This window comes from Pseudomonas emilianonis, assembly GCF_023072625.1.
Lineage (GTDB): Bacteria > Pseudomonadota > Gammaproteobacteria > Pseudomonadales > Pseudomonadaceae > Aquipseudomonas > Aquipseudomonas paraveronii.
Window position 1 is genome coordinate 1 of the sequence record NZ_JAKNRV010000007.1, and the last position, 46884, is coordinate 46884.

Genomic DNA, 46884 nt, shown 5'->3' on the forward strand with positions numbered 1-46884 from the left:
ATCATGCACTTGGGCTGGATCGCCCAGATCGGTAGCCCGGTGGACATTTACGAAACCCCGGTGAGCCGCCTGGTCTGCGAGTTCATCGGCAACGTCAACATCTTCGACACCCAGGTGATCGACGACGTAGACCTTGGGGTCATCGATCAGCCCATGGGGCATGGCATCGCCGCCATATTTCTTGACGGCATCAGCGGCAAACGCCTCGGGCAAGCCCCAACTGGCGGCGATCACCAGCGCGCCGGTGGCGCCGACGCCCTGCAGGAAACCACGGCGACTGAGGTTATTGAGGACGAAATCAGCGGGTAAGCGGCTCATGCCTTGGCCCCCTGCAGATGCGTCGACGCCTGGCGGATCGCGGTCTTGATGCGGTTGTAAGTGCCGCACCGACAGATATTGCCGACCATCGCCTCTTCGATCTGCTCGTCACTGGGGTTGGGGTTGGTTTTCAGCAGCGCGGTGGCCGACATGATTTGCCCGCCCTGGCAGTAGCCGCACTGGGCCACGGCGCTGTCCAGCCAGGCTTGCTGCACGACCTGGCCGATCGGGTCGGTGTGCAGGTTGTCGATGGTGCTGACGGCTTGGCCCTTGACCGCGCCGATCGGGGTGATGCAACTGCGCGCCGGCGCGCCGTCGATATGAATGGTGCATGCGCCGCACAGGCCCATGCCGCAGCCGAATTTGGTGCCGTTGTAGCCCGCCACATCGCGGATCGCCCACAACAGTGGCATCTCCTCGGTGACGTCCAGTTGATGGTCTTGGCCGTTGAGTTTCAGGGTAATCATTGGGCACGCCCGCCTATTTGCTGCATTTAGGGGCGAGCCATCTGTCGCGAAAGGTATCGCTGGTTCGGGTACGCGCAGATTGGCTCAGGCTGAGGAGGCTCTCTTGTGAAGACGAATCTTCACCGGGCCTTTGATGGAGCATGGGCTTAATGTAAACCAAAAATCCGCAAAGTGGCCGGGCAGAAACGCAAACACCCCGAACCAGTCGGGGCGTTTGCGGATTGCTGTGGGCGTCAGTTCACGCCATCAGCGCCTTACTTGATCACCGGCGCAGGGCCTTCGGCCACGCCCAGGTCATCTTCTTCACGGGTGTCGGAGATCCCACGACCACCGGAAGCCAGCTCGACTTGCAGCTTATCTTCGTCCAGTTCGTTGACCCACTTGGCTACCACCAGGGTCGCCACGGCGTTACCGACCAGGTTGGTCAGCGCACGGGCTTCGGACATGAAGCGGTCGATACCCAGGATCAGCGCCAGACCGGCAACCGGCAGGTGGCCTACGGCCGACAGGGTCGCGGCGAGTACGATGAAACCACTGCCGGTCACGCCTGCAGCGCCTTTGGAGGACAGCAGCAGCACCAGCAACAGCGTGATCTGGTGGGTAATGTCCATGTGCGTGTCAGTCGCCTGGGCGATGAACACGGCAGCCATGGTCAGGTAGATCGACGTACCGTCGAGGTTGAACGAGTAGCCGGTCGGGATCACCAGGCCAACCACGGATTTCTTCGCGCCCAGACGCTCCATCTTGATCAGCATGCGTGGCAGTGCCGATTCAGACGAGGACGTACCCAGAACGATCAGCAGCTCTTCACGGATGTAGCGGATCAGTTTCAGCACGCTGAAACCGTGTGCGCGGCAGATGGCGCCGAGCACCACGACCACGAACAGGACGCAGGTGATGTAGAAGCAGATCATCAACTGGCCCAGTTGCACCAGCGAGCCGACACCGTAGGCACCGATGGTGAACGCCATGGCGCCGAGGGCACCGATTGGCGCGAGCTTCATGATCATGTTGATGATGTTGAACATCACGTGGGCGAAGCGATCGATGAAGTCCAGCACCGGCTTGCCGTAGGCACCCAGGCGATGCAGGGCGAAACCGAAGATCACCGAGAACATCAGCACTTGCAGGATGTCACCGTTGGCGAATGCGCCGACGATGGTGTTCGGGATCACGTTGAGCAGGAAGCCAACGATGCTCTGGTCCGCACCGGCCGTCACGTAGGCCGCGACTTTCGAAGCGTCCAGGGTGGCCACGTCGATGTGCATGCCGGCGCCCGGCTGCACAACGTTCACTACGAACAGGCCGATCAGCAGGGCGATGGAGGACACGACTTCGAAGTACAGCAGCGCGTAGCCGCCGGTTTTGCCGACCGATTTCATGCTCTGCATGCCGGCGATGCCGCTGACAACGGTGCAGAAGATGATCGGGGCGATGACCATTTTGATCAGTTTGATAAACCCGTCACCCAGCGGCTTGAGGGCCACGCCGGTCTGCGGGTAGAAGTGACCGAGCAAAATACCGATAACGATGGCAACGATCACCTGGAAATACAGGGATTTGTACAGTGGCTGACGAGTCGTCATTGTAAAGTTCCTCAATCGTCCCGTGTGGCAAATATCCGCCATTGCCCACGGCACTTGAATTGCGAACCCTCCTGCACTGGAGGGATTTGTTGTTTGCGAGGCTTGTAGGACAAGGCCTGCGCTGTAGTACTTATCGCAAACGCCGTGCCACTTTACTGAAACGGTCTGAAGCCCCTTAGACATAAGGGTTGGAGGGATTAAGCCGTGCCTCACTGCGGCCCGTCAGGCGGCGGATTTCCGCCAACTCATCGAATCTCGTCCTACAATTTGGCGGATATCCGCCTTGTCGCAGTACTGGGTGATGGCTACCATCCGCCACTCCATGGACGAGGCCCTTGCATGCGTGAACGTACCATCGCCAGTCACTACGCCCGAGCGGCCCTCGGCGGTGCGCGCCGGGCAGGCTACGACTACTCGGGCCTGTTGCAGCAGGTGGGCATCACCCCGGAACTGTTGACCGAACCCCGCGCCCGCATCGCGCCGGAACAATTTACCCGGCTGTTGCAAATGCTCTGGCTCGCGCTGGACGACGAGTACCTGGGCTTCGCCGAAGGGCCGAGCAAGCGCGGCACGTTCGCGATGATGTGCCACGCGCTGATCCATTGCCGCACCCTAGAGAAGGCTCTGGAACGCGGCTTATTGTTTTATAGCCTATTCCCACAGGGTCCGCGTTGGCATCTGACACGGGAAGGCGAAATGGCCCGCTTGAGCCTGGACGACTCACAGCTACGCGACCCAGATCATTTTCTCAGTGAATGCCTGCTGGTGATCTGGCATCGCCTCGGCAGTTGGTTGATCGGCCAGCGCATCCGTCTGCACCAGGCCACGTTCAGCTACCCGATGCCAGCCCACGCCAGCGAATACGACCTGTTGTTTCCCTGCCCACAGGTGTTCGGCGCACCGAACAGCAGCCTGGTGTTTCCTGCCCGTTACTTGAGCCTGCCGCTGCTGCAGGACGAGCGCACGCTCAAGCATTTCCTGCAGCGTTCTCCCGCCGACTTGCTGTCGCGGCCCGATGAAGGCGACAGCTTGAGCAGCCAGATCCGCCGCCTGCTCAGCCGTGACCGCACGCCCTGGCCGGACCTGGACGCCGTTGCCCAACACCTGCACATCAGTCCGCAGACCCTGCGCCGGCATCTGCGTGAAGAAGGCAGCAGTTTTCAAGCGCTCAAGGATGAGTTGCGGCGGGACATCGCCATCTACCATCTGGGACGCGCGAACTTGTCATTGCAGGAAATTGCCGAGCAGCTCGGGTTTTCCGAGCCGTCGGCGTTTCATCGGGCGTTCAAGAAGTGGACGGGATTGACGCCGGGGGCCTACCGCGCGCAGGAAACCTGATGAGTCACGTCAGCCGTAGGGTCACAGGGCCGGGAAGTGAATCTTGAACGCCGCGCCCCCCAACGGTGAGTCCCCCAGGGTCAGGCGTGCGCCGTAGCTTTCAATGATGTCCTTGACCACCGCCAGGCCGATCCCCTGCCCTGGGTGCTGGCGATCCAGCCGCTCGCCCCGTTGCAGAATCCGCGCGCGCTGGTCGGGAGGCACACCGGGGCCGTCATCTTCGATGCACAGCTCAATGCCTTCCAGGCTTTCCACCAGCCTGATGCGCACTTCGCTCAGGCACAGGCGGTAGGCGTTTTCCAGCAGGTTGCCGAGCAGTTCCAGCAAGGCGCCTTTTTCGATGGGTACATCGCACTCGTCCGGCAACTCGAAGGACACCTTCACGCGCTTGTCGCGGTAGACCTTGTCCAGCGTGTCACACAGGCTTTGCAGCACCGGCTGCAGGCGCACCTGATGGCGTACCAAACCGCTTTTACGCAGGCTGGCGCGCTGCAATTGATAGCTGATCTGCTGGCTCATGCGTTCGATCTGCGATTGCAGCACCCAGGCCTGGTCGCGGTCTTCGGGGCGTTGGGCCATGTCTTCGCTCACGCCTTGCAATACCGCCAGCGGGGTTTTCAGGCTGTGGGCCAAGTCGTCGAGGGAATCGCGGTAGCGGGTACGCTGCTCGCGTTCACTGTGCAACAAACGGTTGAGGGACCCGGTGAGGCGCAGCAGTTCGCGGGGGTGTTCTTCGCTGAGGCTTTCGCGGGTGCCGCCTTCGATCTGGTCCAGCTCCTGGCTCAGGCGCCGCAACGCTTGCAGGCCCCAGGTCAGGCCCAGCCAGAGCAAGGTCAGCAACACCAGCAACGCCGCGCCGAAGCCCAGGTAGAGGTTTTCGCGCAGGCCTTCGAGGGTCAGTTGGTATTCGCGCACCGGTTGCAGCGCGACGATGCTGAACGCCGCGCTCTTACCGCCGAGCAGCTTGACCTCGACGTCATACACGAAGAATTCCTGGCCATTGCCCTCGCGAATCCGCGCAAATTCATTCCCGCGCCCGTCATAGCGCGGCTTGTAGTTGATGTTTTCTTCCCGGGTCGCCCGCGAACGCCATACCAGGTGGCCTTCGCGGTCGTAGATATAGCCGAGCAGGCGGCTATCGGCGAGGTTGAAGCGTTCGTCCGGCAACTGCGCCGGCATCTGCAGGCGGTTGTTTTCGACCCGCGCCGCCGAAATCAAGGTCGTTACGTCCGACGCCAGGCGCTGCTCGATCGAGTCCTGCAAGGCCAGGCTGAACGCCCCCTGCATGGCCGGCAACAAACCCAGCATAAACAGCACGGCCAGGGTGGTGGCCGCCAGCATCAAGCGCACACGTAACGAGCGAATCAACGGCAGCGCTCATTGAACAGATAGCCCAGGCCGCGCACGGTGTCGATCGGCTTGAACCCGGCCGGGCCTTCCAGTTTGCGGCGCAGGCGGCCGACCAGCACTTCGATGACATTCGGGTCGCGCTCGTCGTCATCGGGGTAGAGCTGCTCCATCAAGCGGTCCTTGGGCACCACCTGCTGATGGTGACGCATCAGGTACTCGAGAATCCGGTACTCGTAGGCGGTCAGCGCCAGTGGCTGCTCATCCAACGAGGCTTGCTTGCGATTGAGGTCCAGCAGCAAGGGGCCAGCGACGATGGTCGACTGGGTAAAGCCGCTGGAACGGCGCAGCAACGCATTCATCCGCGCCTCCAGCTCTTCGAACTGGAACGGCTTGACCACGTAGTCGTCGGCGCCGGCGGCCAGGCCTTCGACCTTGTCCTGCCAGTTGCCGCGAGCGGTGAGGACAAGGATCGGAAAGGTCTTGTCCTGGGCGCGCAGTTGGCGGATCAGGTCAAGGCCACCCATGCCGGGCAGACCGAGGTCGATGATCGCCAGGTCATGATTGAATTGGCCGGTCTGGTACAAGGCCTCCTCCGCGTTGGCCACGGCTTCGACCACATGCCCGCTGTCGGTCAGGCGGGTATACAGGTGATGACGCAACAGCGCCTCATCTTCCACCACCAGCAATTTCATAAGGCTCTCCAAGGCAAATCAACTGTCCGACAGAGGGATATCATAGCGGCCCTGCAGGTCTTGCGGGCGCAGTTTAATGCCATTGTAGTGGCCACTCAGGTGTTCATAACCGGCACGGTAAGCCGCCTGCGGACTGCTCAAACCCAGCGCCTGGCCCCACGGCGCGACTTGGCTGTGCGCCTCATCGAAGCTCACACGCTGCATCAGTGTGCTGGACTTCTTGGTTTTCTCGCGACCGAATCCCGCAAAGGCGCTATCGCTGGCCTGCACCCCGGCGGTGGCACTGAGCATGGTCAACGCCAACATCAGCTTCTTGATCGCAGTCATGGTACTTACCTCTAGGCGTTTAGGCTGTAGACCCAGACTACGCAAGTGCCCCTGAACTCCCCCTGAACAGGCTCTGAATCTGGCCTGAACCGCTGCGGGCTATCCACTGGCGCGTCAACTCGGCAAAATACCGCCCATGACGCCCCTACCCGCTTGCTGCACCCCGCTCGACGCCCATTGGCCGCTGCCCGATCCCTTGCCGGGCACGGTGCTGCTCAGTACGCGCTTTGATCCGGCCCTATTGATCGCTGATGATTTCCAACGCAGCGCCGTGCCGCCGCCGGCGAGCATCCAGCGCTCGGTGGCCAAGCGCCAGGCGGAATTTCTCGCCGGCCGGTTATGCGCCCGCGCCGCCTTGCAACAGCTCGATAACCTGGACTGCGTGCCGGCAATCGGCGAAGACCGTGCGCCGGTGTGGCCGCAGCACATCAGCGGCTCTATCACCCACAGCAGCGGGCACGCGGCGGCGATTGTCGGTCACAAGGCGCAATGGCGCGGGCTGGGAATGGACCTGGAAAATGTCCTGAGCCTGGAGCGTGCGGAACGCCTGGCCGGGGAAATTCTCACCGCCGCTGAGTTGCAGCGCATGGCCATGTTGCCGCGTGAGCAACATGCGCTGCTGGTGACACTGACGTTTTCGGCCAAGGAGAGTTTGTTCAAGGCGCTCTACCCGATCGTGCAGAAGCGCTTTTACTTTGAGCATGCCGAGGTGCTGGAATGGTCAGAGAACGGGCAGGTGCGGTTGCGGCTGCTGACGGACTTGTCCGAAGAGTGGCGCCATGGCAAGGAGTTGGTTGGGCAATTTGCGGTGGATGGGGAGCAGTTGTTGAGCCTTGTAGCAATCAGCGTCTGATCCATCGCTATCGGGGGCAAGCCCCCTCCCACACTTGGAATGCATTCAAATGTGGGAGGGGGCTTGCCCCCGATAGCGGTATCAGGATTTATCCTGGTCCCTTGGCCAACTCAGGCTGAAGCACGCCCCTCCCAGGTTGTTGCTCTTGCTGATCAACGCCCGCCCGCCATGCCAATAAATAATCCGCCGCACAATCGACAAGCCCAGGCCATGCCCGCCCGAGGCGCGGGTGCGGCTGTCGTCCAGGCGCAGGAAGGGCGTGAAGATGCGCTCCCAGGCGCTTTCCGGTACGCCGGGGCCATCGTCTTCCACATCGATGCGGCAGCGCAGTTGGCCGACCTGGTAGCTGATCAGTACCTGGCCCTGGGCATGGCGCATGGCGTTGCTCACCAGATTTTGCAAGGCACGGTGCAGATAGCGCGGCTCGGCATCGACCCAGGCATCGTCCCAATGCGCCGATGACAGGCAAATACCACGGGCCACGTTGACCTGCGGACGCAGTGGCGATAATTCGCCGATCACCTGATCGAGCAACGCATTGAGGTCGACCCGCTGGAAATTCAGCTCCGGCGCGCCCTGCTCCAGGCGCGCGTAGGTGAGCATCTCGTCGACCAGGCCGTCGAGGTCCTGGATATCGCTGTCCATGCCTTCGAGGTATTTGCGCCGGGCCTGCGGGGTGGCGGCGTCGCCGATCATCTCCAGGCCGAAACGCAGGCGTGCCACCGGGGTGCGCAGTTCGTGGGACACGGCGCGCACCAGTTCGCGCTGGATCGCCAGCAACTGCTGCAGGTGCTCGGCCATGCCATTGAACGCGGCGGCCAGGCGCCCCACCGAGTCGGCCCCGCGCGCCGGCACACGGACTTCCAGGTTGCCTTTGGCAATACGCGTGGCGGCCGCTTCCAGGCCTTTGAGGCGGCGCTCAAGCTGACGCACCAATAGATAGACGATCAGGCCAATCAGGGTCAGGCCGATCAACGCAATCAGGATCAACCATTGCGCCGGGTACGGGTTCATTTGATACAACGGGCCGATTTCAAGCACCCAGGGCGTGCCGACCATACCGGCAAACACCCGAATCGAATCGCCCCCCTTGCCCAGCGCCATCACCGTATCGCCCTCCGACACGCGGCGGCGCTGGTCGTCATCCATATCGGCCTGGTCGAGGGCCATCAAGTGCATCTCGAAGCCAAAACCCTTGGCTTCTTTTATAGCGGCCAGCCGCTGCGGCTGCTCGGCCACCGGGAAACGCACCAGTTCGTCGGCCAACAGGTAGATCGTCGCGCGCGCCAATTGCTCGCTGATCTGCTGCACTTCACCTTCCAGCACCAATTGATCCGCCTCGCTGACCAACCGCAGCACCCGCGCCGCATGAGGCCCGGTCTGTTGCACCAGGACCTGGCCGCGTTGCAGGCGGGTGCGCTGGCCGAGGTCCAATTGGGCATCGGTGTACGTGCGCAGCGTCAGGGGAATGCCCAACAGGCGTTCCCACACCGCCAGTGCGCGCCGGCGCTCAATCGCGCTCATGGGTTGCAGGTTATCGCCCATCAAGGCAAACGTGCCGTGGGCCAGGCGCTCACGGTACTGCCCGCTGCGCACGTCATTGAGCAGGTGCAACGCGAGCACGCCCAACAGCGCCACCAGGATCAGCGCTGCACACATGCCGCCGTAGATGCGCAGGAAGATCGAGTTCACAGCGGCATGTCGGCGGCGGCTTCGGGGACGAACAAATAGCCTTTGCTGCGCACGGTCTTGATCAGGCGCGGGTGGATCGGGTCGTCGCCGATCTTCGGACGGATACGCGAGATGCGCACGTCAATCGAGCGGTCCTGGCCGTCGTAACCGATGCCGCGCAGGGCGATGAAGATTTCTTCGCGGGACAGGATGCGCCCGGCATTCGCCACCAGCAGCCACAGCAGGTCGAACTCGGCGCTGGTCAGTTCGATGCCCTCGCCCTGCAGCCAGGCTTCGCGTAGGGCGTTATCCACCAGCAGCGGGCCGAATTGCAGGCGGCGCTGGTTTTCCACCACGGCCGGTTCCGCCGGCTCGCTGCGGCGCAACAGCGCCTGGATACGTGCCAGCAACAGGCGCGGACGCACGGGTTTACACACGTAGTCGTCGGCGCCCATGTCCAGGCCCAGTACCTGGTCCATGTCGTCGGTACGTGCGGTGAGCATGAGGATCACTCCGTCGTAGCGCTCGCGCACCTTGCGGCAGATGCTCAGGCCGTCTTCGCCGGGCAGCATCAGGTCGAGGATCACCAGGTCCGGCTGCTCGGCGATGATCCGCGCGGCAGCCTGGGCGCCATCGCCTTCCACCGACACGCACAGGCCGTTGCTCTCCAGGTACTCGCGGGTCAATTCGGCCAATCGCTCGTCATCCTCGACGATCAGGATTTGCCAGGCTTCATGCTCCACAGGTAATCCTCGTTGTTATTAAGGGATTGGTTGGCCTGCTCGAATAAATGTGGGAGGGGGCTTGCTCCCGATAGCGGCGTGTCAGCTGATACATCTGTTACTGATCTACCGCAATCGGGAGCAAGTCCCCTCCCACATGTTGATCTTCGCCAGCCATACCCTATTTGTAATGTTGTGAGGGCATAACAAAGATCGATTGTAGCCATGCCCCAACCCTCAAACACAAGCCAGGAAATGCATTCGGTGATCACGTTTTTTTGTGGTAGGGTTCGCGCCCTCAAAAATCCAACGGGTCATTTTTCCCTTGGAATATTCAGTGACAAACGGCGCAATCCAGCAGTACTGCGGCCTACACAGGCGTTCCGCGTTTCATACACATTTTACCCACAGCGTTATCCACAGGCCTTGGATTGCTAAGCCTCCAAAAACGCATTATCTTGTACCTCGGCGCAAAAAAAACCCTACATGTAGGGTTTTGAGCGAAAAGACCAAACACAAATCAGACAAGAAACTCAAGCCCTTTCTTGCTCCTGTTTGGTCCAACTCCAGCATTTTTAAAGCCCAAACCGCTCAAGCGGATGGCAACCGTTTTAGCGCGCCAACAGCGCAAAACGGTACGGGTGTTGCAGTGCTTGAACCTGGCAACTGTCACCCATCAGGAATACGGCAAGGGGCTTTTGAGCTCTAAACCGAAGACTTCGGCATGGAAGCGGCGCGATGAGCTCCCTTCCTCCTGTCTCGAAGTTGTTATGCCAGGCCCAGGCCTGCTGTAAGTGCTTCAGGACGGAACGGTGGGCACCGAGATGGTGCCCAAATAAATATAGAATGTGGAGACAACACCCCATGCAAACCGACACAACTCGCGAGAACCCGCAGGGCTCCGTGCCGCAGGCCGCTGATTCGAATATGGATCTGTCCGCCACTGCACCTGGCCAATTGCGCGTGATCAAGCGTAACGGCACTGTCGTTCCTTACACCGATGACAAAATCACCGTCGCCATCACCAAAGCGTTTCTTGCAGTTGAAGGCGGCACCGCTGCCGCCTCGTCGCGCATCCACGACACCGTTGCCCGCCTGACCGAACAAGTCACCGCGACCTTCAAGCGTCGCATGCCTTCGGGCGGCACCATCCACATCGAAGAAATCCAGGACCAGGTCGAACTGGCCCTGATGCGTGCCGGCGAGCAGAAAGTCGCCCGCGACTACGTGATCTACCGTGATTCGCGCGCCAAGGAACGTGCCGTTCGCTCCCCGGCCGACGAAGCCGCCGTACAAGCACACCCGTCGATCCGCATCACCCTGGCCGACGGCACATTCGCGCCGCTGGACCTGGGCCGCCTGAACACCATCATCACCGAGGCCTGCGAAGGCCTGGAAGAAGTCGACGGTGACCTGATCCAGCGCGAAACCCTGAAGAACCTGTACGACGGCGTGGCCCTGACCGACGTCAACACCGCCCTGGTGATGACCGCCCGTACCCTGGTTGAACGCGAGCCGAACTACTCGTTCGTGACCGCGCGCCTGCTGATGGACACCCTGCGCGCCGAAGGCCTGGGCTTCCTCGGCGTAGCCCCCAGCGCCACCCACCACGAGATGGCCGACCTGTACGCCAAGGCCTTGCCGGCGTACATCACCAAGGGTATCGAATACGAATTGCTGAACCCGGTCCTGGCCACCTTCGACCTGGAAAAACTCGGCAAGGCGATCAACCACGAGCGCGACCAGCAGTTCACTTACCTGGGCCTGCAAACCCTGTACGACCGTTACTTCATCCACAAGGACGGTATCCGCTTCGAACTGCCGCAAGTGTTCTTCATGCGCGTGGCCATGGGCCTGGCGATTGAAGAGAAGCACAAAGAAGACCGCGCCATCGAGTTCTACAACCTGCTGTCGTCCTTCGACTACATGTCGTCGACGCCGACCCTGTTCAACGCCGGCACCCTGCGTCCACAGCTGTCGAGCTGCTACCTGACCACCGTGCCGGATGACCTGTCGGGCATCTACCACGCGATCCACGACAACGCCATGCTGTCCAAATTCGCCGGCGGCCTGGGTAACGACTGGACCCCGGTGCGCGCGCTGGGTTCGTACATCAAGGGCACCAACGGCAAGTCCCAGGGCGTTGTGCCGTTCCTGAAAGTCGTCAACGACACCGCCGTAGCGGTCAACCAGGGCGGCAAGCGCAAAGGCGCTGTCTGTGCCTACCTGGAAACCTGGCACATGGACATTGAAGAGTTCATCGAGCTGCGCAAGAACACCGGCGATGACCGTCGTCGCACCCACGACATGAACACCGCCAACTGGATTCCTGACCTGTTCATGAAGCGTGTCTTCGACGACGGCAAGTGGACCCTGTTCTCGCCATCCGAAGTGCCGGACCTGCATGACCTGACCGGCAAGGCCTTCGAAGAGCGTTACGAGTACTACGAAGCCCTCACCGAGTACCCAGGCAAGGTCAAGCTGTTCAAGACCATCCAGGCCAAAGACCTGTGGCGCAAAATGCTGTCCATGCTCTTCGAAACCGGCCACCCATGGCTGACCTTCAAAGACCCGTGCAACCTGCGTAGCCCGCAGCAGCACGTGGGCGTGGTCCACAGCTCGAACCTGTGCACCGAAATCACCTTGAACACCAACAAGGATGAGATCGCCGTTTGCAACCTGGGCTCGATCAACCTGCCGAACCACATCGTCAACGGCAAGCTGGACACCGTGAAGCTTGCACGCACCGTGAACACCGCTGTTCGCATGCTCGATAACGTTATCGACATCAACTACTACTCGGTGCCACAGGCGCAGAACTCCAACTTCAAGCACCGTCCAGTCGGCCTGGGGATCATGGGCTTCCAGGACGCTTTGTACCTGCAGCACATTCCTTACGGTTCGGATGCAGCGGTCGAGTTCGCCGACAAGTCCATGGAAGCGGTCAGCTACTACGCGATCCAGGCTTCCTGCGACCTGGCCGACGAGCGCGGCGCCTACGAGACGTTCCAGGGTTCGTTGTGGTCCAAAGGCATCCTGCCGCTGGATTCGCAACAGATCCTGATCGCGCAACGTGGCCAGAAGTACATCGACGTTGACCTGAACGAATCCCTGGACTGGGCACCGGTACGTGCCCGTGTGCAGAAAGGTATTCGTAACTCCAACATCATGGCCATTGCTCCGACCGCGACCATCGCCAACATCACCGGCGTATCGCAGTCGATCGAACCGACCTACCAGAACCTGTATGTGAAATCGAACCTGTCGGGCGAATTCACCGTGATCAACCCGTACCTGGTTCGCGACCTGAAAGCCCGCGACCTGTGGGACTCGGTCATGATCAACGACCTGAAGTACTACGACGGTTCGGTGCAGCAGATCGAACGCATCCCGCAAGAACTCAAAGAGCTCTACGCGACCGCCTTCGAAGTGGACACCAAGTGGATCGTTGACGCCGCCAGCCGTCGTCAGAAGTGGATCGACCAGGCGCAGTCCCTGAACCTGTACATCGCCGGCGCTTCGGGCAAGAAGCTGGACGTGACCTACCGCATGGCTTGGTACCGTGGCTTGAAAACCACTTACTACCTCCGTGCCCTGGCCGCGACCAGCACCGAGAAGTCGACCATCAACACCGGCAAGCTGAACGCGGTTTCCAGCGGCAACCACGGTGATGACTCGGTGCTCGCCGCACCTGCCGGCCCGGCGCCAGTGCCGAAAGCCTGTGCGATCGACGAGCCGGATTGCGAAGCGTGCCAATAAGCTGAGCCGGTTCCGGGCTTGATTGCCCGGGATTGAAAAAACCTCGATAGACCCTAGCTGCAGTTGGGTTTATCGGGGTTTTCTTTTGCCCGGGTAAAAACCCGTCAGTTGCCGAACAATATGGTCGCAATCCCTGTCTTGGGCACCCCGCCCCGCTTGCCCCACAGTTCAATCCGGCCGTCGATCACCGCCATCGAATGACCGCCGTACTCCACCGTCCCCGACTTGCTGTTTCGCAAGTCGGCATCCGTGGACTGCCGGTAATTGTTGCGCAGCCCCAGACGGTCCAGACCTTCCCGACTGTACTCACCATCGTTGAGCGTGCGTATGCCATCCAGAAAGCTACGCCCGGCAGTGCCATCGTTGTTTTCCATTTGTGCCCGTTTTGCACTCACGGCAAACATGAAATTGGCGTTGGTCATCATTTTTGGATCATCCCCCTGGAAACGTGCATGAGTGGCAGCCAGCCGCACTTCATCCTTGGTCAGATCAACCTTGACACCATCGCGCATGGTCACCGAGTAGCCATTACCCGTTTCCTTGACGTCCTTGAAGACATCGGTGGGTTTCTCGCCAAAGTGCATCATGGCGGACTTGATCGCTGAAACCGTCACGCAATTGCCGTCCGGCCCCTGCTTGAAGCCGCTCCAGATATTCTCCGGCTTTTTCCCCGGCTCACTGTTATCGGGCTTGTAGTCGAAATGCTTCGCGCCTTCGGTAACCGGCTTGTTGCTCATGGACTCGCTGGGGCCGAAACCACCGCCGCCGCCTCCGCCTCCGCCTCCTCCCGGCGAGGGGGAAGGAGAGGGTGAAGGCGGCTTATCCGGAGACGGGCCATCAGGAAACTCCTCCGGAAAGGCTCTCTTCATGAAATCGAGAAAACCCTCGGACGCATCTTTCTTCAGCTCCTCGAGGACCTCCTTGAACTTCTCTTCACCGAGCTCCTTTCGCTTTTCATTCAGCTTGTCCCGCAGCTCCTGGGCCGTCTGGTTCTTCGAGGTTTTTTCGGCGTCTTCAAGCTCTTTGATCAGCTTTGTGACGCTTTCCTTGACGGCGCCCGTGTCTTGCTGGGTGCCATCAGACTGGCTGGCGGCCTTCAGGTACTGCCCTGCCCCCCCACTTTCGTAACGCACACCCCCGACCCCTTGGCCAGATACCGATGAACTCCACATATCGCCTCTCCCCAACAATGAGAGAACCCAACGCCTCTCGGCTGGATAGGTGGAAAGACAGGTGTGGCGCGTTCCAACAAAGGCGTGTCATCTCGTAACCGCATCGGTAGTGGGAAAAGGTCTTAATGCCAAATGAAACGCAAAAAAAAGCCCCTCGATCGAGGGGCTTCTTGTGCAGCGCTAACGCATCAGGTCATCTGGATGATGGTCTGCATGATGGTGCTCTGGGTGGAGATGGTCTTGGCGTTCGCCTGGTAGTTGCTCTGGGCCTTGATCAGGTCCACCAGCTCGTTGGTCAGGTTGACGTTGGAGTTCTCCAGGGAGTTGGCCACGATCGAACCGAGGGTGCCGGCTTGAGGGGCATCATAGCCCGGCTGGCCCGAGGCGTAGGTCTCCTTCCAAGTGGTGCCGCCCGCTGGCTGCAGACCTTGCTCATTGTTGAAGCTGGCCAGCGAGATCTGGCCAATGGCCTTGCTCTGCTGGTTACTGAAGGTGGCGAACAGTACGCCGCTGCCGTCGATTTTCAGCCCGGTGATCTGGCCGGTGGCATAACCATCGGTGACCGGTGGGTTGCGGTAGCTGGCCGAATTGTACTGGGTGATATCCGCCATGTTGATCGCAATACCGCCCGTATTGGCCGCGGCGCCGTTAGCGGCCCATACACCATTGGTCACGGTGCCCGGTGCCCAGTTGGAAATGGTCAGAGTGGTGTTGGAGACCGCGCTAGGCGGGGTAACCACACCAGTGAGCTTGCCCGAGGTGTCGAACGTCAGGGTCGATGCGACAGGTGCCACTGCGCCTGCGCCACTGATCGGTGTGCCATTAGGGTTACGCCCGTCGATCAAGGTGTAGGAGTTCCATTGGTTGGAACCCGTCTTCACCAGGTACTGCACCATCGGGTGAGCGTTGCCTTGGGTGTCGTACAAGGTGGTGCTGTACTGGGTGGTGAAGGTACTGGTATCGCTTGGGTTGAATGGCTTGGCCACCTGGTCGATCACCGGCTCCGAGGAGTTCAGGTTACTGCTGGAGTCCACGGTGCTGGAAGCTTTAGGCGGCAGGTTCGACAGGCTCACTTGGAGGTCGACCAAGCCACCCTTGACGATCTTGCCGTTGTCATCCGCCGCGTAGCCCTGCAGGCGCGAAGTACCGGTGTTGTTGGTGATATAGCCGTCTTTGTCCGAACGGAAGGCACCACTACGGGTGTATTCCAGCGACCCGTCGCTGCCCTTCTGTACGAAGAAGCCGCCGCCCTGGATCGCCATGTCCAGGATGCCGCCCGTGTTGTTGACGTCACCCTGGGTGAATTGCTGGGACACCGCCGCCAGGTTCACACCGTTACCGATACTGTTCTGGCCGGTGCCCAGTTTGGACGCCGCGTAGATATCCGAGAATTCCGCACGGGACGATTTGAAGCCAGTGGTCGCGACGTTGGCGATGTTGTTGCCGGTCACGTCCAGTTGTTTGTTGGCCGCATAGAGGCCGCTAAGGCCGATGTTAAAAGACATGTTTCTCTCCCTCTGCCGTATTTAGCCGGCTCTATGTACCGATAGTCTGAATTTGCGACAGCTTGACGCTGCCCATGCCGCCTGCAAGGTTGAGCAGCATTTCGCCGCCGGTCTGGCTCAGGGTCACGCTGTTCACCGTGGCTGGCAGCGAAGTCGCCAGTGCCACCGAGTCGCCCGTGTCATTCTTGGTGGTGGCCGTAAAGGTGTAAGTCCCGGGGGCGGCGACCTCACCATTGGCGTTCTTGCCATCCCAGATGAAGTCGGAACTCCCTGCGCTCTGAGCACCCATCTCAAGGGTGCGCACCACGACGCCGTCTTTGTCGGTGATCTTGACCGAAACGTTACCCGTTGCCGCCGTCACCGCGACCGAGCCGGTCATGCTCTTGCTGGTATCCACCAGCGCCTTGTCGGTCTGGGTAATGATCGAGCGACCTACCAGCGACGAAGCCTGCAGCGCTTGCGACGAGCTGTAGTTGCTGGAGATGTTGTTTACCGAATCATTCAGATTGTTGATGCCTTCCAGGCTGCTGAACTGCGCCAACTGAGACACGAACGCACCGTTGTCCTGGGGCGACAGCGGATCCTGGTTTTTCAGCTGGGTCACCAACAGTTGCAGGAACGCATCCTTGCCCATCGACTGGCTGCCCGTTGCCGCCTTGGTCGCGGCGCTGATGCTGCTGTTGTCCGTCGCAGTCTTGACCTTGCTATTGAACAGGTCCTGGACTGCCGTGTTGTTCGTCGTATCAACAATGGCCATTGTTTGGCGCCCCTTATCACTGACCCAGGGTCAGGACCTTCTGCATCATGGTTTTGGCGGTATTCATCATTTCCGCGTTGGTCTGGAACGAGCGGCTGGCGGAAATCATGTCAGCCATTTCCTCGACCACGTTGACGTTCGGGTAGTACACGTAGCCTTTTTCGTTCGCCGCGGGGTGATTAGGCTCGTAGCGCGCTTCCAGATTGCTCTGGTCTTCAACCACGCCGAGTACCTGCACGCCTTGTCCGGCAGCATCCTGGTTCTGGAACAGCGAATCGCTGCCGCCGCTCTGGCCGCCCTGGAACATGGTGGCGAACACCGGATGACGGGCGCGGTAGGTCTGGTCAATGCTCGAAGACACGGTCTCGGCGTTGGCGATGTTACTGGCGACGGTGTTCAAACGCGTGGTCTGCGCGCTCATGCCACTGCCGGCAATATTGAAAACACTGGCTAAGGACATGGCTTACTCTCCACGCAGGGCTGACATCAGCCCTTTGAATTTGCTGTTAAGCAGGGTGAAGCTGGCCTGAAAGTTCACCGAGTTCTCGGCGTAGGCCGATTGCTCCAACTGCGCGTCGACGGTGTTCTGGTCGATCGATGGCTGCATCGGGGTGCGATACAGCAGCGACTCGTCACCACTGCTCAGGCCTTGCGCTTCAATATGACGGCTGTTGGTCATGTTCAAGGCGAAGGTGCCGTTCTTGGTCTTGTCCTGCTGTGCGGCGAGCACGGCGGAGAAGTCCAGGTCCCGCGCCTTATAGTTCGGGGTGTCGGCGTTGGCAATGTTGTTGGCCAGGACTTCGGCACGCTGGGCGCGAAAGCCCAGGGCTTGTTCATGGATACCGAGCGCTTTATCGAAGCTGATGCTCATGGCGGAAACCTTTAGGCTGACCTGCTGTTCGTTAACAGGGTTATAGCAAGGTGCATGCCAATCTACTGAGAGCCCGTATATCAAGGGGTTTGCGGGGAAATTGCCGGCAGCAATGCCAGAAAAGCGGCAACCGGTTTCCGCGTGGCGCCAGTAAAGCGGCAATCGCGGTTGCCGCTATTGGGAAGTTTGCCGCGCAAACAAATGTGAGAGGGGGCTTGCCCCCGATGGCGGTGTGTCAGTGATAGTTACATCAACTGAACCGCTATCGGGGGCAAGCCCCCTCCCACACCTTGACTGCGTGCGACTTACTTGGCCTGGTAAATGATCCCTGGACTGCACTGCACCATCTGGAAATGATCCGGCAGGCCGTTCAGCGCTTCGGATGCACCGAGGAACAGATAACCACCGCGCTTGAGCGTACCGTGGATGCGCAGCAGGATGTCTTTCTTCACTTCGGCCGAGAAGTAGATCAGCACGTTGCGGCAGAACACCATGTCGAACTTGCCCAGGCTGGCGTAGCTGTCGAGCAGGTTGAACGAGCGAAACTCAACCCGACTCTTGATCGGCGCCTTGACCGCCCAACGCCCCGCTCCTTTCGGATCGAAGTAACGCTGCAGGCGTTCCGGGGACAAACCGCGGCCCAGCGCCAGGCTGTCGTACTCGCCGGTCTTGCAGTTGGTGAGCATGGTGCCGGACAAATCGGTGGCGACAATTTGCGCACCGGCTTTCAACTGGCCCATGTTGGTCCGCTCGAACTCGTCGATGGCCATCGAAATCGAGTACGGTTCCTGCCCCGAGGAACAGGCTGCCGACCAGATCCGCAAACGCTGACCCGGGCTGGCCTTGATGGCCTCCGGCAGCACTTTGCTCTTGAGTACTTCAAAGGGATAGGTGTCGCGAAACCACAGGGTTTCGTTGGTGGTCATGGCATCGACCACCATTTCCTTGAGCCCACTGCGCGGCTGGCTCTGAATCCGTTGGACCAACTCACCGAGGGACTTGATGCCCTGCTGTTCCATCAGTTTGTTGAGACGGCTGGATACCAGGTACTGCTTGTTTTCACCGAGCAATATGCCACAGGCTTTTTCCAGGAAGACCCGGAACTGTTCGAAATCCAAATTACCCGTAGACAATGATACCGCCTCTTAAATCGTGTGACCGCCAGGGAAATCCCCCTAGCCGTGATCTGCTGCCTTGATCCGGTCGACTACCCGGGATGCCAGGTCATCAGGGCGGAATTTAGCCAGGAAGTCGTCAGCACCGACCTTCTTGACCATCGCCTGATTGAATACGCCCGACAACGAAGTATGCAGGATGATATGCAATTTTTGCATGCGTGGATCGTTACGTATCTCAGCCGTGAGGGTGTAGCCGTCCATTTCCGGCATCTCGATGTCGGAGATCATCATCAAAAACTCTTCTTCCGGCTTCTTGCCTTCATCCACCAGCTTGCGCAGGTAATCCAGTGCCTGGCGGCCATCATTGAGCGCCACCACCTCAACGCCGATGGTTTGCAGGCAACGGGTTACCTGTTTACGCGCCACCGAGGAGTCGTCCACCGTCAGCACTCGCAGCGAGACCGCCTTGTGCGCCGTTTCGGCGTCGACGACGCCGACCGAGATCGCTTCGGAAGTCGGTGCGACTTCGGCGAGGATTTTCTCCACGTCGATGATTTCCACCAACTGGTTGTCCACCCGCGTCACCGCCGTGAGGTAGTGATCGCGACCGGTACCCTTGGGCGGCGGATGGATCTCTTCCCAGTTCATGTTGACGATACGTTCCACCGAGCGCACCAGGAAACCCTGGGTCTTGGTGTTGTATTCGGTAATGATCACAAACGGGTTCTCGCGGTCTTGCAGGCCGGCCGAACTCGTGGCCAATGCCAGGTCGAGAATCGGGATGGTCGCGCCACGGATGTTGGCTACGCCACACACCACCGGGCTCGACTTGGGCATGATCGTCAGCTTGGGACACTGCAGCACTTCCCGCACCTTGAACACGTTGATGCCATATAGCTGCTTGCCGTCCAGGCGAAAAAGCAACAGTTCGAGGCGATTCTGCCCTACCAGCTGTGTGCGCTGGTTTACTGAATCCATTACACCTGCCATGCCCAGACTCCTACGCTAAAACCTTTGGGGGTACGACGCGCACCCAACACTAAACGGCACGAGCTTTGCTTTTTAGTTGGTCATGGATATGAAAACGACAGTTTCCCGACGCACCAGCCGCCCACGGTACCGCAGATTACTCTGCGCCTGGATGGCGTTGTTTGCCGTGGGCGCAAGCGCCACTGCCCGCGCCGACAACGTCACCTTGCCTGATCTACTTATCGGCGTCACCCAAGGCTTTCTTGAGTTCACTGTAGAAGATTATCTGGCAACCACTCAGACGCCAGGACGTTATGAAATCCAGGTCAACCAACTGGACCCGCGCCTGCGAATGCCGATGTGCGACAAGGAATTGACAGCCACCCTGGAAAGCCCGGCCCAACCCATTGGCCGCGTGACGGTCAAGGTCCGCTGTGAAGGTGCCTCGCCCTGGACCGTGTTCGTGCCCGCCCAGGTCAAACTGTTCCGCGATGTGGTCGTGGTGTCGCGGCCGCTCAAACGCAGCGGAATCATCGGTTATGAGGATGTCAGTTTGCGTGAGCGGGACATCAGCCTGATCAATCAGGGTTACCTGACGTCAGTGGACCAGGCTGTCGGGCAACGATTAACCCGACCAATGGTCACCGATCAGGTCATCACCCTGGTCCATCTTGAACAGGCCGAAGTCATTCGCAAGGGCGATCAGGTCGTCATTTCCGCGAGCAGCGGCGGGCTGAACGTGAAGATGCCGGGCGAAGCGCTGTCCAACGGCGGCATGAGCGAACAGATCCGAGTCAAGAACCTCAACTCCAACCGCGTCATCAGGGCACGGGTCACAGCGCCCGGCCAAGTCGAGGTCGCTTTATAGATCACTGGAATAGGACGCCAGCTTTTCCTACACTGTACGCCTGACGTTCGTGCATGCAGGTTTATTGTCAATCGCGCCTAAAGTTTGTACGGGTATGGCCGAAAACATGGCAAGCGTCCAAATACCCAGAGGTTTTTTTATCATGGTCATCGATTTCAGCCGTTTGAATAACGCCCCGGCTTTGCCAGGCACTACGCGCACCAGCGGCACCAAGGACAGCGTAGAAGCCAAGGCCCAACCTCTGCCCGCCAAGGCAGAACAGGCCAGCGCCAGCCAAAGCGGGGAATCCGTACACCTGAGCAATGAGGCTCAACAGTTGCAGAAGGTCACTAACTCGCTGCGCGATCAACCCGTCGTCAATCAAGCCCGCGTGGCCGAATTGAAACAGGCGATCGCCGATGGCAGCTACAAAGTCGACAGCAACCGTGTAGCCAGCAAGCTGCTTAACTTCGAAGCCGAGCGCTAGGCAAAGGCCTGCGCCAGGCTTTTGGACGCTTAAAACCCAAGGCCAGCCATGCACCACGACGAAAATCTGCTTCAACTGATCATTGATGATCTGGCGCCGACGCAACAATTGCTCGAGCTGCTCAAAGAAGAATCCCTGGCCCTCTACGGCCGGGATATGCCGCTGCTGGAAGAAATCCTGGCGCGCAAACAGTCGCTGATTGTCCTGCTGGAACAGCATGGCAAGAAGCGCAGCCAGATTCTCGTCAGCCTCGGCCTGCCGGCTGATCACGACGGCCTTGCACAATTGGCCAGTCACTCCTCGGTCGGCGATCAGTTGCTGGCCCAGAGCAAAGAACTCAATCAATTATTCACCCAGTGTCAGGAAGCCAACCTGCTCAACGGTCAGTCGATCCAGCTTCAGCAAGCCACGACCGCCAATCAGTTGCGCATACTCCATGGCGGCGAGCCTCCGGCCCTGTATAACGCCCAAGGCTCTACCTCACGCCTGGTCAAGCCAAGCACCCGCAGCCAAGCCTGACGCCGGTTTAAAGCGTGCCCTATCCAAGGCGCGCGACATACTGGCAAAATGACGGTTATTGCGTGTAGTCGTATTTTGTCTGGAGATGGAAGAACCGTGTTCAACGCCCTTAATGCGGAAGATGCTCCGCAGCCACCCAAGGTGCTCACCACGCCTCTGGAAATCGCCGGCACCTTGCGAATGCTGCAAGAAAGCCATGACCCGCTGATCATCACCTTCCATGAACGCAGCCAGCGCTTTCAAAGCTACCTGGTCGACGTCGACCGGGACAGCAAGACCCTGGCCCTGGACGAAATGATTCCCCGCGATGGCGAACGCCACCTTGAGAATGGCGAACCCTTCCGCATCGAAGGCTTTCACGACGGTGTACGCATCGCCTGGGAAAGCAACGGCACCCTGAGCATCAGCGAAAAAGGCGGCCACCGTATCTACACCGGCAGCATGCCGGACGAGGTGGTCTACCATCAGCGCCGCAATGCGTTCCGTGCCGCGCTGAAGCTGGCACAACTGGTGAACATCGAGCTGGGCGGCGAGAAACTCAAGGCCGCGCCCACCGGCAAACTGCTGGACATCTCCGCCACCGGCTGCAAATTGCGCTTTGAAGGCGATATTTCCGAGCGACTGCAGTTGGGCGAGGTCTACGACCGCTTCATCGCCGCCCTGCCCTTCGGCAGCATGACCACCTCGGTCGAACTGCGTTACCTGCACTTCGAAGAGAAGATCAACACCACCTTCGCCGGTGTGCGCTTCCACAACATGAGCGGCCTGGTGCAGCGACAGGTCGAGCGTTTCGTGTACCAATTGCAACGCGAAGCACGGCGCTTCGACAAAGACGACGATTTTTAAGCACTAAGATCGCGACAAAAAACGGGCAGACCCTTTGGGGATCTGCCCGTTTTTGCATTCAGGGGCGCGCCCTGCTCAGGTCATGGGGGTGCTCATCCGGGCCCAGTGGTTCCGGCGGCCCTTCGAAAGGCGGCTCATCGGTCGGTGGTTCGGAATCGGTTTCAGGTTCCGCAACAGCCGTCTGCATCTGCTCCTGCACCATCTGCTCATCGACCCGCGGATCAAGTGCAGCCACCAGCGGCGAGCTGGACATGCTATCAGGCATCGCCACGTGCTGCAGCGGTGCATCATCGACCTGATGCAGGTTGGTCACCGCTTTAGGACGGATACGCCACACCAGGATCAGCGCGCATAGGCTGAAAAACGCGTACAGCATCTGGCTACCAAACAGCTTCATCACCACACCGGCCAGCAACGGCCCGATACTGGCGCCAACGCCGTAGGTCACCAACAACATGGCCGTCAGCGATACCCGCCGATCACCTTCAACGTGGTCATTGGAAAACGCCACGGCCAGCGGGTACAGGCAGAACTGCACCAGCGAACACAGGAACCCGGCCACGAACAGCACTTCCAACGGCACCTTGCTCAGGATGGCCAACGGCAATGCCGCCACCGCCAGGCACAGGGCGAAGCAGCGAATCAACAGCGCACGATCGTAACGATCGGACAGCCAGCCCAACGGCCACTGCACCACCAACCCGGCAAAAATGCAGCTACCCATGAAGAGACCGACCTGCTCGGTGGTCAGCCCCTGCTGGGACGCATAGAGCGGCGCCAAACCGTAGAACGAGCCGACGATCAACCCCGCCCCCAGCACCGTACTCAACGACTGCGGCACCCGCTGGATAAAGAAGCGCGGCTCCATCGGCGCCGGACGCAGGGGCGCCGGGTGAATGCGCCGGGTCATGGCCACCGGCACCAGGCACAGGGCGAAGCACAGCGCCACCAGCATCAGCAACTCGAGGCCGAGTTGGGGATGCATCACCAGGATCAACTGCCCCAGCACCAGGCCAAGGTAGGACGCGATCATATAGCCGCTGAACACCACGCCACGCTGCCGGGCATCCGCCTGCTCGTTAAGCCAGCTTTCGATGACCATGTACTGGCACATCATCCCCAGGCCTACGATGATCCGCAGCACGATCCAGGCCGGCAGCCAATCGATCAGGCCATGGCCCAACACCGCCGCGCCGACGATCCCGGCACAGGTGGCATACGCCCGAATATGCCCGACCCGGGCGATCAGGCGGTGGCCGATCTTGCCGCCCAGTACCAGGCCGGAATAGTTGGCCGCCATCAGCGCACCGACCCACAGGCTGTCCACGTTGTCAGCCGCCAGGCGCAAGGCCAGGTAAGTACTGAGCAGGCCGGAGCCGATCAGCATCATCAAGGAGGCGAAATAAAGGGCTCGAAAAGATTTCCAGATCTGGCGCATCGGCGTTCCGAGCGGCTCCTTGCAGTGAGGGTCAGGGCTACCGGCATGATAGTCCCGGGGGGCGGGTCCGGACAGGCACCAGGCGCTGTTTCCGGGGATTATTTTGTTTTAAAACGATTGACTACAGCTCAGACGCTACCGGGTAACGTACAAGGTACAAGGTTGCGCAAAATACACGTCGCACCTCCTGTGAACCTCGCTAACGCGCAAGGTTCGACCGGGTTTTGAAAAGACCGAGCACGCCCCAAAAGCCTCCCCCTGCACAGGATCGCCCGGACACCGGCATCGACAATCCGTATCACCGCGCATTGTTACTGTTTAATCAACAATGTTTTCCAGTCTTATGGATTTATCCAAAAAACCAGCGCTATAAACTGGTCTGCGCGTTAATCCACCGCGATTGACCTGCGAATCAGTCGGAGCAAAGCATGTAACCCGATCAAGGCCGACAGAGCCTTCGGGCCTACTCATTACCGACTGAACACATGGATAGTCATTAAGCAGGCGTAATACTGCCGCCCACGTTTTCTTTACCCCTCCTGCCGAAACTCAATCAGCCCCCGGTTAAGCATCAAGTTCGTTATTGAACGGTGCTTTTAGCGTGAAGGGGTTGGGGTGAAAGAGTGCCGGCATTCGGGCCAAGATACGGGGATGGCAAGTTATTACGCTGATTCCATTGCTCACTTGCCGTCAGCAAGACAGCGCAGCGGGATCATGGACCAACCACACCTGGCCAACTAAAGGCCGGACTCAACATTCGGCCAAGTTGCTCGTACACAGTGGGCGCAGTTACGTTTTTCCCCAACTGAGCATATACAAATATGACAGACGATCATCGATCTCACTCTGGAAGATCCTCAATGAGTACTATTGCAAGGGGACTGTTCTCCCTGCTTGTTTTTGCCGTGGCACTGGCGTTGATTTATGGCGGGTTCAAACTGGTAGCACTCGACGGATCGAGTTACTACCTGCTGGCCGGCTTCGCCTATCTGCTGTTGGCAGCACTGTTTGTCTTGCGTAAACCTATCAGCATCGCCCTCTCGGTCGTCATCTTCCTCGCCACGTGTGTGTGGGCGTTCTACGAAGTGGGCCAGTTCAGCTACTGGCAACTGCTGCCACGCCTGGTGGTGCCGGCGATTATCCTGACCCTCAGCTTGTGGGTCGGTGCTGCGTTCCCGGAAACGGCCTTGAACACCCGGCGCACCGCCAACCGATTCGGCTTTGCCGTGTTCCTGGCCCTGATCGCCACCTTTATTGCGGCGTTCTACCCGCACGGCGGGATCTCGAACCCTGTCGCCGCGACTGACTCGCCCAAGGCCACGGAGCCCGCCAGCGGGCCCGCAAACTGGGAATTCTTCGGGCGCAATGCGTCAGGGACGCGGTTTGCGCCTTACACGCAAATCACGCCGGAAAACGTCAAGGACCTGCAAGTAGCCTGGACTTACCAGACCGGACGCAGGACCACCGGCGCCGGCGCTGGCGTTGACGAAAACACCCCGTTGCAGATCGGCAACGTGCTGTATTCGTGCACCCCGGAAAACCTGATCACCGCGCTGGATGGCGATACAGGCAAGCCGATCTGGAAGTTCGATCCTCACGCCAAAAGCGAAGAGCATGTGACGTGCCGTGGCGTGGGCTATTACGACATTGATAAAGACGACAGCCTGAGCGCAGCGGTCAAAGCCTCGTATAACGATCAGCAGCAATGCCGCCAGCGTATTCTGGTGTCGTCGGTAGATGCCCGTCTGTTTGCACTTGACGCGCATACCGGCGCCCTTTGCCAGAGTTTTGGTGACAACGGTTACGTCGATCTCAAGAAAGGCATGGGCCCGACAGAGAACAGTAAGCGCTATCACCCGACCTCACTGCCTGTGGTCATGGGCCACCTCACGGTGGTGGGCGGCTGGGTACGCGACATTGTGGCTGGCGAACCTTCCGGCGCTGTCCGCGCCTTCGATGTGCTGACCGGTGCGCTGGTATGGGCATGGGACGTCGGCGCGCCTGAGGGCACGGACCCAACCAAGGCCGATCACCAGTTCACGCTGGAAACACCTAACGTATGGACGATCCCGACCTACGACAAAGAGCTGAACCTGGTCTACTTGCCGACCGGCAACGGCCCGCCCGACTATTGGGGCGGTGATCGCAACGCAGTCAAAGAAAAATTTGGCTCGGCCGTCGTGGCCGTCGATGCATCGACCGGTAAAGCCAAATGGGTCTACCAACTCATTCACCACGATGTATGGGATTACGATCTGCCATCGCAGCCGGTTCTCTATGACATCAAGAATGCCCAGGGCGTAAAAACCCCGGTCTTGATCCAGACCACCAAGACCGGCCAAATCTTTGTGCTGGATCGTCGCACTGGCCAACCGGTTACAGAAGTACAGGAACGTCCGGTTTCAACCTCTCCGGCAGCAGAAGGCGAACACCTGTCGCCGACACAACCGTACTCGGCCGGCATGCCGGTGATCGGGGCCGACCCACTGACTGAAAAGTCGATGTGGGGGGTGTCGACATTCGACCAACTGTATTGCCGGATCATGTTCAAAGATTCGGTCTACATGGGGCCGTTCACGCCGCCAAGCGAAAAGCCGTACATCGAATGGCCTGGCTTGCTGGGCGGGATGAACTGGGGTGGCATCTCCATTGATGAAAACACCGGCACGATGTTCGTCAACGACATGCGCATGCCGCTGCGGATGTCATTGGTGACTAAGGAAGAAACCAAGAAATTCAAGGTCTCGACCGACGAAGTGCCAGGTTTCATGGGCACCATTCGCCCGCAAGTCGCCGGTATCTATGGTGGCGTGAGAATCGACATTCTCCAGTCGCCACTGGGCGTGCCGTGCAACTCCCCGCCCTTCGGCAGCATGAGTGCGATTGATCTGAATACGCAGAAACTGGTCTGGCAGGTTCCCATGGGCACCGTCCAGGATACCGGCCCGCTGGGGATCAAGACCCACCTGCAGATTCCGCTGGGCATGCCGACGCTTGGCGGTCCGACGTCGACAGCCTCTGGCCTGGTGTTCTTTGCCGGCACCCAGGACTACTACCTGCGCGCACTCGATTCGGCCACTGGTAAAGAAGTCTGGAAAGCCCGTTTGCCGGTTGGCGCGGTTGCGGCCCCGCTGATCTATCAGTCACCCACCACCGGGAAGCAGTACGTGGTCATCTCCGCAGGCGGCATGAGCCATTCGCCTGACGTCGGTGATTACATCATTGCTTATGCATTGCCGGACAACATCAAGCCGTAATGCGTTAGTTGCCACTGCATGAAAATAACCCCCGTTTACGGGGGTTATTTTTCCAAGTCACAAAAGCACAGCGCAAACCGATAAATAACGCGGAGCGTTGAGCTATTCCCCCACTTTCTCTGTAACGGAGCACATCCAAAATGCTTTTTTCTTTCCGCGCCATGCTGACCAGCAGCCTGTGCAGCGGTTTGTCGCTATGCCTCTTCGCCCCGTCCCCGGCATTGGCCGACGATCTGATGAACCGCTCCACACTCACTGGCGACTGGGACGGCGAACGCCAAAAGTTGGCCGACGAGGGCATCAAACTGACCGGCGACTACAGTTCCGAAACGATTTCCAACCTGCATGGCGGAATCAAGCGCGGCACCCGCTATTCGCAACAAATACGCATCGGTGCCCAGTTTGATCTGAGTAAGTTGCTCGACAGCCCCGATGCGGGACGCGTGCAACTGCTGGTCAACGACCGTCGCGGCCACAGCGCCACGGAAGATTTGCTTGGAAACCGCCTGTCGTCCCAAGAAAACTACGGCGGCGAATACACCCGGCTGACCGAGTTCAGCTATCAACGCAACCTGTTTTCGCCGGCCCTGTCCACCAAAGTCGGTTTCATGGTGATGGGCACCGATTTTGGTGGCATGCCCATCTTGACCAACTTTGTGAGCGCCGGCTTTTGTGCGCATCCGCTGACCATGTCGAGCGGCAGTGGCTGGGGCAACTACCCGACAGCGCATTGGGGTGGCGAGTTGCGTTACGACGTCAACCCGTCGCTGACGCTGCAAACCGCCGTGTTCCAGGTCAACCCGGAATACAACACGCGCTCTTCCAAAGCGTTCTCCATGCCCAGCAACGGCACCACGGGGGCGATTTTGCCGCTGGAGGCGATCTTCAATAACGACGCCTTCCTGAACGGCCAATACAAAGTCGGTTGGTACTACGACACCTCCAACGCCCCCGAGATTGGCAGTACGCAAAAGAGCAGCAACCGTACCGGCGCCTATGTGTTGATGGACCAAGCCATCTGGCGCAATGAGCAAGACCCGCAAAGCGTGCTGCGCCTCTTCGGCCAGGCAGCCAGCAGCAACGCAGCGACCTCGCCGATGCGCCGCTGGTACTCGGTGGGCCTGGTCAAACAAAAGCCTTTTGCGAGCCGCCCGAACGACTCCATCTCTTTTGGCTATGGGCGCGCCGTGCTCAACTCGCGCACACGGGATGTGCAAGAAGCCAAGGCGACCAACCTCGAAGACGCCGAGATGATCGCCAACCTCGACAACGGCGAGCAAATGCTTGAGCTCAACTACGGCGCACAGGTCACACCGTGGCTGCTGCTGCGCCCCGACCTGCAGTACTACATCGAGCCCGGCGCGTTTTCCGGCAAAAAACGCGACAATGCGTTGGCCGCGGGGTTACAGGTTAAAGCGACGTTTTAAAAGCGTCGTCTGCACAGGGGGCATCCACTCGGTGCCCTCTTGCAATCGCACACGCAGGCGGTATCACACCAAACTGTCGGGCGTCCCCACTGCCTGGAACAACGTGCGGTCGGATAGCTTGGTCTGCAGCCCAATCAATATTTGCTCAAGCTCTACCCGGGCCTCTGCCTGGAGCCCCAGGCACATACCGATTCCGTCCGCATCCGTACTGAGTCGGGATGACATCGAGATCTTATAGTCGCCGGCACCTGCATTATCCATTTTATAGGCATGAAGATGCATTGAGTCGCCAATCAATGCCGGTGTTTCAAGATGGTCGAATTTAAATTCCTTGGTCATGTAGCTCAGCAGCTTGTCCTGGACCACCAACACCAGCTTCTTGTTGAGGTGTTCAAATGTCTGCACTTTGTGGTGCATTTGAACCAAGATGGTTTTTGCGGTCATTTTCCAGTTCATGCCGAAGGTTTTATTGGACTCTTCAGCACTGTCCGACCTGGAAATCCCTAGCGTTTCCAGCATTCTCTGGCGTTCTGGCCAGACCGTTCCGGTCGTATCGAGGGTCTGCAGCTCGATGCCAACGAAGTCCTTCACCTTTCCATCTTTTACCGACACCAAGAAGTAATCGACACTTCCCCCCGGGATCGACACTTCGGGGATGATGTGAAGCTCGTTCCCCGGTTCATGGGTCGTCAATAGATGAAAACAGTCGGTAAAAATCTGCCGGCGCTCGATTAGCCGGACAGGACAGATGATTACCGGTTCCGGCACTTTTCCGTACAGCACGCTGCACGTACCGATAGAAATGTCGGGGTTGGACTTCCTGACTTTGTAGCAACGCTTGTTGGTATAGGCGCAGCGTTGAGCGCCAATCACGCCTTGCCAGTCGACGGAGCGATTATGCGTACCCTTCCCGAACAACTCTATTATTTTGCTCATAACAGCGTATTGCACCTGTCTTTGGTCATCTCAAGATACTGCTCGGAGATATCTATCCCGATCGACTTCAAGCCTAAGCGTTGCGCCGCGACCATCGTTGTTCCCGTACCGCAGAAAGGGTCGATTGCAATACCGCCTGGTGGGCAGGTCGCCAATAAAGGTATACGGCACAGGTCGACCGGATAGGGGGCAAAGTGGGTTTCCCGGCCCTGCGAATCTTCCGGGAGAATGTCCCAGACGTCAGATGGTTTACTCCCCTTCGGGTGGTATTTAAGAAAGTAATAACCTTTATCCCTGAGTTCCTTCGCTCGTCCCGATACTTTTTCACTGTCGGAGTGCGTCGCTCTTTGCTGGCCACGAATGATCATCCGGAAGTCTGACACTTTACCGCAAGACAAATCTGCGAGGATGCTGGCCAGGGCGGCATGTGCGGATAATTTTTCTGCGTCGCTCAACGAGGTCGACAACTCGATCTGGCGCTTGTAACGCACGCCCGAAACGCCCGTGGCGGAAACTATCGAGCCATTCACCACTTTGGATTCTCTGGGCTTGGACCGGACGGCATCAGCATTGTAATAATAGTTTTTTGACTGCTTCACAAAGTGAAACAAGTTCTCATGAACATTGCCAAGCCGGTCTTTGGTGTTGTCCATGCCACCTTTCAGTTTGTTCCATATGATGCTGTTTCGAAGTATCCAGCCTTGATTGTCGGTAAGTTCGAAAACCACTCGCCAAGGAATCCCGAGCAGCCCCTTACCGCTATAAGAATCACCGAGATTGAGCCAGAACGACCCCGTCGACTTCAGCACGCGCTTGAGCTCCAGAAACACAGCGCAAAGATCTGCTACGAAATCCCGATAGTCTTTTTCCAGGCCTATCCCGCCGTTTTGATATTCCCGCTTCCCCCAGTACGGCGGCGACGTCATTGCAAAATCAACCGACTCGTCCGGCAGCGACTTCAATACGTCGAGGCAATCCCCGTTCAGAAGGAGGGGGCGTGTAGAAGATGACTGGCCGTACTTCAGAAGGGCAGAAGAAAAATCATTCTGGACGATGGTCGAAGGTTCAAACGCGTCTTTCTCCTGCGCAGAAAATAGTGCGGGGTCGTTAAGTTCTGTGTAGGTCATGAGGTGTCCAAACGGGAACGGCGGTAATGGCTACAGGATGGCCTTCTAACGCTGTCCTGATCAGACCCGGATGGTACAGAGCCTGAGGAAAGCCGGGCAAGCCAAACCGTACTGAAGGGACAGGCGTTGAGCCACGGGGTGTCGACTCCCAGGGCTCGGTCAATTCGGTCGCCTTGCGATGGCGCAGAGCGACCTCATCGGATCACCAAAGCTGCACCACTCACTTTCGCTTCGCCTTTAGCCCCGACCTTTCCTGCCAGCGACGAACGCAGATCGGTGCTGACATACACTTATTATTTTTATATACTATGATTTAACAAACTGACCAGTTAGTGATCAATCGTATGCCCGAATCAGATCTCCAGCGGCTTCACGCCAACGCCGATGCCGCCAGCAAGTTCCTTAAGGCTCTGGCCAATCCGGATCGCTTGATCCTGCTCTGCCAGCTATCCCAAGGCGAGCGCAATGTCGGCGATCTGGAGTCGCTGCTCGGGATACAACAACCGACGCTGTCTCAACAGCTGGCTGTGCTGCGCCGCGAAGGACTGGTGGATACCCGCCGAGACGGAAAGCAGGTGTTCTATCGCATTAGCAGTCCTGCGGCATTGGCAGTCATCCAAACCTTGTATCAACAATTTTGCGCTGGAGAAGCCTCATGAATATCGACTGGCTCAACTTCACTCCCTGGTCATCCCTTGCAGGCGGCGCATTGATTGGCTTGGCGGCCAGTCTTTTCGTCGTCGCCAACGGGCGTATCGCCGGCATCAGCGGTCTGATCGGCAGTCTTTTACAGCGGGGGAGCGAGGGGGCGGGTGAGAAGGCGCTTTTTCTCCTGGGCCTGCTCATCGCGCCGCTTCTATGGGGCTTGTTCGCCGCGCTGCCGCAGATTGAATTCCAAAGTGGCGGGTTCGGACTGATCGTCGCCGGTGTATTGGTGGGTATTGGCACACGCTACGGTTCAGGTTGCACCAGTGGCCATGGCGTGTGCGGCATATCGCGCCTTTCGCCGCGATCGATGGTCGCCACTGCCTGCTTCATGTTCAGCGGTTTCACTACTGTGTTTGTCCTACGTCATCTGCTGGGAGGTTGAACATGAACAAACTGACGGCATTCATTGCTGGCCTGCTGTTCGGCTTGGGGCTACTGCTGGCAGGGATGGCCAACCCGAGCAAAGTCCTGGCGTTCCTGGATTTAGCCGGTGCTTGGGACCCTTCCCTCGCGCTGGTCATGGTCGGGGCCATTGGCATAGCCATTGGCCCGCTGACCTGGGCGCGCCAACAATCCCGCTCGCTGCTGGGAAGGTCAATGCAACTGCCGACCAAGCGTGAATTGGACCCGCGCTTGATCGGCGGCAGCCTGCTGTTCGGTATCGGCTGGGGGATAGCAGGCATCTGTCCTGGCCCTGCGGTGGCAATTCTGCTGACAGGACGCTGGCAAGCAATCGTGTTCATGTTGGCCATGCTGGCCGGCATGTTGTTGTTTACTGCGCTGGAGACCCGGCGCAACCACTGATCGGGAGATCGTCATGAAAGCGAACCTTGGAACCATTGACCGTAGCCTGCGCATTGTCGCCGGCCTGGTTCTCATTGGCCTCAGTCTGATGGGCGTGATCGGCTGGTGGGGCTGGATCGGCCTAGTGCCACTGGCTACTGGTCTTTTCCGTTTCTGCCCTGTGTACAGGTTGCTGGGCATCAAAACCTGTAACCGTTGCTGAGCAAAAACCCATAGCGTTCACGTGCATGAGGCCATTGGCGCAGCCGATTTCGTGGCTATGCGCCAAGCACGGGACGCTGCGTTGGGCATGTGCGCGTTGACGCCAAAAGCTGGATCTATAAACGTACACACCGAGTGTTTTTGTTTAAATCTGCGTGGTGTCGTTTCAAAAGCTGTTTGAACAAGGAAATTTCAATGTCCGACCTGAACGATCCGCGCGTGTTCTTTGCCGCCGAGCGCACATTGCTGGCATGGAACCGAACCAGTCTTTCACTGATGGCATTTGGCTTTGTGATTGAACGATCCGGGCTACTGCTGCAGATGCTGAAACCGGACGTTCCGGGTTCTCCCGGAAAACACTTTTCGTTCTGGATCGGGCTGGCTTTTCTGATGCTGGGCTCATCGGTTGCCTGCTTGTCATCCTGGCAATACAAAAAGGTGATCAAGACCCTCAGGCCCGTTGAGATCCCCCTTGGCTACAGCATTAATGCCGGCCCTGGCATTAACGTCATTACTGCAATCCTGGGCGTTTTGCTCATGGTCTATTTGTTCATTATGTGAGCAAGGCGGGCCTGTCTGAGCTCACTTGGCTTCCCTGCGGGCCGAAAGCCGCGCAGCGCTCAACACACGTTGAAGTTCACTTGGACGCGGCTTGCAGGGTGTCTAGAGAATCCAGGGCGATTCACTATCCATGTTCGGAGCAGCCATCCGAGAACAACAAGTAAAACAGCGCTGCCCCCCGCTGTGGCAAGGATATTCAGTGCGAAATGCGTTAGCGTATCCATACCTTTCCCTGATATGAGTTACAAAAAAACCCCATCAGGAAACCTGAACGGGGCTAATTTTTCTGCGTCTTGCTGTCACCCTGCCGTCACCGCAAAATCAAGCATTCCGCAGAAAAGGCTGAAAGCCTTTAAATAGATGGTGTCCCAGGGCCGGTTCGAACGGCCAACCTTCCCCTTAGGAGGGGGATGCTCTATCCAATTGAGCTACTGGGACAAATGACAGTCATCAGGCCAAGGGCACTGCGACGGACGGCGTGCATGTTAACGGCCAAGGTGGTTTTTGTCATGTCGTCCGTAGGCTTTTTGAGTGTAAGCCAATGCTTGCGCCACTGATCACGGTTTCGCCCCGCAAATCCGGGCACCTGAGACTATCGTGCAAAATGCATTACACCAAAATGCCAGCATTGCAAATTGCAACCCGATCGACCTTTATATTAAACTCAAGTCATTGATTTTATTGAAATAAAACATTGGCACGGCATCTGCAATACTTCTCCCACAAAACCATTCGGCTGAACCCGCTGCGGAGAAGATGACGATGAACAGCACCCTTCTGTTAGCCCTCAATACCGTAGCCCTGGCCGCACTGGTGATGTTTCATTTTCAGTCGAGCTCCAGCGATGACACCGCGCAGATCCGCCAGCCCGTGCCGCATCATCTGCAACAACGCCCGCAATTGGCGGTGATGACGGCCAACCCGCAATCACCTGTGCGCCTTACCCAAAGCACTCAGGCCGCACCCGCCACTGAACACTGGGTTTTCTGAGGAAGCCTTCCATGTCCAAAATCGCCTGGCTGTTTTTGTGCCTGACCGTCGGGACTGCCGTGCTGGGTATGTCAACCTCGTCCCAAGACGCTCACACCACCACCCTCATCGCCAGCGCCGTGTTCGGCAGCCTCCTGCTGTTGACGCTGATCGTCGGCCGCCGAATCAAATTCGACCCCGTGCTGCGCTGATTCTCCGTGGCCCCTGCACCGACCTTATGTCGCCTCGCGCTAGTAAATCGGCAAATTGCCACTAGTCTTAAAAACAAGGGCAAAAGGCCATATTGCGATACGATATGCGACTCCAACCCTTTAGCAGCAACGGCTTGCGGGATGATGGACTGTGGCGATCGCCTGCAAAAAAGTTTTCCAACCAGCCCGCAAAAATGCAAATCAGTACTGGCATAAAGCCTTTAGGCAGTTCAATATTTGTCACAGAATTGACGCCAAGGAACCGGCAAAATTGAGGCATGATGCGGCCTCTTTGCAATTCAGGTTGAACTTTGGTCGTGAGCCTTGTCTTAACACTCATCTTGCGGCCAATTCCAATAACCGCTCCCCTGAACTAACCGGTTAAATATATGCGCCCATTGAAACAGGCAATTTATTCCAGCCGCACGGCTGACAAGTTCGTCGTACGTCTGCCAGACGGAATGCGGGAACGCATTGCCGAGGTGGCTCGCAATCATCACCGCAGCATGAACTCCGAAATCATCGCGCGCCTTGAGCAGAGCCTCATTCAGGAAGGCGCGTTGGGTGAAGAGTTAAGCATGCGCCTGGACAGCCCTGAGCTGTCACTGCACGAACGCGAACTGCTGCAGCGTTTTCGTCAGCTCTCCCACCGCCAGCAAAATGCCCTCGTTTCGCTTATTGCGCACGACGTTGAGGCGGCCGCAGAAGCCAATTGATCTGCCCCTGAAAGCCGAAGCCAGCCACGTGCTGGCTTTTTTTTGCGCGTAATTCGGGAAGGCAATACTGGGCGGGGGCTAGGCTGCCCCCGCCGCGAGGGGTCAGAGCAGGAAGATCGTCGCCAGGCCTAGGAAGATGAAGAAGCCGCCACTGTCGGTCATGGCGGTAATCATCACACTGGCACCCATGGCCGGGTCGCGCCCAAGGCGCACCAGGGTCATGGGGATCAGCACCCCCATCAGGGCCGCCAACAGCAGGTTAAGCGTCATGGCGGCGGTCATGACCACCCCCAGCGACCAGCTGCCGTACAGCAAGTAGGCCACGATCCCGATCACGCCGCCCCACACCACGCCATTGATCAGCCCCACCGCCAACTCCTTGCGCATCAGGCGCGAGGTGTTGCCGGTATTGACCTGGTCGAGCGCCATGGCGCGCACGATCATGGTAATGGTCTGGTTGCCGGAGTTACCGCCGATCCCGGCGACAATTGGCATCAACGCCGCCAGCGCCACCAGCTTCTCGATCGAGCCTTCGAACAGCCCGATCACCCGCGAAGCGATAAACGCGGTGATCAGGTTTACGGCCAACCACGCCCAGCGGTTACGCAGGGAGCGCCAGACCGACGCAAAAATATCTTCCTCTTCACGCAGACCCGCCATGTTGAGGACTTCGGTTTCACTTTCTTCACGGATCAGGTCGACCATTTCATCGATGGTCAGACGACCGATCAGCTTGCCGTTCTTGTCGACCACCGGGGCTGAGATCAAGTCGTAACGCTCGAATGCCTGGGCGGCATCGTAGGCGTCTTCATCCGGGTGGAAACTCACCGGATCGTTGGCCATCACGTCCACAACCTTCTTCTCGGGGTCGTTGACCAGCAGGCGTGTGATCGGCAATACGCCCTTGAGAATACCTTCGTAGTCGACCACGAACAATTTGTCGGTATGCCCTGGCAGCTCTTTCAGGCGACGCAGGTAACGCAGTACCACTTCCAGGCTGACGTCTTCGCGGATGGTGACCATCTCGAAGTCCATCAGCGCGCCGACCTGGTCCTCGTCATAGGACAGCGCGGAGCGCACACGCTCACGCTGCTGGCCATCGAGGGTTTCCATCAGCTCATGGACAACATCACGGGGCAGCTCGGGGGCCAGGTCAGCCAGTTCGTCGGCATCCATCTCCCGGGCCGCAGCCAGGAGCTCGTGATCATCCATGTCGGCGATCAGGGTTTCACGGACGGAGTCGGATACTTCGAGCAGGATGTCGCCGTCGCGGTCGGCCTTGACCAACTGCCAGAGGGTCAGTCGATCATCCAGCGGCAAGGCTTCAAGAATATAAGCGACGTCGGCGGAGTGCAGGTCATCGAGCTTGCGTTGCAACTCGACGAGGTTTTGCCGATGAACCAGGTTTTCGACGCGGTCGTGGTTCGGACCTTCCTGGCGGTGCGTGAGGTCTTCGACCAAGCGCTGGCGCTGCAACAGCTCGATAACTTGAGCCAGACGATCCTGCAGGCTTTCTTGTGTTTTCTTTACTTCTACTTCGGTCATAGGCGAACTCCACTCCCAGCAGCGGGGCACGCCGGAAGGATCAATCAGTCAATTCATGATTGGTAAAACGGGGTACTGAGTAACTACTGGGTAAGTCCATGGAGGTATTCCACAAGCCCCGGCGGGGCTGACGGGCGCAATGATACACCGCCCGCCGCTTTTAACGTCAAAAAACTGGTAAGAACAAGCGCTTGCGAGCCAAAGCTGAGGACTGGCCGCATCTATGAACTGCGACGCCGCCGCGCGAAAGGAAAACACATGAGGCGGGAGAAAAAGGCTAAATCCTACAAAACCCCCAGACGGCAAAAAGCCCGCACTCGGCGGGCTTTTTGTTTGTATGGTGCACTCGACAGGATTCGAACCTGTGACCGCTCGGTTCGTAGCCGAGTACTCTATCCAGCTGAGCTACGAGTGCAGATTGTGTTTTTAGACCAGATCACAACTGGTTGTAACAAAATCACCTGCATTACTGCAACTGACTCTTAAATGGTGCACTCGACAGGATTCGAACCTGTGACCGCTCGGTTCGTAGCCGAGTACTCTATCCAGCTGAGCTACGAGTGCATTTGTTGCCGCGCATTATAGGCCGTTCAATCTCTATGTAAAGCGATTTTTTCGAGTAATTTCAACAACTTACCGATAAATCCAGATTGCAACGTACTAAGCAAATAATGGCGGAGAACGGGGGATTCGAACCCCCGACACCCTTTTGAGGTGTACTCCCTTAGCAGGGGAGCGCCTTCGGCCACTCGGCCAGCTCTCCGCAACACGGGGCGTATATTAACCACGTTCTTCCCCGTTTGCAAACATAAAAAACGATAAAAATTAAAGGCTTGGTTCTTCGTCCTTCTCTTTCTTGATCCGCAGATAGATTTCCTCGCGATGGACCGCTACCTCTTTCGGAGCGTTAACCCCAATACGCACTTGATTGCCTTTGACGCCGAGCACGGTCACGGTGATTTCGCCATCACCAATAATCAGGCTTTCTGCGCAACGACGGGTCAGAATCAACATACCTTTCACCTCACGCACTTCAGTTCAGGAACAACAGTCTGCAAAAAAAGGCCTTCGACCTACGGCTCAACGGCCATAGCCCTACCGGCTAAGTATTGTCGAGCCCGTGCAAAACACACGCGCCCTACAAAAAAATGAAAGGCGCGGTAAACCGCGCCTTCCTGGCATTGCGTCACTCGCCCTGTCGGGCCGGAGCGTCCAGCTCAAAAGCGGTATGCAGCGCGCGTACAGCCAGTTCCAGGTACTTCTCTTCGATCACTACCGAGACTTTGATTTCCGACGTGGAGATCATCTGGATGTTGATGCTTTCCTTGGCCAGGGCCTCGAACATGCGGCTGGCAACGCCAGCATGGGAACGCATGCCCACGCCCACGATCGACACCTTGGCAATCTTGGTATCGCCGACCACTTCACGGGCGCCAATCCCGCTCGCGGTGTTCTGCAGGATACGCTCGGCCGCTTCGTACTCATTGCGATGAACGGTGAAGGTGAAATCGGTGGTGTTATCGTGCGAAACGTTCTGCACGATCATGTCGACTTCAATGTTCGCGCCGCTGATCGGGCCGAGGATCTTGAACGCAACGCCCGGGGTGTCTGGCACGCCACGGATCGTCAGCTTGGCTTCATCGCGGTTGAAAGCGATGCCGGAAATGATCGGCTGTTCCATGGATTCCTCTTCATCAATAGTAATGAGGGTGCCCGGACCCTCCTTGAAGCTGTGCAATACGCGCAGCGGAACGTTGTACTTGCCGGCGAATTCCACCGCGCGGATCTGCAACACCTTGGAACCGAGGCTGGCCATTTCCAGCATCTCTTCGAAGGTGATCTTGTCCAGGCGCTGGGCCACGGACACCACGCGCGGATCAGTGGTGTAGACGCCGTCCACATCGGTATAGATCTGGCATTCGTCAGCCTTGAGCGCGGCCGCCAGGGCCACACCGGTGGTATCCGAACCGCCACGCCCGAGGGTGGTGATATTGCCGCGCTCGTCAACGCCCTGGAAACCGGCGACAACTACCACACGACCGGCCTTCAGATCAGCGCGAATCTTCTGATCATCGATCTGCAGGATACGCGCCTTGGTGTGCGCGCTGTCGGTGAGGATACGCACCTGACTGCCAGTGTAGGACACCGCCGGCACACCGCGCTTGTTCAGCGCCATGGCCAGCAGGCCAATGGTCACCTGCTCGCCGGTGGACACGATCACATCCAGCTCACGCGCCAGCGGTTGTTGATCGCCGCTGATGGCCTTGGCCAGTTCGATCAGGCGATTGGTCTCGCCGCTCATGGCCGACAGCACCACCACCAGATCATCGCCGGCGTCGCGGAACTTCTTAACCTTGTCGGCGACCTGCTCGATTCTTTCGACAGAGCCGACCGAGGTGCCTCCAAATTTCTGTACGATCAAAGCCATTTCTAAGCCGCCTCAGCCCGTAAAGGGGCGCCCAATAAACCAATCTTCCAGCAACCGAGCGAGCCCGCGACTAGACCACGGGCTCATTCACAGCGCCTTAAATGCCTGCCTCGACAAACGGCACGGTCAGGGCCAGGGCCGCGTCCAGGGCACCGGCGTCTACACCACCGCCTTGTGCCATGTCCGGACGACCACCGCCCTTCCCGCCCACTGCCGCAGCGGCTTGCTTCATCAAATCACCGGCCTTGAGTTGGCCAGTCAGGTCTTTGGTTACACCGGCAACCAGAACGACCTTATCCTCATGGACACTGCCGAGCAGGATCACTGCGCGGCCGAGCTTGTTCTTCAACTGTTCGACCAAGGCCAACAACGCCTTGCCGTCCTGGCCGTCCAGACGTACCGCAAGGACTTTCACGCCCTTGACGTCCTGCGCAGAAGCCGACAGGTCGTCGCCTGCCGCGCTGGCCGCCTTGGCTTGCAACTGTTCCAGCTGTTTCTCCAGCGCACGGTTGCGCTCCAGCACGGCGGACAGTTTGTCGATCAGATTGTCACGGCTGCCCTTGACCAGGCTGGCCGCTTCCTTGAGTTGTTCTTCGCCCGCATTGAGGTAGGCCAGGGCCGCAGCGCCGGTCACCGCCTCAATACGACGCACACCGGACGCCACACCGCCTTCGCTGATGATTTTCAGCAGGCCGATGTCGCCGGTACGGTTGGCGTGGATACCGCCGCACAGTTCCACCGAGAAGTTGCCGCCCATGCTCAGGACGCGCACGTTGTCGCCGTACTTCTCGCCGAACAGCGCCATGGCGCCTTTGGCCTTGGCGGTCTCGATGTCGGTTTCCTCGGTTTCCACCGGGGTGTTCTTACGCACTTGGGCGTTGACGATATCTTCCAAGGCCTTGATCTGCGCAGGCTTGATCGCTTCGAAGTGGCTGAAGTCGAAACGCAGGCGCTGGCTGTCGACCAACGAACCCTTCTGCTGGACGTGCTCGCCCAACACCTGGCGCAGTGCAGCGTGCAGCAAGTGGGTGGCCGAGTGGTTCAGCGCAGTGGCGTGGCGCACGTCGGCGTCCACTTGGGTTTCCACCGGCGAACCGACGGTCAGGCTGCCCGACGCCAGCACGCCGTGGTGCAGGAACGCACCGCCGGTCTTGGTGGTATCGCGTACATCAAAACGACCGGAAGTAGCCTTGAGGAAACCGCAGTCGCCAATCTGCCCACCGGATTCGGCGTAGAACGGCGTCTGGTCCAGAACCACCACGCCGTCATCGCCTTCACTCAGGACGTCGACCGACTGGCCGTCTTTATACAGGGCGATCACTTTGGCCGAACCGTGGGTGGCCTTGTAGCCGGTGAACTCGGTGGCCACGTCAACCTTGACCAGGCTGTTGTAGTCCATGCCGAAGGAGCTGGCGGAACGTGCGCGTACACGCTGGGCTTCCATCTCGCGCTCGAAACCTTCCTCGTCGAGGGTCAGGTTGCGCTCACGGGCGATGTCGCCGGTCAGGTCCATCGGGAAACCGTAGGTATCGTAGAGTTTGAACACCACGTCGCCCGGCACCACGCTGCCCTGCAGGCCGGCGAGGTCTTGCTCGAGGATCTTCAGACCCTGTTCCAGGGTCTTGGCGAACTGCTCTTCTTCAGCCTTGAGCACGCGCTCGATGTGCGCCTGGTTCTGGGTGAGTTCCGGGAAGGCCTCGCCCATTTCGGCGACCAACGCCGCGACGATCTGGTAGAAGAAGCTGCCGTTGGCGCCCAGCTTGTTACCGTGGCGGCAGGCGCGACGGATGATACGGCGCAGCACGTAGCCACGGCCTTCATTCGACGGCAGCACGCCGTCGGCAATCAGGAAACCGCAGGAACGGATGTGGTCAGCCACCACTTTGAGCGATGCCTGCTCTTCATTGGCGCAACCGATGGCCTTGGCGGCAGCGGCCAGCAGGCTCTGGAACAGGTCGATTTCGTAGTTGGAGTGAACGTGCTGCATCACCGCACTGATCCGCTCCAAGCCCATGCCGGTGTCCACCGACGGCGCCGGCAGCGGATGCAGCACGCCATCGGCGGTGCGGTTGAACTGCATGAACACGTTGTTCCAGATCTCGATGTAACGGTCGCCGTCTTCTTCTGGCGAACCCGGTGGGCCGCCCCAGATATCGGCGCCGTGATCGTAGAAAATCTCGGTACAAGGGCCGCACGGGCCGGTATCGCCCATGGTCCAGAAGTTGTCGGAGGCGTAAGGCGCGCCCTTGTTGTCGCCGATACGCACCATGCGCTCAGGCGGCACACCGACTTGCTGGGTCCAGATGTCGTAGGCCTCGTCATCGCTGGCGTAGACGGTGACCCAGAGCTTTTCCTTCGGCAGTTTCAGCACGCCAGTGAGGAAGGTCCAGGCGAAGGTGATCGCATCTTGCTTGAAATAGTCGCCAAAGCTGAAGTTGCCGAGCATTTCGAAAAACGTGTGGTGACGGGCGGTGTAGCCGACGTTTTCCAGGTCGTTGTGCTTGCCACCGGCGCGCACGCATTTCTGGCTGCTGACCGCGCGGGTGTAGGCGCGCTTTTCCTGGCCCAGGAAGCAGTCCTTGAACTGGTTCATCCCCGCGTTAGTGAACAGCAGGGTAGGGTCATTGCCTGGGATCAAGGAGCTGGAGGCGACACGGGTGTGACCTTGCTCTTCGAAGAAGCGAAGGAAGGCTTCACGGATTTCTGCGCTTTTCATTAGGTTCTTCCACGGAGTCTGAGGCCAAAGGCCAGTGCGCAACATCATCAGACGGAGCGACGGCAAAGGGCCGCATTATATCGGCCCTTTGCCGGTGGTACAGCGTGTTTATGTGATAGAAACAGTCAATTAGACAGTCTGCACTGTCATTTCCGAGAAAACTCGACGAATGCCTGCACCACGTGCTCGATCTGCGCCCGGCTCACGTCCAGGTGCGTGACCATGCGCAGACGCGGCGCAGCGCTCAACTTGATGCCGCGCTCGGCGGCAAATACCTTCAAGGCCTGCGCCTGGTCGCCAAGCTGTACATAGACCATGTTGGTCTGCACCGGCTCCACCGTATAACCGGCCTTGCGCAGTTCATCCCCCAGCCATTGGGCGTTGGCGTGGTCGTCGGCCAGGCGCTGCACTTGATGGTCCAGGGCATACAGCCCGGCCGCCGCCAGGGAACCGGCCTGGCGCATACCGCCGCCGACCATCTTGCGCAGGCGCCGCGCCTTGGCGATCAACGCCGTGGAACCGCACAACACCGAACCAATCGGCGCGCCCAGGCCCTTGGACAGGCACACCGACACCGAATCGAAATGCCGGGTAATCTCCCGCGCGTCCACGTCGAGCTTGACCGCCGCGTTGTAGAGCCGTGCGCCGTCAAGATGCAGGGCCAGCCCATGCTCACGGGTAAACGCACGCGCCTTGGCCAGGTATTCCAGCGGCAACACCTTGCCCTGCATGGTGTTCTCCAACGCCAGCAGGCGGGTGCGGGCGAAGTGGAAATCATCGGGTTTGATCGCTTCGAGCACTTGATCCAAATCGAGGCAACCGTCCGCCTGCACCTCCAACGGTTGCGGCTGGATCGAACCCAGCACGGCCGCGCCGCCGCCTTCGTACTTATAAGTGTGGGCCTGCTGACCGACGATGTATTCCTCGCCACGCTCACAGTGGGCCATCAACGCCAGCAGGTTGCTCATGGTGCCGGTGGGCACGAACAACGCCGCAGCGAACCCCAGGCGCTTGGCCAGTTCGGCCTCCAGGCGGTTGACGCTGGGGTCTTCGCCATACACGTCATCGCCGCTGACGGCGCAGGCCATCGCATCGAGCATGCCGGGGGTGGGTTGGGTCACGGTGTCGCTGCGCAGGTCTATCACGGTCATCAAACTGGCCTCTGACGGGTTGGGCGTTTTTTCGTACTGACGATTACTGCGGGTAAAGCGACGGAATATCAAGTCCCATGCAGCGTCAATCGAATATCGATCGAACAAACCGATATAGGCTATCGATACGGCAATCGTGCAGTTTCTGAAAAACCATGTTAAAAACTCTCCGCCGCCAGGGTTCTGGCGGCAACGTTCTCAGGGCGGGGTGCAATTCCCCACCGGCGGTAATTGCGCGCAATGTGCATAGCCCGCGAGCGCTTGGCGCCTCGAACTGCTCCGGCAGGACGGCGACAAGGTCAGCAGACCCGGTGTGATCCCGGGGCCGACGGTCATAGTCCGGATGAAGAGAGAACGGGATTGGCGCCAAAGGGCCGCGCGCGGAGTTCATGCTTGCATGACCCAGCGGGTCGTACCCTTAAATCCCATTCGATTCATAACGCCCTGTTTTTTTCTTAAACAGGAGTCAGAACATGCAACCCACCGCAATCGACAGCAAAAGCAAAAACCACCACGGCGAGCGCGTCGCGTTTATCCAGGCCTGCTGGCACAAGGATATTGTCGACCAATCGCGCAAAGGCTTCCTCAGCGAAATGATCGCCCTGGGTTACCAGGAATCGGACATCGATTTCTTCGAAGTCGGTGGCGCCTTTGAAATGCCCCTGCACGCCAAGCTGCTGGCCAAGACCGGCCGTTACGCCGGCATCGTTGCCGCGGCCCTGGTGGTGGACGGCGGCATCTACCGTCACGAGTTCGTGGCCCAATCGGTGGTCAGCGGCCTGATGCAGGTTCAGCTGGAAACCGAAGTGCCGGTGTTCTCGGTGTCCCTGACCCCGCACCACTTCCACGCGGGCAGCGAGCACCACGCGTTTTTCCATGATCACTTCGTACACAAAGGCCAGGAAGCGGCACGCACCTGCGCCGACACCCTGCACAAGGTACGTGCGATCCGCCGCAGCGAGCCGCGTGCTGTAGCGGTTTAAGCAACACTGCAAAACAAAATGTGGGAGGGGGCTTGCCCCCGATTGCAGTGTAACAGTCAGAAATTTTTTAACTGACAGACCGCTATCGGGGGCAAGCCCCCTCCCACATTTGAATCCGGTTAAGGCTGAGATCTACGCCAGCCCGGCGTCGGTGATCGGCACGATCAATATCCCTGCCCGCAAGCCATTCTTAACCTTCGGGTTGGGGAAGATGATGCGCGCACCCTCCTCCTCGATCACCCAACGGGTCTTGGCGACGTCTTCGGCCAGCAGATAACCCTTTTCCAATTCCGAAAAGTTTTCTACATCCGCCGGCAAGTGCAGCAGGAAAGCATCGCTGTGCTTGATGACTTCCCGCGACACGGCGAACAGTTTCAACCCCTCCAGGCTGTCAGTCTCAGGCTCGGTGCCTTCGATGATCTGCTTGAGGCGCAGCTCCAGGCGGGAAACATTCACGCCCTGGTTCTGCCCGAACGGCCGCGCCTTGCCCAGTTCCAGGGTGAAGGCCTCGGCCTCCAACTGCTCGTAGGTAAACGCGGTGAAAGTGATCGAACTCTTGTTCTGCAGCAACACCGCTTCCATGCCGGCAGCGTTCAGGCGGGCCAGTTCGTGGCGTGAATGCTGGCGCCCGTCCTTCCACGGGTAGAGCGCAAACTGCTCGACCTTCGAGCCGCGAATGGCGGTGTGCAGGTCGTAATGCAGGCGCGCACGGCCAGGCAGGCTGAAGAAGCTGCGAGCCAATTGTTCCAGCTCGGCGGCGCGCATGGCTTCAGGGCCGATGTTTTTTTCGTGACGACCGTTGAACAGCCGGTTGACGTCCAGTTCGAGGAAACGCTCGCCGCGACGCATGGCCTCGGGGTTGCCGAACAGGAACAGAATACGGGTGCGGGGCTTGATCTCCCCACGGGCGATGCCATGCAACAGGCGGTCGAGCAGTTCGATCGGCGCGGTTTCGTTGCCATGGATGCCGGACGACAGCAGCACGTCGCTGCCGTTGTCCCGCGCTTGCGGCGGGCGCACTTCGAGCGCGCCTTCGCTGAGCCAGCGCATCTGCACGCCGTCGACAGTCAGTTGAATTTTTTGCGCCGGTTCACGACCGGCGAGCGTCAGTTCAAGGAGTTTGCCGAGGGCGAGCATAAGCAGCTTCCTTAGTGGTTGCAGCCTGGGCCGTGGACGTGATCGTCGTCGTCACCCTCAACCTCGGCCGGTTCCATTTCGAGTTGCAGGCTCATCAGGTTGGTGGCCAGTGGGCGCATCAGCAGGTTGGCGTACTCGGCGTCGCCTTCTTCCACATCCACACCGATCAGCAGTTGGCCACGGCCGTCGTGCTGAATCCAGACTTCCTTGCCCTGCCAGATCACGGCAACGCGGGTGCAGGAGGTTTCCAGTTGGGTGCCGTCGGTGTCTTCAAGGATCAGTTGCAGGGTATCGGTGCTCATAAATAGCTCTCAGCCGTGTGGCATTAATTGATCTGAAAAGGATATACCGCGCCCAGTTTAAGGATTTGCGTCAGTTCATCCAATGCCGTCCGGCACTCAACCAGCAATTGCGGGTCAGCCAGATCGCTTTCGCGCAGGCTGTCGCGGTAGTGCTTGTCGACCCACTGGGTCAGCGTCTCATACAACGGCGCGGTCATGATAACCCCAGGGTTCACCGCCGCCAGCTCGGTTTCGTTCAACGCCACGCGCAAACGCAGGCACGCCGGGCCACCGCCGTTCTGCATGCTTTGCTTGAGGTCGAAGACCTTGACTTCGCGGATCAAACCACCGGCAGCGGTGAGGCCCTGCAGATACTGCCAGACGCGCGTGTTGGCGCGGCACTCTTCCGGCACGATCAGCAGCATCGAGCCGTCGGCGCGGGTCAGCAATTGGCTGTTGAACAGGTAGGAACGCACGGCGTCTTCGACGCTGACCTGGGCACGCGGCACACACACCGACTGGAAGTTACCGCCCAACTTGCCCAACTTGGCCTGCAGCTCGCCAAGCATCTGCTCGGTGTTGAGGAACGCGTCCTCGTGATAGAACAGCACTTCGCCATTGCCCACCGCGATCACGTCGTTATGGAACACGCCGGCATCGATCACCGCCGGGTTCTGCTGGGCGAAGACCACGCCGTCATCATTCAGGCCGTGCAGGCGGGCGACGGCTTGGGACGCTTCGAGGGTCTGGCGCGCCGGGTACTTCTGCGGCGCCGGGTAACGGGTGTCGAACGCGCTGCGGCCGAACACGAAAAACTCGACGCCCGCCTCGCCATAGTCACGGCAGAAACGTGTGTGGTTGGCCGCACCTTCGTCGCCGAACTGCGCCACCGCCGGCAACGCGGCGTGGTGGGCGAAGTGTTTCGCATCGGCAAACATCGCCCCCAGCACGCGGCTGGTAGTCGGGTGTTCGATGCTGCGGTGGTATTTGCAGTTGAGGTTGGCGGCGGTGAAATGCACGCGGCCATCCGCCGTGTCGGCGCTCGGGCTGACGGTGGCGGCGTTGGCTACCCACATGCTCGACGCGGAGCAACTGGCGACCAGCAGCGGCATGGCCTGCTTGGCCGCTTGCTGGATGACCTGGGCATCGCTGCCGCTGAAGCCGAGGTTGCGCAAAGTGGCCACGTCCGGACGTTCCTGCGGTGCGAGCACGCCTTGCACAAAGCCCATGTCCATCAGCGCTTTCATTTTTTGCAGGCCCTGCAACGCCGCTTCCTTCGGGTTAGACGCCTGCTGGCTGTTGCTCTGGGACGCGACGTTGCCGTAGGACAAACCGCCGTAGTTATGGGTCGGCCCCACTAGACCGTCAAAATTGACTTCATAGGATTTCATCGGCGAGGCTCCACGAACATCTGTTTTTATAGGCAATCTTCAACACACCACGGGTCAACATGTGGGAGGGGGCTTGCCCCCGATAGCGGTGGATCAGTCACCTGATTCATCAACTGGCAGACTGCTATCGGGGGCAAGTCGAATCGTCGCACCGCCCCTCCCACATTTAGGCCAGCGTTACGCCTGGGGTCAATGTGGCTGGCAGCACCAGGCTCGGGGTCTCCAGCGACGCCACCGGGTACGCACAATAATCCGCCGCGTAATAGGCGCTGGCGCGATGGTTGCCCGATGCCCCGACACCGCCGAACGGCGCGGTACTGGCGGCGCCGGTCAATTGCTTGTTCCAGTTGACGATCCCGGCGCGGCTTTCCAGCCAGAACTGCTGGTAACGCGCTTCGGAATCGGACAACAAACCGGCGGCCAGGCCGTACTGGGTGTTGTTGGCTTCGGCAATCGCCGCTGCGAAATCAGCGTAGCGGATCACCTGCAACAGCGGGCCGAACAGCTCTTCGTCGGCACGTTCGCTCACTTCGGTGACGTCAATGATGCCCGGCGTCAGCAACGCAGCCTGATCCTGCGGTTGGGTCATTTCCAGCAGCGCCACGGCGCCGTTGGCCAACAGCAATTCCTGGGCGTCCATCAAGGCTTTCGCCGCTGCCAGGGAAATCACCGAGCCCATGAACGGCGCCGGTTGCTGGTCGAACGCGCCGACGGCAATCGTC

44 protein-coding genes, 4 tRNA genes, 2 pseudogenes and 1 riboswitch are annotated in these 46884 nt (G+C 59.1%); of the genes and pseudogenes, 19 read left to right on the forward strand and 31 right to left on the reverse strand.

Going from position 1 to position 46884, the window contains the following annotated elements; genetic code table 11:
• A pseudogene (locus tag L9Z73_RS01710) lies at window positions 1–171 on the forward strand (polyamine ABC transporter ATP-binding protein); the annotation flags it as partial.
• On the opposite strand, the pseudogene L9Z73_RS01715 reads toward L9Z73_RS01710, so the two are convergent.
• From L9Z73_RS01715 to L9Z73_RS01725, 3 genes and pseudogenes are all read right to left on the reverse strand, one after another.
• Window positions 124–318 (reverse strand): annotated as a pseudogene (locus L9Z73_RS01715) (twin-arginine translocation signal domain-containing protein); the annotation flags it as partial. The pseudogenes L9Z73_RS01710 and L9Z73_RS01715 overlap by 48 nt on opposite strands.
• Window positions 315–785, reverse strand: a complete 471-nt coding sequence (locus L9Z73_RS01720; protein WP_247395888.1) for a (2Fe-2S)-binding protein — start codon at window positions 783–785, stop codon at window positions 315–317. The gene L9Z73_RS01720 and the pseudogene L9Z73_RS01715, both read right to left, overlap by 4 nt.
• Window positions 786–1039: 254 nt before the next feature.
• Window positions 1040–2371, reverse strand: a complete 1332-nt coding sequence (locus L9Z73_RS01725; RefSeq protein ID WP_247395891.1) for a dicarboxylate/amino acid:cation symporter — start codon at window positions 2369–2371, stop codon at window positions 1040–1042.
• Window positions 2372–2710: 339 nt separating this feature from the next.
• Here L9Z73_RS01725 and L9Z73_RS01730 point away from each other — a divergent pair, with 339 nt between their 5' ends.
• Window positions 2711–3709 (forward strand): AraC family transcriptional regulator, encoded by a 999-nt coding sequence (locus L9Z73_RS01730; protein ID WP_247395893.1) that lies wholly within the window; start codon window positions 2711–2713, stop codon window positions 3707–3709.
• A 21-nt stretch (window positions 3710–3730) separates the two neighbouring features.
• Here the strand turns inward: L9Z73_RS01730 and L9Z73_RS01735 are convergent, their stop codons facing one another.
• Genes L9Z73_RS01735 through L9Z73_RS01745 form a run of 3 tightly spaced genes read right to left on the reverse strand, consistent with a single transcriptional unit; the run spans window position 3731 to window position 6078 of the window.
• Window positions 3731–5077 carry an ATP-binding protein gene (locus L9Z73_RS01735; protein ID WP_247395896.1) on the reverse strand — a complete coding sequence of 449 codons (1347 nt, stop codon included), beginning with the start codon at window positions 5075–5077 and terminating at the stop codon, window positions 3731–3733.
• Window positions 5074–5751, reverse strand: a complete 678-nt coding sequence (locus L9Z73_RS01740) for a response regulator (RefSeq protein ID WP_247395898.1) — start codon at window positions 5749–5751, stop codon at window positions 5074–5076. Before L9Z73_RS01740 ends, L9Z73_RS01735 begins: the two co-directional genes overlap by 4 nt.
• 18 nt (window positions 5752–5769) lie before the next feature.
• On the reverse strand, window positions 5770–6078 hold the full coding sequence (locus L9Z73_RS01745) for a hypothetical protein (protein ID WP_247395900.1): 309 nt from the start codon (window positions 6076–6078) through the stop codon (window positions 5770–5772).
• Window positions 6079–6214: 136 nt separating this feature from the next.
• Between L9Z73_RS01745 and L9Z73_RS01750 the strand changes: the two genes are divergently transcribed.
• Window positions 6215–6931: a 4'-phosphopantetheinyl transferase family protein gene (locus tag L9Z73_RS01750; RefSeq protein ID WP_247395902.1), complete on the forward strand. Its 717-nt coding sequence runs from the start codon at window positions 6215–6217 to the stop codon at window positions 6929–6931.
• 81 nt (window positions 6932–7012) lie between these two features.
• On the opposite strand, the gene L9Z73_RS01755 is transcribed toward L9Z73_RS01750, so the two are convergent.
• Both L9Z73_RS01755 and L9Z73_RS01760 read right to left on the reverse strand, forming a co-directional pair.
• A complete protein-coding gene (locus L9Z73_RS01755) occupies window positions 7013–8623 on the reverse strand; it encodes an ATP-binding protein (protein ID WP_247395904.1) in 1611 nt (536 codons plus the stop codon).
• Window positions 8620–9345 (reverse strand): response regulator, encoded by a 726-nt coding sequence (locus L9Z73_RS01760; RefSeq protein ID WP_247395906.1) that lies wholly within the window; start codon window positions 9343–9345, stop codon window positions 8620–8622. The genes L9Z73_RS01755 and L9Z73_RS01760 overlap by 4 nt, the downstream gene beginning before the upstream one ends.
• Window positions 9346–10188: 843 nt before the next feature.
• Here L9Z73_RS01760 and L9Z73_RS01765 point away from each other — a divergent pair.
• Window positions 10189–13083: a ribonucleoside-diphosphate reductase subunit alpha gene (locus tag L9Z73_RS01765; RefSeq protein ID WP_247395908.1), complete on the forward strand. Its 2895-nt coding sequence runs from the start codon at window positions 10189–10191 to the stop codon at window positions 13081–13083.
• A 104-nt stretch (window positions 13084–13187) separates the two neighbouring features.
• Here L9Z73_RS01765 and L9Z73_RS01770 read toward each other — a convergent pair whose 3' ends face one another.
• From L9Z73_RS01770 to L9Z73_RS01800, 7 genes are all read right to left on the reverse strand, one after another.
• Window positions 13188–14255, reverse strand: coding sequence for a hypothetical protein (locus L9Z73_RS01770; RefSeq protein WP_247395910.1), 1068 nt, complete (start codon window positions 14253–14255; stop codon window positions 13188–13190).
• Between the two features lie 188 nt (window positions 14256–14443).
• Window positions 14444–15760, reverse strand: a complete 1317-nt coding sequence (gene flgE / locus L9Z73_RS01775; protein ID WP_247395911.1) for a flagellar hook protein FlgE — start codon at window positions 15758–15760, stop codon at window positions 14444–14446.
• 31 nt (window positions 15761–15791) lie between these two features.
• Entirely contained in the window at window positions 15792–16517 is a 726-nt protein-coding gene (flgD, locus tag L9Z73_RS01780; protein WP_247395913.1) for a flagellar hook assembly protein FlgD, read from the reverse strand.
• Window positions 16518–16533: 16 nt separating this feature from the next.
• Window positions 16534–16977 carry a flagellar basal body rod protein FlgC gene (flgC, locus tag L9Z73_RS01785; protein WP_016973698.1) on the reverse strand — a complete coding sequence of 148 codons (444 nt, stop codon included), beginning with the start codon at window positions 16975–16977 and terminating at the stop codon, window positions 16534–16536.
• Window positions 16978–16980: 3 nt separating this feature from the next.
• A complete protein-coding gene (flgB, locus tag L9Z73_RS01790) occupies window positions 16981–17388 on the reverse strand; it encodes a flagellar basal body rod protein FlgB (protein WP_003175633.1) in 408 nt (135 codons plus the stop codon).
• A gap of 305 nt (window positions 17389–17693) precedes the next feature.
• Entirely contained in the window at window positions 17694–18521 is an 828-nt protein-coding gene (gene cheR, locus L9Z73_RS01795) for a CheR family methyltransferase (protein WP_247395915.1), read from the reverse strand.
• Window positions 18522–18563: 42 nt separating this feature from the next.
• Complete coding sequence (locus L9Z73_RS01800; protein ID WP_026140310.1) at window positions 18564–19496, reverse strand: chemotaxis protein CheV; 933 nt, start codon at window positions 19494–19496, stop codon at window positions 18564–18566.
• A gap of 82 nt (window positions 19497–19578) precedes the next feature.
• Here L9Z73_RS01800 and flgA point away from each other — a divergent pair, with 82 nt between their 5' ends.
• The 4 genes from flgA (at window position 19579) to L9Z73_RS01820 (ending at window position 22174) form a co-directional block, all read left to right on the forward strand.
• On the forward strand, window positions 19579–20343 hold the full coding sequence (gene flgA, locus L9Z73_RS01805; RefSeq protein ID WP_247395918.1) for a flagellar basal body P-ring formation chaperone FlgA: 765 nt from the start codon (window positions 19579–19581) through the stop codon (window positions 20341–20343).
• A gap of 142 nt (window positions 20344–20485) precedes the next feature.
• Window positions 20486–20809: a flagellar biosynthesis anti-sigma factor FlgM gene (flgM, locus tag L9Z73_RS01810; RefSeq protein ID WP_247395920.1), complete on the forward strand. Its 324-nt coding sequence runs from the start codon at window positions 20486–20488 to the stop codon at window positions 20807–20809.
• 48 nt (window positions 20810–20857) lie between these two features.
• Window positions 20858–21328: a flagella synthesis protein FlgN gene (locus tag L9Z73_RS01815; protein WP_247395922.1), complete on the forward strand. Its 471-nt coding sequence runs from the start codon at window positions 20858–20860 to the stop codon at window positions 21326–21328.
• A gap of 96 nt (window positions 21329–21424) precedes the next feature.
• A complete protein-coding gene (locus tag L9Z73_RS01820) occupies window positions 21425–22174 on the forward strand; it encodes a flagellar brake protein (protein WP_247395924.1) in 750 nt (249 codons plus the stop codon).
• A gap of 58 nt (window positions 22175–22232) precedes the next feature.
• Here L9Z73_RS01820 and L9Z73_RS01825 read toward each other — a convergent pair whose 3' ends face one another.
• On the reverse strand, window positions 22233–23612 hold the full coding sequence (locus L9Z73_RS01825) for an MFS transporter (RefSeq protein WP_247395926.1): 1380 nt from the start codon (window positions 23610–23612) through the stop codon (window positions 22233–22235).
• 860 nt (window positions 23613–24472) lie between these two features.
• On the opposite strand from L9Z73_RS01825, the gene L9Z73_RS01830 reads away from it, so the two are divergent.
• Window positions 24473–26869: a membrane-bound PQQ-dependent dehydrogenase, glucose/quinate/shikimate family gene (locus L9Z73_RS01830; protein ID WP_247395928.1), complete on the forward strand. Its 2397-nt coding sequence runs from the start codon at window positions 24473–24475 to the stop codon at window positions 26867–26869.
• Between the two features lie 140 nt (window positions 26870–27009).
• Window positions 27010–28296, forward strand: coding sequence for a carbohydrate porin (locus L9Z73_RS01835; protein WP_247395930.1), 1287 nt, complete (start codon window positions 27010–27012; stop codon window positions 28294–28296).
• A 63-nt stretch (window positions 28297–28359) separates the two neighbouring features.
• Here L9Z73_RS01835 and L9Z73_RS01840 read toward each other — a convergent pair whose 3' ends face one another.
• On the reverse strand, window positions 28360–29232 hold the full coding sequence (locus tag L9Z73_RS01840) for a NotI family restriction endonuclease (RefSeq protein ID WP_017849182.1): 873 nt from the start codon (window positions 29230–29232) through the stop codon (window positions 28360–28362).
• Window positions 29229–30359, reverse strand: coding sequence for a DNA-methyltransferase (locus L9Z73_RS01845; RefSeq protein ID WP_247395932.1), 1131 nt, complete (start codon window positions 30357–30359; stop codon window positions 29229–29231). Before L9Z73_RS01845 ends, L9Z73_RS01840 begins: the two co-directional genes overlap by 4 nt.
• A gap of 344 nt (window positions 30360–30703) precedes the next feature.
• Between L9Z73_RS01845 and L9Z73_RS01850 the strand changes: the two genes are divergently transcribed.
• The 5 genes from L9Z73_RS01850 to L9Z73_RS01870 all read left to right on the forward strand — a co-directional run bounded on the left by L9Z73_RS01850 (window position 30704) and on the right by L9Z73_RS01870 (window position 32633).
• Window positions 30704–31018: an ArsR/SmtB family transcription factor gene (locus L9Z73_RS01850; RefSeq protein WP_247395934.1), complete on the forward strand. Its 315-nt coding sequence runs from the start codon at window positions 30704–30706 to the stop codon at window positions 31016–31018.
• Entirely contained in the window at window positions 31015–31449 is a 435-nt protein-coding gene (locus L9Z73_RS01855) for a YeeE/YedE family protein (RefSeq protein WP_247395935.1), read from the forward strand. Before L9Z73_RS01850 ends, L9Z73_RS01855 begins: the two co-directional genes overlap by 4 nt.
• 2 nt (window positions 31450–31451) lie before the next feature.
• Complete coding sequence (locus L9Z73_RS01860; protein WP_247395936.1) at window positions 31452–31871, forward strand: DUF6691 family protein; 420 nt, start codon at window positions 31452–31454, stop codon at window positions 31869–31871.
• A 13-nt stretch (window positions 31872–31884) separates the two neighbouring features.
• A complete protein-coding gene (locus tag L9Z73_RS01865) occupies window positions 31885–32073 on the forward strand; it encodes a YgaP family membrane protein (protein WP_247395937.1) in 189 nt (62 codons plus the stop codon).
• Window positions 32074–32267: 194 nt separating this feature from the next.
• Window positions 32268–32633 carry a YidH family protein gene (locus L9Z73_RS01870; protein WP_247395938.1) on the forward strand — a complete coding sequence of 122 codons (366 nt, stop codon included), beginning with the start codon at window positions 32268–32270 and terminating at the stop codon, window positions 32631–32633.
• A 361-nt stretch (window positions 32634–32994) separates the two neighbouring features.
• Here L9Z73_RS01870 and L9Z73_RS01875 read toward each other — a convergent pair.
• Window positions 32995–33071, reverse strand: a tRNA-Arg gene (locus L9Z73_RS01875).
• Between the two features lie 324 nt (window positions 33072–33395).
• Between L9Z73_RS01875 and L9Z73_RS01880 the strand changes: the two genes are divergently transcribed.
• The 3 genes from L9Z73_RS01880 to L9Z73_RS01890 all read left to right on the forward strand — a co-directional run bounded on the left by L9Z73_RS01880 (window position 33396) and on the right by L9Z73_RS01890 (window position 34530).
• Window positions 33396–33623, forward strand: coding sequence for a hypothetical protein (locus L9Z73_RS01880; RefSeq protein ID WP_247395939.1), 228 nt, complete (start codon window positions 33396–33398; stop codon window positions 33621–33623).
• Between the two features lie 11 nt (window positions 33624–33634).
• Entirely contained in the window at window positions 33635–33814 is a 180-nt protein-coding gene (locus L9Z73_RS01885) for a PA3371 family protein (protein WP_247395940.1), read from the forward strand.
• A gap of 389 nt (window positions 33815–34203) precedes the next feature.
• Complete coding sequence (locus L9Z73_RS01890; RefSeq protein ID WP_003193592.1) at window positions 34204–34530, forward strand: Arc family DNA-binding protein; 327 nt, start codon at window positions 34204–34206, stop codon at window positions 34528–34530.
• Window positions 34531–34632: 102 nt separating this feature from the next.
• Here the strand turns inward: L9Z73_RS01890 and mgtE are convergent, their stop codons facing one another.
• From mgtE to ltaE, 8 genes are all read right to left on the reverse strand, one after another.
• Window positions 34633–36075, reverse strand: a complete 1443-nt coding sequence (mgtE, locus tag L9Z73_RS01895) for a magnesium transporter (RefSeq protein WP_247395941.1) — start codon at window positions 36073–36075, stop codon at window positions 34633–34635.
• A 338-nt stretch (window positions 36076–36413) separates the two neighbouring features.
• Window positions 36414–36490, reverse strand: a tRNA-Arg gene (locus tag L9Z73_RS01900).
• A 72-nt stretch (window positions 36491–36562) separates the two neighbouring features.
• A tRNA-Arg gene (locus tag L9Z73_RS01905) sits at window positions 36563–36639 on the reverse strand.
• 108 nt (window positions 36640–36747) lie between these two features.
• A tRNA-Ser gene (locus L9Z73_RS01910) sits at window positions 36748–36838 on the reverse strand.
• A 62-nt stretch (window positions 36839–36900) separates the two neighbouring features.
• A complete protein-coding gene (csrA, locus tag L9Z73_RS01915; protein ID WP_003175645.1) occupies window positions 36901–37089 on the reverse strand; it encodes a carbon storage regulator CsrA in 189 nt (62 codons plus the stop codon).
• Window positions 37090–37261: 172 nt separating this feature from the next.
• On the reverse strand, window positions 37262–38503 hold the full coding sequence (locus tag L9Z73_RS01920; protein ID WP_247395942.1) for an aspartate kinase: 1242 nt from the start codon (window positions 38501–38503) through the stop codon (window positions 37262–37264).
• A gap of 97 nt (window positions 38504–38600) precedes the next feature.
• A complete protein-coding gene (alaS, locus tag L9Z73_RS01925) occupies window positions 38601–41219 on the reverse strand; it encodes an alanine--tRNA ligase (RefSeq protein ID WP_247395944.1) in 2619 nt (872 codons plus the stop codon).
• Window positions 41220–41365: 146 nt separating this feature from the next.
• The gene (gene ltaE, locus L9Z73_RS01930) at window positions 41366–42370 is read right to left on the reverse strand and encodes a low-specificity L-threonine aldolase (protein WP_247395946.1); all 1005 of its coding nucleotides are present in this window, start codon (window positions 42368–42370) and stop codon (window positions 41366–41368) included.
• A gap of 190 nt (window positions 42371–42560) precedes the next feature.
• Window positions 42561–42730: riboswitch (FMN riboswitch) on the forward strand.
• Window positions 42731–42843: 113 nt separating this feature from the next.
• Here ltaE and L9Z73_RS01935 point away from each other — a divergent pair.
• Window positions 42844–43353 carry a 6,7-dimethyl-8-ribityllumazine synthase gene (locus L9Z73_RS01935; RefSeq protein ID WP_017849205.1) on the forward strand — a complete coding sequence of 170 codons (510 nt, stop codon included), beginning with the start codon at window positions 42844–42846 and terminating at the stop codon, window positions 43351–43353.
• A gap of 132 nt (window positions 43354–43485) precedes the next feature.
• Here L9Z73_RS01935 and astE read toward each other — a convergent pair whose 3' ends face one another.
• From astE to L9Z73_RS01955, 4 genes are all read right to left on the reverse strand, one after another.
• Complete coding sequence (astE, locus tag L9Z73_RS01940) at window positions 43486–44490, reverse strand: succinylglutamate desuccinylase (protein WP_247395949.1); 1005 nt, start codon at window positions 44488–44490, stop codon at window positions 43486–43488.
• 11 nt (window positions 44491–44501) lie between these two features.
• A complete protein-coding gene (locus L9Z73_RS01945) occupies window positions 44502–44792 on the reverse strand; it encodes a topoisomerase II (RefSeq protein WP_247395951.1) in 291 nt (96 codons plus the stop codon).
• Between the two features lie 23 nt (window positions 44793–44815).
• A complete protein-coding gene (gene astB / locus L9Z73_RS01950; RefSeq protein WP_247395953.1) occupies window positions 44816–46162 on the reverse strand; it encodes an N-succinylarginine dihydrolase in 1347 nt (448 codons plus the stop codon).
• A 166-nt stretch (window positions 46163–46328) separates the two neighbouring features.
• Window positions 46329–46884 (reverse strand): aldehyde dehydrogenase family protein (locus L9Z73_RS01955; RefSeq protein ID WP_247395955.1); only part of this gene is annotated, 556 nt, incomplete at its 5' end.

Bases quoted from the DNA above. Each gene is read 5' to 3' on its own strand.
- L9Z73_RS01845 (WP_247395932.1), bottom strand. From the start codon at position 30,359: ATGACCTACACAGAACTTAACGACCCCGCACTATTTTCTGCGCAGGAG.
- L9Z73_RS01835 (WP_247395930.1), top strand. From the start codon at position 27,010: ATGCTTTTTTCTTTCCGCGCCATGCTGACCAGCAGCCTGTGCAGCGGT.
- L9Z73_RS01800 (WP_026140310.1), bottom strand. From the start codon at position 19,496: ATGGCAGGTGTAATGGATTCAGTAAACCAGCGCACACAGCTGGTAGGG.
- L9Z73_RS01885 (WP_247395940.1), top strand. From the start codon at position 33,635: ATGTCCAAAATCGCCTGGCTGTTTTTGTGCCTGACCGTCGGGACTGCC.
- mgtE (WP_247395941.1), bottom strand. From the start codon at position 36,075: ATGACCGAAGTAGAAGTAAAGAAAACACAAGAAAGCCTGCAGGATCGT.
- flgC (WP_016973698.1), bottom strand. From the start codon at position 16,977: ATGTCCTTAGCCAGTGTTTTCAATATTGCCGGCAGTGGCATGAGCGCG.
- ltaE (WP_247395946.1), bottom strand. From the start codon at position 42,370: ATGACCGTGATAGACCTGCGCAGCGACACCGTGACCCAACCCACCCCC.
- flgM (WP_247395920.1), top strand. From the start codon at position 20,486: ATGGTCATCGATTTCAGCCGTTTGAATAACGCCCCGGCTTTGCCAGGC.
- L9Z73_RS01825 (WP_247395926.1), bottom strand. From the start codon at position 23,612: ATGCGCCAGATCTGGAAATCTTTTCGAGCCCTTTATTTCGCCTCCTTG.
- L9Z73_RS01750 (WP_247395902.1), top strand. From the start codon at position 6,215: ATGACGCCCCTACCCGCTTGCTGCACCCCGCTCGACGCCCATTGGCCG.
- L9Z73_RS01815 (WP_247395922.1), top strand. From the start codon at position 20,858: ATGCACCACGACGAAAATCTGCTTCAACTGATCATTGATGATCTGGCG.
- L9Z73_RS01740 (WP_247395898.1), bottom strand. From the start codon at position 5,751: ATGAAATTGCTGGTGGTGGAAGATGAGGCGCTGTTGCGTCATCACCTG.
- L9Z73_RS01765 (WP_247395908.1), top strand. From the start codon at position 10,189: ATGCAAACCGACACAACTCGCGAGAACCCGCAGGGCTCCGTGCCGCAG.
- L9Z73_RS01920 (WP_247395942.1), bottom strand. From the start codon at position 38,503: ATGGCTTTGATCGTACAGAAATTTGGAGGCACCTCGGTCGGCTCTGTC.
- flgB (WP_003175633.1), bottom strand. From the start codon at position 17,388: ATGAGCATCAGCTTCGATAAAGCGCTCGGTATCCATGAACAAGCCCTG.
- L9Z73_RS01850 (WP_247395934.1), top strand. From the start codon at position 30,704: ATGCCCGAATCAGATCTCCAGCGGCTTCACGCCAACGCCGATGCCGCC.
- L9Z73_RS01865 (WP_247395937.1), top strand. From the start codon at position 31,885: ATGAAAGCGAACCTTGGAACCATTGACCGTAGCCTGCGCATTGTCGCC.
- L9Z73_RS01860 (WP_247395936.1), top strand. From the start codon at position 31,452: ATGAACAAACTGACGGCATTCATTGCTGGCCTGCTGTTCGGCTTGGGG.
- L9Z73_RS01830 (WP_247395928.1), top strand. From the start codon at position 24,473: ATGAGTACTATTGCAAGGGGACTGTTCTCCCTGCTTGTTTTTGCCGTG.
- astB (WP_247395953.1), bottom strand. From the start codon at position 46,162: ATGAAATCCTATGAAGTCAATTTTGACGGTCTAGTGGGGCCGACCCAT.
- flgA (WP_247395918.1), top strand. From the start codon at position 19,579: ATGGATATGAAAACGACAGTTTCCCGACGCACCAGCCGCCCACGGTAC.
- L9Z73_RS01870 (WP_247395938.1), top strand. From the start codon at position 32,268: ATGTCCGACCTGAACGATCCGCGCGTGTTCTTTGCCGCCGAGCGCACA.
- L9Z73_RS01935 (WP_017849205.1), top strand. From the start codon at position 42,844: ATGCAACCCACCGCAATCGACAGCAAAAGCAAAAACCACCACGGCGAG.
- csrA (WP_003175645.1), bottom strand. From the start codon at position 37,089: ATGTTGATTCTGACCCGTCGTTGCGCAGAAAGCCTGATTATTGGTGAT.
- L9Z73_RS01720 (WP_247395888.1), bottom strand. From the start codon at position 785: ATGATTACCCTGAAACTCAACGGCCAAGACCATCAACTGGACGTCACC.
- L9Z73_RS01855 (WP_247395935.1), top strand. From the start codon at position 31,015: ATGAATATCGACTGGCTCAACTTCACTCCCTGGTCATCCCTTGCAGGC.
- L9Z73_RS01745 (WP_247395900.1), bottom strand. From the start codon at position 6,078: ATGACTGCGATCAAGAAGCTGATGTTGGCGTTGACCATGCTCAGTGCC.
- L9Z73_RS01945 (WP_247395951.1), bottom strand. From the start codon at position 44,792: ATGAGCACCGATACCCTGCAACTGATCCTTGAAGACACCGACGGCACC.
- flgE (WP_247395911.1), bottom strand. From the start codon at position 15,760: ATGTCTTTTAACATCGGCCTTAGCGGCCTCTATGCGGCCAACAAACAA.
- L9Z73_RS01880 (WP_247395939.1), top strand. From the start codon at position 33,396: ATGAACAGCACCCTTCTGTTAGCCCTCAATACCGTAGCCCTGGCCGCA.
- astE (WP_247395949.1), bottom strand. From the start codon at position 44,490: ATGCTCGCCCTCGGCAAACTCCTTGAACTGACGCTCGCCGGTCGTGAA.
- flgD (WP_247395913.1), bottom strand. From the start codon at position 16,517: ATGGCCATTGTTGATACGACGAACAACACGGCAGTCCAGGACCTGTTC.
- L9Z73_RS01770 (WP_247395910.1), bottom strand. From the start codon at position 14,255: ATGTGGAGTTCATCGGTATCTGGCCAAGGGGTCGGGGGTGTGCGTTAC.
- L9Z73_RS01725 (WP_247395891.1), bottom strand. From the start codon at position 2,371: ATGACGACTCGTCAGCCACTGTACAAATCCCTGTATTTCCAGGTGATC.
- L9Z73_RS01730 (WP_247395893.1), top strand. From the start codon at position 2,711: ATGCGTGAACGTACCATCGCCAGTCACTACGCCCGAGCGGCCCTCGGC.
- L9Z73_RS01840 (WP_017849182.1), bottom strand. From the start codon at position 29,232: ATGAGCAAAATAATAGAGTTGTTCGGGAAGGGTACGCATAATCGCTCC.
- L9Z73_RS01890 (WP_003193592.1), top strand. From the start codon at position 34,204: ATGCGCCCATTGAAACAGGCAATTTATTCCAGCCGCACGGCTGACAAG.
- alaS (WP_247395944.1), bottom strand. From the start codon at position 41,219: ATGAAAAGCGCAGAAATCCGTGAAGCCTTCCTTCGCTTCTTCGAAGAG.